The organism is Ensifer sp. Root954 (assembly GCF_001429005.1).
Classification (GTDB): Bacteria; Pseudomonadota; Alphaproteobacteria; order Rhizobiales; family Rhizobiaceae; genus Ensifer; species Ensifer adhaerens.
Genome location: NZ_LMJM01000013.1, coordinates 351 through 57091, shown reverse-complemented (window position 1 = coordinate 57091; position 56741 = coordinate 351). Strand labels below are relative to the sequence as shown.

Here is a 56741-nt window from a genome sequence, read left to right as displayed (position 1 = left end):
CCCGACCGACAGATAGTTCGAAGCGCGCCAATAGGCGTCCATCAGGCGGAGTTCGTCGGCCGATAACGGTGCTGCTGATTTTCCGGATGCCGTCTCTTTCATCGATGCTGTTTCAGGCGAAACCATCTGAGCCTCCCGATCGATAAGACATGTGCTTGAAACCTTTGCCGGTCTGCTGTCGCTCGCCGCAGTCATCCGTCCGTTGCAAGGCCGCCATTTCGGCAACGACACGGCCTATTTGTGCGGTTCACAGTCTGCGGGTGGAGGAGACGCGCCGCCGCAGAGTCTCGGATCAGGGCTGTTGCAGATCCGATTCAGCGTAATGCTCGACCACACCCCGGACGCCGCGAACGCTTTCGGCAAGAATCCGCGCGGCCCTTCTGCAATCCTTCGTATCGACATGGCCCCAGAGATGCACGATGCCATCGGACACCGCGACCTTTATGACCAGGCCTTCAAGCCCGGTGTTTTCGTTAAGGCGGACGAGAATGCTGCGCTGGATGGCTTCGTCGCCAGCCGCTGTCTCGTCCTGACTGGCTGTGACGATTGCCTGCAAAAGGTCTGCGCGGCTGACGACCCCGACAAGGCGGCCATCCTTCAAGACAGGAATGCGCTTGATGCTGCGTTCCTGCATCAGCACTGCGACGCGCTCGACAGACGCGTTCTCGTCGATCGTGACAGGATCGGCGGTCATGGCGTCACCAACCCTCCAGGAGGACCGGCGCACATAGGCGCTGGCCCGTTCATCCTCGGCCTCGGTCGGATCGGCAACCGGAATGCCGCCGCCAAGTTCGGTCCGGCGAATGAGATCGCCTTCACTGATGACACCCACCAGGGCTCCATCATTGTCGACCACGGGAAGGCCGCTGATACGATTGTCGAGCATGATCCGGGCTGCCTGCCGGACGCCGTTGTCAGGAGACAGCTTGACGACTGACGTCGTCATTACATCTTTGACACGCATGTCGATCCCGCTCCAAAAGGACTTGGCACCGTCACCAGCGGGCATAAGGTAAACCTATCATGGCAGTTCGACAACCTGTTGGTTTCTCGAGGGTCGTTCTTGTACCCCGCTTCAACCGGCCCCTCATTCTACCTGGTTCGGATCTGGGGCCTTTTGTTTCGTCGTCCAGTGGCTTCAGTTCTCGATTAGGGGCCGACACGCCCGATCCCGCGCGGATCCCTCTCTCGGGTTTATGTGAGCGTATGGTGGCAAACGGATCGCCACCCGCAGAACGGCCCAATGCTGCTATCGGGAGGGGGGCGAGCACGCGCGGCCGTACTGACAAGGGTGGCGAGCGGCGGGATGACCATCGAGGCCGAGGCGATCCCCGAGAGAGTGCCAGAACGACAGGCCGAGTTTCCGGTACATTTTCATCAGCCCAGGCACGGTGTCGCGTGCGATAACACGCTTGATGCGTCGGCGTGCCATCAATTATTGTCCCACCGTGACCGCAGACGCTGTCGCACGGCCGGTGCAAGCGCGCCTTCGCTCGCGCCACGATGATATGAGTACAATCACAGGGTGAATACTGCATCTTGGAAAACTAATCGTTGACGCGCCAATCCAAGTCACTTATAGATGCGGCATCGATCTTTTGCTTGCCGAGCTTTGTCTACCGCGCGATTGGCACCGCGCTTTAAGCGAACTTCCCTTTCAAAAACAGTCGGTTTCCACCTGCTTAGCATAGGCTGAGCGGTCCCTCACTCTATGCTTTGAAAGGGTTCATCATGACCACAGGCACAGTAAAATGGTTCAACTCCACCAAGGGCTTCGGCTTCATCCAGCCTGATAACGGTGGCGCAGACGCGTTCGTGCACATCTCCGCCGTCGAGCGCGCTGGAATGCGCGAACTCGTCGAAGGGCAAAAGATCGGCTTCGAGCTCGAGCGCGACAATAAGTCGGGCAAGATGTCTGCTACCAATCTGCAGTCTGCCTAAAATTGAGATTTGCTTCCCTTTGACCACGGATGTACTGGCATTGCCGGAAGCAGTTTCAACAAGGCCGGGCGTTTCGCCTGGCCTTTTTTGTTCGCGACGCCGAACTAGTTGAGGTTCCAATGATAGAAGCACATAGCAAATCCCGTCAGCAGGCGGAAATCGCCTTCATGAAAGTCCAGACGCAGTTCTTCTCCAAAAACAACGCGATGGAAGAGGTGGAATCCGTTGCTCAGGCCCGGGATGCCAAGACTCTCCGGCTTCGAGAGGAACGCCTTGCAAAGGAGTTGGCCGACCGCTTGTCGGCGACACGCAACCTCATCGCCAAACGCGCCAACACACGCTGATCTCTGACGCACTTACTATTGGGATACGAATGAAGAACGCCGGAAAAAACGACATCTCCGACCGCCGAGCCGCATCGGCAGACGCCAAAGCTGCTCTCTTGAACGCCTACCGAGCGGCAAGGACTGCAGCAGAACCAGGGAGGATGGCAAGGCAGGCCGAGCGCGAAGCCCTTTCCACCGCTCGTGAAGAGCGGCGCGTTGAACGCGAGCGTCTGAAGCTTGAGGAACAAAAGCGTATCGAGACCGAGGCGACAGAGCGGCAGGCAGCCGTTGAGGCGGCAGCAGTCGCCGAAACCGAAGCGCGGGCGATCGCCGAAAACGCGCGTATAGCGCGGGTGATCGAAGATGAGGCGGTGCGAAAGGCCAACCGCGACAGGCGCTATGCCAATCGCAAGGCAAGACAAGGATAATTTTTCCGTTGCGCCGTTACCCGACAGCATGGCGATGTCATGCTCGGGACACTCAATACGAAAGGGAACGCCGATGGCACCGGATGCGAATGAACTCCAGGCGATCAACACGTCGTGGCAAATCGCAATCCAAGAAATCCTGCGCATGGTTATACGGGACATGTACCATGCCGGCGGCGAGGCAAATTTCAAGGCGCACATCAAACGCATCGAAGAGGCCGCCGTCGACAGCATCTACACCGATCTAAGGCTTCGAGGGACCAATGAGTGGACCGAGGTGCTCGTCAAGGAACGGGCGAGCAATTTCGTAACCACCTTGCTGACGTCCTTTACGTACGACCGAGCCTGACTGGATGCATACGCTCGCTGCGATCAGCGATTTCACGTTGCTTCATCAACGCCGACTAGTCGCCAGGCTGGGCGGCCCTCACCGTCATCTCATCCCAAAGCAATGATGCTGTCCGTGCGAACGCGCTGTAACCGGCTTCAAACGGATGGCCGTCTCTTTCAGGATAAAGGCGCTGCCCGGCAACGATCGCATCCTGCAGGGCATCGGCGGTTGCGGCAAGCGCGCTTCGATACGGCAAACCGAGCTCCTTTGCGGTCTCGCGAATCTTGTCTTCAAGCGCAACCTGACGTTCAACGCTGAGGACAAATTCCGGCGTAGCTGACGCCAGCCGGTCATGGCGACGCAGGCATTCGAAGATTACGCGTTCTTTCGATGGAATGAGCAGAATGCCCACCCGCCCCGGCCGCTGCTGTGCCCAATCGGCCGCAAACCGCTGGAAGTCGCTGAACATTGCTGCGGTTTCGGGTGACGCCAGATCCGCCATGCGGCCGTGGTCGTCGACATAGCGCTTCAGGACGGAAGGGCATCCGTCCGGAAATGTGTAGTATTCGGATGTTTCATCATCGCCCGGTTTGAACAGTCGAGCGTAAAGAGTCTTTAGTCGTTCCCCGATCTCATGGTGATAGACACTCAGGATCGCGACATTCTCGACAAGCTTCGTCTTGAGGCTCGCGGATTGCTCGGCACACTGCCAATAACCTCCCGCGTCACCGAACAGGGCCTGCAGATGAAGCCGCCTCTGCTCTGAGAGCCAGAAGTCGGAACGGGCATTCTTGATATCACAGGCGGAAAAGACGACTGCGAAGTCGTTGGCAGGGAATACGGCGACAATGTTGCCTTTCGCGCCCGCGGCCAAAGCATCGTGCACGATGGCGTGATAGGTGTAGATACCGTAGCTCCCAACGCCGAAGTTGTACGTGCGTTCGCCCGTCATTGCCGCGAAAGCAGCCGGCCAAGAATGCGCGCTATCAACGTTGTTGCCATAGGTCATCGAATCGCCGATCGCCGCGACCTGAAAGTCATGACCTGCTCCAGGTGGATCCCGGAAGCCGGCCTTGTCTACGTCGCCGAGTGCCGGATCGAGGCGATAGCCATATTTCTCGTCGATGCTCTTGTGCGTCCGTGTGCCGATCGGAAACGGCGTAAACATACGCAGCATTGCTTCCCCGGCACCGAGCGCCACCGTGAGCGAGATCAACAGCAGCATCATGTTCTTCAGCATGTCCCCTCCCTCTCATACCCGATGCGAAATCGATCCGGCATAGTTGCCGGTCGCAGCCGCGCAGTCCCCCACATGCCTGCCGCGCGGCGGTCCGAGCGATCCCGTCAGGTTGCGGTGGCTTCCCGCGAATGTCGGAAAGGTCCACGAGAGGAAAGTCAGCCGGAAAAATTCCCCACCGACAGCGTAGGCAAGCCATAAACGTCCATTGAAGGAATGCGAGTTATGTCGCCTCCAACAAGCAAATTTATATGCGCAATAACTAATATTAATCTATCATGCGTTTGACCGTCCCGCCATTAGCCCGGATGGAGGATGAACTGCGCGAGCCGTCTTCGGTCAGGCAAGAGCAAGGCTCGGGCTCGCGTTGCCTGCCCCGAGCGACGCCGGCGACCCAGGTGCGAAGGGCCTGGGTTGACAAACCCTAGTTGCTGCGCTGTTCCCGTTCCGGGCCAAAATGATTGCGTAATGTGCACCATTCATTTCCGACAAAAGGAAGATCTGGCCAAATTTGCTCAGCAAGTTCGGTGTCCCATGCAAGTCCTGCGAGTGAGCTCGCGTGGCGTTGCGGGCAGAGGTCTATCGATCGCGCTTTTCCCCGTTAAATCGCGAGCGATAGGATAGCTAGACAGTCTAGCCAACTTGGAGTGGAGCTATGGAATGGCAACTGCAGGACGCCAAGAACCAATTCTCGAAGGTGGTGCAGAAGGCCCGCCACGAGGGACCGCAGATTGTGACGCTGCGGGGGAGCGCAGCGCCGTTGTACTGTCCGCTCATGACTACGACGCCCTACGGGCTGGCCGGCCGACGTTGGTCGATGACCTGCTTGGCGCTCCCGCTTGGGACGACCAACTCGCTGATGCGGTGAATGTACGCATCAAGACGCCGAGCCGAGATGTGGCCTTCTGATTTACCTGGTTGACACAAACATTGTGTCAGAGGCGCGACGTGGCACGTCGCAGGCGGTGTACTGGCTGCGCTCTGTCGATCCGCTCAGCATCCACCTGAGCGCGCTCACCCTCGGCCAAATCATGCGCGGCATTGCCCTGAAACAGAGGTCGGATCCGAAGACTGCAGCACACCTCACCGAATGGCTGCGCAAGCTGCGCCACGACCATGGCGACCGCATTTTGCCTATAACAGACCAAATCGCGGTCGAATGGGGCCGCATCGCGGCAATCCGCCCCCGCGGTGATATTGACGGGTTGATCGCCGCGACCGCGATCGTCCACGATCTCGTCCTTGTCACGCGCAACTTCAAGGATTTCGAAGACACAGATGCCTCCGTAATCAATCCTTGGGAAACGTCGGCGTGAGCCGCCCGGCGCGACGGACACCCTTTCTCGAGGATAGTTTTTCGGACCAACTGTTCGCCGGGGCTTGGATCTTGCGGTATGCAATTGATTGAGCCTCCGCAGTGAGCGGAGGCTCAATCACGGTCGTTATTGCGACGCGCTCGCGTTGCATGGCGATGCCGAGCCTAGCCTAGCCTTGGATTTTCCCATTACGAGAACCTTATTGTAGGTCGGCGGCGATGACACGCTGGTCGGCGTCCGGGTAGCGACCACCCCTATGCTCCATGTTTGGGGCGCGCGCGGACGAAGCCCCCATCGCTGAAACTTTGACGCAATCACTTTGTGCTGCTCCGCCGCTCGATATCCGCGCTCACCGCGGCCGCCTCTCGACCGATCTCCCTGAGCAGGCCGGTGACCGGATTGTGGAAACCGACGAGATAAAGGCCGAGCGCGGCGGCTTGGCGAGTGACGCCGCTCTTGCCGGGCCGCAATGCCGCCGGCAGGAACTTCTCGAAACTCGGCCGGTAGCCGGTCGCGAGGATGACGCTGTCGAACTCCGCATGCCTGCCGGAAACGAAAGTGGCACCGCGCTCGGTGAAACGCTTGATGTCTGATGCCACTTTGATGTCGCCGGATTTGATCGCTCTCACCGTGCCGACATCGATGACCGGGATGCGTCCGGCGTTGATCTGCTCAAGAATGCCCTGCTTCGGCCTGGCGATGCCGTATTTTTCGAGCTTACCTAGCGCGAGGTCGAGGATGGTGGGGAACAACCGGTCGTTCACAGCTCGCGGCAGCGGTTGGGTTGCGATGGCGATGATCTGGATCGGCACGCCGAACAGCTGGCGCGGCACGATGTGGATGCCGTTTCGTACCGACAGCGTCGGGCGGGCGCTGCACTCGGCAAGGTCGAGCGCAATCTCAGCGCCGGTGTTACCCATACCGACAACCAGAACCGACTGGCCGGCGAAGGGCGCGGCTTCAGTGTAGTCAGCGCTGTGCAGCCGCCTGCCCTTGAAGGCCTCGATTTCGGGCAGGCTGGGAACGAAGGGCTCCGCATTGTTGCCGCTGGCGATCACGACGTGGCCTGCGCAGAATGTCTCCGTTCCGGTCTCGACCAGGTAGCCGCCGTCCTTGCGGCGGATGGACTTGACCGTCTCGCCGAAGCGCGGTCGTAGCTCGAAGCGCTCGGCATAAGCGTCGAGATAGGCGACCATCTTCTCGCGCGGCACATAGCGCGGATAGTCCTTGGGGAATGGCATGTGCGGCAGCGCGGAGAACGCCTTCACCGTATGAAGGTGCAGCCGCCCGTAGTGGCGTCGCCAGGCGGGGGCGATCTCATGCGCCATTTCGAGGATGACGAAATCCAGCCCCGCCCGTCTTAGGCAGGCGCCGACCGCAAGGCCGGCCGGCCCGGCTCCGACAATGACGACATAAGTATCCACTCGATGGTCGCTCCCAGAATGGAGCCTAATTCGACAGGGGTCGGCGGACAAGTGGGCGGGGCGCTGTCTCCCCTTGTACTCCGCCTGTATTGCCCGGGTTGCGTTTCCATGCCTTCGGCGAGAATGTTTTTTGGGGCGGGAGCGGCCGAGCGGTCGTTGCAGCCCCAATTAGACGGATTTCATTTTCCACGCCAAAGGAAAAGTGAGGAGAGACCGAAAGCCTCACGATCTGATCGCACAATGTATCGACTGGAAGGTGCCTCACTGGGGTAGAGCCGGGTCTGCCACTCTATGGGGAACAAGTGCTACTTCCTCGGTGTTGAGGTTCTAGCTTGTGCAGAAATACTTGGTGGCGCGCGTCCAGAGGTATCCGCCGGTAAATCTTACCGTTGCGACGACGATTGCATCGATCAAAAAATGGGGCCGGACGTTCTCTGCGCCGATAGGGTCATCTCATTTTTCAACCAGGCGACAAACGCCTCTATCGCTTCGAGTTTCTTCGAGAGCGGGTCGAAGGCTGCCCAGTATGCAGCTTTCTGTGAGCTCAACGAAGCCGACAAGGGCCTAACCAGGCGCCCCGCCCGAATATGCTCCCGAACAAGAAGGCCTCGCCCCATGGCGACACCCTGACCATCAAGAGCAGCTTGCAATACAATGTTGTAGTCAGTCAGCCGGGTCTGTTTGGCCCTCTCAAGCGGAAATCCGGCTGCCTCCGACCACAGCTGCCACTCGAGGCCGCTCTTGGCCTGTAATATCTCTTGGTTGAGTAGGTCTAGCGGGGATTGAAACTGGGATCCGTCTCCGTATAGGGCCGGGCTCAACACCGGAGACAAATCTTCGTTTGCGAGGTGCACGCAGGACTGTTTGCTCCCGCCAAAATCGCCAAATCGGATCGCGATATCCGCTTCGCCGCGCCCGACATCGACAATGCGCAGGGTCGGATCCAATTCGAGTTCGATCGCCGGGTAGCTCTTGAGGAAACTGCCAAGTCTGTTGACCAGCCAGTTGGCGGCGAAAGAGGGAAGCAGGCTCACACGCAAGCTGGTCTGCCCGGATCGCGAGCGCACCCTCGCGGTGCCCTCCGACAGCACAGTGAAGGCCTCGTCGACGGTGGCAAGAAACATTGTGCCTGCCTCGGTCAGCTCAATGCTTTTACTCTTGCGACGAAAGAGTGGAGTACCGAGAGCACTCTCGAGCTGCTTGATGTGGTGGCTCACCGCGCTTTGCGTAATGAGCAGTTCCTCGCCGGCCAATCGAAAGCTCCCTCGGTTTGCTACCACCTGGAAGACCCTGGCCGCGGAAAGGGGTGGGAGGAACGGGGAACTGCGCAATGCCGATGCCTCGCGGATCAATGACGGCTGACATTAACGAATTCGATCGCAGGGCGCAAAGCTTTGAATTGGCGGGCTCCTCGGATTTCTTTCATGAAGCAAGAAAGAAAAGGAGAAAACGATGACGATTTCCATCCGTGACCAACTGGTTACTCTTGGCCTGGAACTTCCCGCGCCGACGTCTCCGGCTGCGAATTACATTTCGGTGGTCCACACGAGCAACCTGTTGTTCATTTCCGGTCAGATCAGCAAGGCGCCGGCCGGTGAGATCATTGCAGGCACCCTGGGTGCGGACATATCTCACGAGCAGGGGGTGCAAGCGGCGCGCATCGCAGCCCTTAATCTTCTCGGACAGATCGCTTCCAATACAGACGGCTCGCTTTCGTCTGTCCGTCGCATCGTGAAGCTTGGCGTATTCGTCGCGGCAACGAGCGAGTTCAAGGATCACTCGAAGGTTGCAAACGGTGCCTCCGATCTGATGGTTGCGGTGTTCGGCGAAGCCGGGCAGCACACGAGGGCCGCCATTGGTGTCAGTTCGCTTCCCTCGGGGGCAGCCGTCGAGATCGATGCGGTTGTTGAACTGGAGGAGACCAGGTGCTGACCGACGCAATAATCGACGGCCTGCGCAACGACACACCCGGCTGCGCCCAGCGAAGTCACTTCAATCACGCCGGAGCTTCGCTCCCACCGAGGCGGGTCACCGAAGCGATTGTCGGACACTTGATGCTGGAATCGACGCGAGGTCCGATGGAAGCTGCCGCACTGGTTGCGGACGAGTTTGCGATACTTCGTACCAATGCTGCCAAGTTCATCGGCGCCGACGAAGGCGAGGTTGCCTTCGGTGGATCGGGGTCTGCCCTTTGGGGGAGCGTGTTTGCCGCGTTGCCACAGCTGAGGTCGGGCGAGCGCATTCTCATTGGGCGACAGGAATGGGGCGGTAATGTCGCATCGATGCAGCGTGCGGCAAGCCATGGGGCAAGTATCGAGACCATTCCCTGCGCGGAAGACGGCAGTGTCGATCCGAACGCTCTTTCCGCAATGATCGACGACAAGGTGCGCATGATCTCGCTAACATGGCTTCCCGCCAACGGGGGACTGATAAACGACGCCGAAGCCATCGGGCGGGTCGCCAACGCGGCTCGCATCCCATACTTCGTGGATGCCGGGCAGGCACTTGGTCAACTCCCAATCGACGTGTCGAGGATAGGTTGCGATGTTCTCAAGGCGGCCGGCAGGAAATACGTTAGAGGGCCGCGCGGAACGGCTCTCGTTTACGTTCGCTCCAATTTCCTTGAGAAGCTCGATCCCGGTTTCGTTGATGTGAGCTCCGGCCCTCTCGTGAATGGAAAAGTCGAGCTGAGGAAAGACGCTCGTCTATTCGAAACGTCCGAAGCGCCTATATCACTGCTCCTGGGGCTCGGCGAAGCGATCGCGCTGGCTTCGGAGTTGGGTGTCGAGGCAATCCAAGCCCGCATTGCCCGACTGGCAACCCGGCTTCGGGAAGGGTTGAAACGTATTCCGGCGGTTGAGGTGCGCGATCTCGGGGAGAAACAGTCGGGCCTTGTTTCTTTCACCGTGGAGGGAATTTCGGCATCGGTTGTGAGAAGCAAGCTAGCCGAGAAGAGTATCTCAATCGGAGCAAACGGCGTACCCTACACGCCCTTCGACATGACCGCGCGCGGACTGCAGGAGATAGCTCGAGCCTCGGTCAGTTATTTCAATACTGCGGGAGAGGTCGATGGCCTCGTCCACGCGGTTGAGCAAATCGCAAAAGATGTGATCCAATAGAAGGACGGAACCACGATGGATTTGGGAATAAGCGGTAAGCGCGCGATCGTCTGCGCGAGCTCGAAAGGGCTGGGCAGAGGCGTGGCGCAGAAGCTCGCAGAGGCGGGCGTGATCGTTACCCTGAACGGTCGTAACCGGGACACGCTGGAGGCCACCGCGAGGGAGCTTCGCGAGCTGACAAGTGCCGAAGTCTATGCCGTGGCAGCGGACGTGACGACCGTAGAAGGACGGCTAGAGCTTCTCGAAGCGGAACCGAAAGCCGACATCCTCGTCACCAACGCAGGGGGACCGCCGCCTGGGCTCTGGTCTGATTGGGAGACGAATGAATGGTTGAACGCACTGAACGCCAACATGCTGACCCCGATCTTGCTGATGAAAGCGGTTCTGCCCGGTATGATCGATAGGAGCTGGGGGCGCGTCGTCAACATCACCTCCGCCTCGGTAAAGTCACCGATCCCGGAGTTGGGCCTGTCCAACGCATCGCGCAGCGGACTGACCGGTTTTGTGGCAGGGACGGCAAGGCAAGTCGCGAAACATGGCGTAACGATCAACAACCTCCTACCGGGGTCACATGAGACTGATCGTGTAGCCGTGCTTCTCCAGCGACGGGCAGAAGTGAAGGGCATCTCAATCGACCAGGCGCGGCAGGAGGCGCATGCGGAGAATCCGACCGGGCGCTTCGGCACGATTGAGGAGTTCGGCGCTGCCGCGGCATTTCTTTGCAGCCAGTACGCAGGCTATATTGTCGGCCAGAATATTCTGCTCGACGGTGGCGCTTTCAGGTCGACGCTTGCTTAAGTTCCAACGTCTCACGGCATCGCGGACCTCATTTCCGTGTCAGAGGGTATTCGAATATTATCGAATACCCTTTGATGATCAGATCGACTTGAGTTTGACGCGCTGTTCCGGCTTCTCCGCGTCTTCCTTGCGCTCGCTGTATCGGTCGACGAGATAGGCCGACGCGTCAGCAGCGTGAATTTCATCAGCTCCTCGCAGAGGTCGACAACGCGGTCGTAGTGGGACGATGGCTTCATACGCCCATTTCCGTCGTACTCCTGATAGGCCTTGGCGACTGACGTTTGGGGATCGTGATCATGCGCATCCAGCGGCCGGGCAGCCGGAGGGTATTGATGGCATCGAAGGACTGAGAACCACCCGACTTGCATGACCGCAAGGGACTTCCCCTGCGTCGCACAGATCGAGCCGACGGACAGCGGGATGCAGTCGATCTGCGCCTTCATGATCCTGGGGCGCTCCGGGCTGCCCCAGACCTGGCCCTCCGACCATGCCGAAAGTTCCCGGCGTTCCTGGACCTTCGGATGGCGCACGGGTGCATCATCCGGAAGCGGTAAGCCGGAGGGATCAGATGAAGCACACCTCAGCCCCGAAATGCTCCCAAGTACCCCCAGTGCGCTAAGGAGGCGGAAGGCGACGGCTCTTGCTTTTCAACCCACAAGCGTCCCAGCGATTAACTCTAAGGCCCTGGTCGTAAGTCGCCCTCAGAGCCTCACTTTGCTGGACGATCCCAGGCTCCATCCTCAAGACGGCGATCCTCGATCAGTTTCCCCACCTGAAGCAAATCGGGCGCATCCGCAAGCGTCCGCGCCAAAGCATCGTTCCGCGGATCCCTGCAGCCGAAATTGAAGACAAGCTGGTCAGAACGTCCGACCTCGATCCACGTCACCGAGACTGAAGCATGATCCGTGGCAAACTGTCTGCACCGCGCATGCCCCACGGTAATGGTCTCCGCTCCTTGTAGCCGATGCGGTGCGAGTGCCGACTGAAAGGTGGACCATTCCTTTGGCGTGATCGAGAAAGGCTGTTCGCCATGAACGCTTGTAAAGCGCCGGCCCTCGAACATACCCCCGCTGGCGCTCACCTGGAAACGGTAAACTGGGCACTCGCCGAGACATGGTTTGCGTTCGACAATGATGCTCGGCGTCTGGCTTTGCTCCACCAGCAGCGCTGCCGCAGCCATTATAATCTTCGCAACCAGAATCATATCGTGCACCCTTTCAGGACCCTGGGCCGGTCGTCAGGTCCGCTCAACACGTGTGTCACGGGTCAGCATCTTTTGCGTGTCAAGAAGTCAACCTCAACCAACACGCAGTCCCAGTCAACGCCCTTTTGTGGCTGACAATCTTGACCTGTATCCGGGCGGGTCACGCGTCTGCCCTTAGCGAGGGGCCGGTCGGTTGGAACAAAACTCCCAAGGTACTGTTTACCTACAAATATGCAGGAGGATCAAACATGGCCGATATCGGGCTGCCTATTCCGAAGGCGATCGTCGATCCCACTAAAGATTTCGTGGGCATTCCGGCACAGCAGAGAAACACTGCTAAGGAAATCAATCGACTTAGAAAGCAGGTGCGTCGCTTGCAGACGCGTGTTGAGAACATGGGCATAGTGGCAATTCGTCCGAGGCGAAGGACGTATCGACTGGTAGGCGCGGCTGTAACCATTGCCTTTGCGGGGCTTTCATGGGCCCTTTGGAGATCACGCGATACGGCGACTTTTCGTCGAATAATATCGGTCGCGCTTCCGTTTCGCGATCCCGGCAACTTCTGACCTCTCGCCCCAAGGCCGGTTTTTCAAGCCAGGATCGCCCCCCGTCGGGAAGCGGCGACCGAGGACGCGCCAATCAGCTCCATTCCGGGGAATATCGATGGAACTCGGCCCGGGTCCGCGGGGATAATCGGGGCTCGCCGATCTCCCCAAGAGTCTCGCCGTCGCATGCGAAACGAATGTAGGCTGGCTTGGCGAAGGCGAACAGCTTTCTTGCCAATTCAGCGGTCGACAGCGGTGAGCAAGGTTACCGCGCGACGTTTGGAAGCCGACGGGTTGACGGCTCAGTGGATCGGTCGTCCAAACCCTCTGTTAAATCTCTGCCGCTAGTCTGTTTCAAAAGGGGATACGGAAAGGCATTTTGATGAGAGGCGCGGCGCCGGTGATGTATCAGCACTTCCTGAACAAGCAAGAGTCCTTCATGTACGATCGGGAAACCAACTTCCCGATGGAGGACACGCGGAACGATGCGCGCATCGAATACACTGAGAAGGGCATGACGCAACTGAGCTCTCGTCGCTGCGAGATCATCAAGCTTTCGAAAAGCGGCGCCCTGATCAGCATCCTCACGCAGTACACGCTGCCACAGAATTTCTACCTGGACATCCCGAGCGCCCGCATCCAGATGGTCGGCTGCCTGACAAAGCGGGTGCATGCTAACAACATTATCGAAGCGCGGTTCCTGCGCATGCTGACGGACCGCGACCTCAATCGCATCTTCGTCTACAGCACCCATCCGAACCACCGCAATCGCACGCTCGACATTTACCGCTAGAAAGCAAATCACCGGCGCCGCCGCCAACGCAGCGCCTGCGGTAGCGACCACCAGGCCGATCCCAAAAGAGAGCGGCTATGTCCCTCAAGGCGCCGAGTGACTGGGCAGATCCCATCAAGCACCTTGACGGTCTGCGAGCACATTGACGGACAAGGCAGCTCGGTAGGTTGCTTGGCCATAGCATCGGCAGTGCTTAACCACCGCGCCGCCGGCAGAGGATATTCTTCACACGAAACACCTGCCATCGGACAGGCGGGACCTGTCCTTGGAGGAACAACAATCCGGCGCGGGGGTTTTCGACTCCAGTGCAAGGAATTTCCTGATGGGATGGATTGAGGTCGATCATGGCGGCTGACAAGCTCACAACCTACAAGAAGAAACGGGACTTCAAGCAGACAAAGGAACCGAGCGGCGCGGCCGCTGTTAAGCCGGCCAATCGGCTTCGCTTCATCATCCAGAAACACGACGCGACGCGCCTTCATTACGATCTTCGCCTCGAACTCGACGGCGTGTTCAAGTCCTGGGCTGTGACGAAGGGGCCGTCACTTGATCCGCATGACAAGCGGCTGGCGGTCGAGGTGGAGGATCATCCGCTCGGCTATGGGGATTTCGAGGGTACCATCCCGAAAGGCCAGTATGGCGGTGGCACGGTCATGCTGTGGGACCGGGGCTATTGGGAGCCGGAAGGAAACAAGTCGCCGGAGGAAGCCCTGAAGAAGGGCGATTTGAAATTCGTGCTGCAGGGTAAGCGCCTAAATGGCAGCTTCGTGCTCGTACGGATGCGCAACGACCGCGATGGCGGTAAGCGCACCAATTGGCTGCTGATCAAGCATCATGACGATCATTCCGTTGAAGAGAACGGCGCTGCCATCCTGGATGAGAACATGACCTCGGTGGCTTCTGGACGAACCATGGAGCAGATCGCAAGCGGCAAGGGGCGCAAGCCCAAGCCGTTCATGATGGCGAGCGGTGAGGTCGAGGCCGACGCAGTGTGGGATAGCAAGCAAGGGCGCGCAGCCGATAAACGCAAAGAGAGGGGTCGGGAGGATGTGGCGACGTCGACCGGGGTTGACTTGCCCGACTTCATTGCTCCGCAACTCTGCGAAACCGTGGAGCGCCCGCCAGCCGGGAAGAACTGGCTGCATGAGATCAAGTTCGATGGATACCGCATCCAAATGCGGGTCGCAGACGGTGGGGTCATGCTGAAGACCCGCAAAGGGCTGGACTGGACGGCCAAATATCCGGAGATAGCGAGAGCTTCCTCCCAACTGCCCGACTGCATTATCGACGGCGAGATCTGCGCGCTCGACGACAATGGCGCTCCGGATTTCGCGGCGCTTCAGGCCGCCTTGTCGGAAGGCACCACCGGCAACCTGGTCTATTTCGCGTTCGACCTCCTGTTCGACGGCGGCGAGGATTTGCGGCCGAGGCCGCTTACCGATCGAAAGGCGCGTTTGCAGGAGCTGCTAGCAGATGCGACCGACAATCCTCGTCTTCGCTTCGTCGAGCATTTCGAGACGGGCGGCGATGCGGTCCTGCGTTCTGCGTGCAAGCTTTCCCTCGAGGGCATTGTCTCGAAGCATGCCGATGCGCCCTACCAGTCCGGCCGTACCGACACCTGGGCGAAATCGAAATGCCGCGCCGGGCATGAAGTGGTTATCGGCGGATACGCCAAGACGAATGGCAAGTTCCGGTCGCTACTTGCCGGCGTCAATCGCGGTGAGCATTTCGTTTATGTCGGCCGCGTCGGCACAGGCTACAGCGCCAAGAAGGTCGAAACACTGCTGCCAAAGTTGAAGGCTGTGGAAACGACGAAGTCGCCGTTCACGGGGATCGGCGCGCCTAAGAACGAAAAGGAAGTCGTCTGGGTGAGACCCGAGTTGGTCGCCGAGATCGAATTCGCTGGCTGGACCGCAGACGGGCAAGTCCGCCAGGCCGCCTTCAAGGGCCTGCGGGAGGACAAGCCGGCCGATGAGGTGGAGGCGGAAAAGCCGGCATCCCCCGCGAAGACCAAAACGCCCAAGCCCGCGCCGATGGTGAACAAGGTCCCGCGCCGCAAGGGCGCGAAAGCCGAGGTCATGGGCGTGCTCATCTCCAATCCGGACAAACCGTTATGGCCGGACGCCGACGACGGCAAGGCCGTCACCAAAGAAGAGCTGGCCCGGTATCACGAAGCGGTCGGCTCTTGGCTGATCGAACATGTCAGGGGCCGGCCGTGTTCGATCATCCGCGCGCCTGACGGCATTGGCGGCGAACAGTTTTTCCAACGCCACGCCATGCCGGGTACGTCAAACCTGCTGGAGCTGGTCAAGGTGTTCGGCGACAAGAAGCCGTATTTGCAAGTCGACCGTGTAGAAGGCCTCGTCGCCGTCGCCCAGATCGGCGGCATCGAATTACATCCATGGAACTGCGAACCAGGAAAACCGGAGGTGCCGGGCCGGCTGGTTTTCGACCTCGACCCCGGTCCGGATGTGCCGTTCGCGGCTGTGGTTGCGGCCGCCCGTGAAATGCGGGACCGGCTTGATGATCTCGGACTTGTCAGCTTCTGCAAGACGACTGGCGGCAAGGGACTGCATGTGGTGACGCCGCTGGCCGTGAACGCGCGTACGCCACTTCCATGGGCGCAGGCGAAGGGCTTCGCCCGTGACGTCTGCCAGGAGATGGCCCGCGATAATCCAGACCTTTATCTCATCAAGATGACGAAAAGCCTGCGGGAAGGCCGCATCTTCCTCGACTATCTGCGCAACGACCGCATGGCGACGGCGGTGGCCCCGCTGTCGCCACGGGCGCGTCCGGGCGCCACCGTGTCGATGCCGCTAACCTGGACGCAGGTCAAATCCGATCTCGATCCGAAGCGGTTCACCGTGCGGACCGTACCGGCGCTGCTAACGAAGACGATTGCGTGGGAGGACTATTGCGACGGACAGCGCGAGCTCGAACAGGCCATCAAGCGGCTCGGCAAGCACAAGGCTGCGGCATGAGCTTTGAACGGCAGGGGCGCCAAGACCACATAGGACGCATGAAAAATCACACTGTCCCCATCGAGCACCTGACCCGCCTTCGGCGCATCCGCGGCTTGGTACGATTGATGGACACGGCGCTCCGCATTCCCGGCACGCGCGTATCGCTGGGCGCGGACTCGGTTCTTGGCCTTATCCCAGGCGTGGGCGATTTCGCAGCGGCGGCTATCAGCCTCGTCATCGTAAACGAGGCGCGCCGTCTCGGCGTGCCGAATGACAAGCTGGTGAAGATGCTTGTCAATGTCGGCTTCGACACGGTCGCAGGAAGCGTGCCGGTGCTCGGCGATGTCTTCGATATCTATTTCAAGTCCAACCGCCGCAATCTGCAACTCGTGCTGGACCACTTGGGCCTCGACCACGCTGACCTCGATCGGTAACGACGGTCAGCTGCGGGTTCCAAGCGTGGCGATATCGAACACCGCGGCATTGTCCTGGATTTCGCGCAAGCCCTTATAGGAGGCGTGGCGCAGATTTCCCTCGACCGTCCAGCCGCGGAACTCGATCTCGGCGATCAGCGTCGGCAGCGCGAACACGTAATTCTTGCCCTTGACCGGCACGACCGGTTTCTTCGTCTTCAGCTTGTCCAATGTCTTGCGCAGGTATTCGGCATCCTTCGCCTTGAACCCGGTCCCGACAGAACCCACCGACACCCAGCTATCGCCCCGCCGGGCGGCAAGCAGAAGGCTGCCGATTCCGCTACGCGCTGCAGCGGACTGCTCATAGCCGACGATCATGAAGCTCTCACTTTGAACGCATTTGACCTTGATCCAGTCGCCTGTTCGTCCCGACCTGTATGGCCGCTCGCGGTGCTTGGCAACAATGCCTTCCAGCCCCATCGAACATGCATTTGCCAGCAGCTCGACGCCATCACCGTGCGCTTCTTCCGACAGTTGCACCGCGCCGCTTGCGCCGTCGAGGAAATCCGTAAGCAGATGCCGGCGAACCGAAAGCTCCGTCTTCGTCAGATCGTGGCCATCAAAATAGAGAAGATCGAATGCGACAAAGACCGCCTCCGTCGAGGCGCGCTTGCCGCCGCGGCCCCCGAGCGAGCGTTGCAGCGCCCCGAAGTCCGCATGGCCCTCCTTGTTGAGGACCACGGCCTCGCCATCGAGGATGGCGGTCCCGACGTCGAGCCTCTTTGCGGCTTCCGCGATCCGTGGAAAGCGATCGGTCCAGTCGTGGCCGCCGCGCGTGATGATCCTAACACCCTTCGGTTCGATGTGGATGGCGAGGCGATACCCGTCCCATTTGATTTCGTAGAGCCATTCCGGTCCTTCCGGCGGCGTCGGCCGCAGAAGCGCCAGGCACGGCTCGATGCGGCCGGGCATCGGATCGAAGGGCAGAGTGGGCTGGTCGCGATTGCGTCGGCGGACTGGCCGCGACTGGAGCGCAGTACGGGAGTCATCGAGCAAGGGTATGGCCGATCGGCGCTTCGCTTTCATGGCGATCCATCATGCGCAAGAGAGAATACGAACATAAGTGCCTTCCGTGAAGTTTTCAGGATGAGCGCTTTCCTTTTCCGCTCGCCGCCAAACTCTGGCGAAGAGCGTCCATGATGTCGATGACGTTGCTGCCAGCCGCGCCGGTCTCTTCCTTGGCCTTGCCCTTCTTCAAGGGCCTCAGCCCCTTCTTCTTTTTCGCGATAATGTCGAGGAGAGCGTCCTGCACGGGGTCGGAAACCATGTCCGGGGACCAGGTCTTGGTGTGCTGCTTGATGAATTTCTCGACAAGGGGAATAAGATCAGGGTCCGATGCATCGTCGATATCCTCGAAATAGGACTCTTCTGGCCGGACCTCGTCGCCGAAGCGTAGTGTCCAGAGCACGATACCTTCGCCGCGCGGTTCGAGCACGACTGCCCGCTCGCGCCGGCCGATGACGAGTTTCGAAATGCCGAGCACCTTGTCGGACGCCATGGCGTCGCGAATGACCGCGAAGGCCTCATGGCCGACGGGATCGTCGGGCACAAGATAGTGCGGCTTTTCGAGATAGATCCACTCGATGCTGTTGCTCGGGACGAACTTGTCGATGTCAATGGTTTTGACGGTGTCGAGCGCGACGGCATCCAGTTCGTCGTCCGTGAGGAGCACAAAGTCGTTCTCGCCGCGGGGATAGCCCTTTATCTCGTCCTCATCCTTCAGCGGTTTGCGCGTGACCGCGTCGACAAATTGGGAGACGACGCGATTTCCGGTCTCTTTGTTGAGCGTGTGAAACCTGACTTTTTCGTTCTCCGACGTTGCTGGCGACATCGAGACCGGGCAGGTGACGAGCGAGAGCTTCAGATAGCCTTTCCAGTATGGGCGCGGCGCCATGATCGTGCTCCTCAGCCGGCTTTACGCTGTCCGGACGTCGAGCTGCGCGATTTCGAGGCCGCGGCGCGCGACGCCGGCTTGCGCCCGGAGCCCTTGTTGGCATTGGCGGCGGGTCGCGTCAGTTGATCGCCGCCGGCCTTCAGCATCTTCGCGCTTTCGCGTAGGGCGGCCAGTAGGTCGTCCGGTTTGGAGACCTTGACCTCCTTTCGCTTCGGCAAGGCCTTGCCTTCAATTTTCGCCTTCACCAGCTCAGCGACCGCCGTCTCGTAACGATCGTCGAACGCGGCCGGGTCGAAGGTTCCTTTCTTTGTAGCGATGATGTGCTTGGCAAGATCCAGCATCTCGCCTTTGATCCGCAGCTTCGGCACCTCCTCAAACGCCTTCTGTGATGAGCGGACTTCGTAGTCATACTGCATCGTGGTGGCGATCAGGCCTTTGCCGTGGGTGCGGATCAAGAGTGTGCGTATGCGACGAAACAGGACCGTGCGCGCGATCGCAGCGACCTTCGAATTCTCCATTGCATCGCGCAGCGCGGTAAAGGCGTCTGACGAAACCCGGTCGGTCGGCACGAGATAGTAGGGTTTGTCGAAATAGACGTCGTCAACGTCGGAGCAGGGAATGAAGGCTTCGATCTGCAGGGTCTTGTCGCTGTCCGGAACGGTAGCGGCCACCTCCTCCGGATCGATCATGATGTAGTGGCCGTTTTCGATCTCGAAGCCCTTTGTCTGATCCTCCCGCTCGACCTCCTTGCCGGTGTCGCTATCGACGAAGACACGGTTAACGCGATTGCCGGTGCGGCGGTTGATGGTGTGAAACGCGATGCGTTCCGAGGTGCTGGCGGCCGTGTAGAGGCCGACTGCGCAACTCACCTCGCCGAATTTGATGAAGCCCTTCCACTGGGCGCGATGACCGGCCATCTTTAAAACTCCCGCCTCGAGGCAACCAAAGCGAGTCAAGCGAATCACGAGCGAATTTGTTCCGCCTCGAAAGGAATCGAAAATCAATAACCTAGGCATGCGTTGGCGCCCTTTTTAACCAGTCTCGACCATGGCGCTGGCTCGCTGCATCTTTTCGGGGCGGCGTGCGTTCTTCCGAAGCCACAACTGGAAGGGAGATGTCATGACGAAACGTGAATTCGTCGATAGCAGAACCGATAGGCGCTATATTCGGCGCCGCGGGAAACGCCAGTTCAAGGAAAGTATCGATGTGAACCGGGTCCCCGTTCGCCGATCAGCGCACAAAGGCGAAGACTGAGGCAAAACCCGGCAAGGCGGTCGCGGAGATTGGCATAGGAAGCATTGGCGCCCGGGCCGCCCTCTGTCGTAGCGACGGGTGATGCGATGGCCGACGATGTCGAGATTGATCATGAAGACAAAGGGGCCGGCGAGCGCGTGTCGGTCGCATTTCCGTTCGACCGTATGACCGTGCAGCGGTTTCGCGAGGCTTTTCCACGCGCCCGCTGGAGCGACCGGCGAAAGGCCTGGATCGTCCCCGGCACGACCGCGCGCCGGCGCATCGATCGCTGGCTGGCCAGGGAAGACGCCCGCGTCGATCCATACGCAGAGGGAAAGGGCAGGGATGCTTATGCGTTCGAGCCGATCCTCAGCCCCTATCTCAACGTCGACAAGGACGGGTTTCGCATCCGGACGCCTTTTTCACGCAAAGTGGTCGAGGAAATCCGGCAGGTTCCATTTGCCCGTTGGGATGGCGAGCATAAGGTGTGGCGGGTGCCATTCGCTTCCTATGATGATCTTGTCGATCGCTGGGGGGCTATCGAGGCGGAAGCGCAGCGAAATGAGCCTGAAGAAAAACGCAAGCGCGCCGAGGCGCGCAAGGGAACCTACGAGGAAAGACTGTCCCGCCGCCGGGCGGTCGAGCGCAAGCGCCGGCGCATCCCGCTTGCCGTCGATGATTTGCCCCCGATAGGTCGGCCGCTTGCGACGCCGCTCTACGGGATCGTCGTAGTTGGAGACATAACCGGTGAGCTGGTCGATTGCCATGAGGTTGCCGACCTTTATCCACACATCGCCGGGGATCACGTTTGGGGCCTATGGCGAACGCCTTCGCTGGAGGAGCTGGTGCAGACCTGGCCCTCGAAAAGGGCGCCGGAAGAGCGTGAGCGCCGGCGCGGCTGGTGGCTGCCCACTCTTGAGGAACTGCGCGAGGCGCGGCTGACCGCCAAGGCGCGCGAACGCAGGGCCAGACAAAAGGCTCAGGCCTGAATTCAATCCGATGGTGGTTCGATCTCGATGATGACCGACCCATGGCCGGTGGTGTGCTCCAAGCCACGAGGGCTAGGTGGGACACTCGCCTTGCTGAGCCAGGGCGCAAGCGCCGGGCTGAGGAGAAGATGGTCGATACGCAGGCCCGCATCGCGCTCACAGGCGCTGCGCCAGTATTTCCAGAAGGTGTAGATGCGTTCCTTCGGATGAATATGGCGGTTGGCGTCGGTCCAGCCTTGGGCTAGGAGATCGGCATAAGGCTTTCCTGACTTCCGGCCGGAACAGCGCGTCGTCGCGCCAGCGTTCCGGTGCGTAGACGTCCAAAACCGTCGGGGTCGCGTCCTTGGTTTACAACGGACCTTCAGTTCGTTCGATCGCTATCGCCACCGCCGCAGCCACCCGACCGCTCTCGAGGCCGCCGGGCCGTCGACGTGTCAAGACGACGACCGGCTCCCGCTTACAGCGGATGCCGTCGTGCTCGCTTATCGTTCGCCTGCTGCATCGAGGCAACCAAGAGGCCCACCAGCACTGGAAGCGCCCTCAAGAAAAGTTACCGGTCTAGTCAAGAGCGCAGCCATATAAGGCGATGATCAACTTGGATCGGCGCCCATGACAAGTCCCTCGATGTCGTGCTTTTGGGTAATCGGCACGAGCTCGTCCACGACGCGGCAGACGAGGTGCTTCTTGCCGATTTCCGGCAGGGCATCGTACCAATCCCGCGTGACCATCATGTCGTGCAACTCTGCATGCCCGGCGCCCGGCCTGTCCACACCCAGCACCATGACGGGTCGTGCAATAGGGGACTGATGCTCCGTGCCTCGGTGCACCGTCAGCGCCGAGCGGCAGGAAATGTCGCCGCGCTGCGGATACTTGCGTGTCGCACGCTCTTGAAACCGGCCCCAGAGCGCCTTGGCCGGGAACATTTCGTGCTTCCATTCCCGGCCATCGTCATATTGCGTTCCCGGCGCCACTTCGAACGGCCCCATATCCTCGGTGACGTCAACGCCGGTGAGGTTGAAGGCAAGCGAGGTAATCTGGCGGTCTCGATAGGTCTCTACGGGCGAGGGGAAGTCGCGATGCCACGGCTGGTATTTCGCGCCCTGGAAGGGCACGTCGAGGCCAATCTCCACGATCTGGTAGTCCGATCCAAGCACGTTGGTGCAGACATCAACCACCCATGGATGGGTAATGAGATCAACGAAACCGCGGAAGGCCTGCGGATGGATTTCGACATACCAGCGGCGCGGTCCCCGGCCGACCGCGCCGCCGGGCCTTTGAATGGCCGACCAGAAGGCCGTCATCATGTCCTCGTGCATATTGTCGACCCATGCCAGACTAAAAGCACCCTTCAGCCCGATGATGCCGTCTGCCGCCAGCTGCGCCATCTGCGCAGCAATATCGTAGTCGGGTGCTGGCTTCGTTTTCATCCGGTCCTCCTCCCAATTTTCAACAAGGCTACCGCGACTAATAAATATTAGTCAATGGCCGATTTTTATTAGTTGGTGTAGAGAGGGCAAAACGGGGGCGACATGAGCGGTGGAAAAACGAAGACGCGCGTAACCATGATGGATGTGGCCAAGGCGGCCGGCTGTTCGCAGGCGACGGTCTCGGTGGTTCTCAACAATGTCACGGACATCAAGATATCGCCTGAGCTTCGGGCGCGCGTGCTGGATGTCGCGCATAGGCTCAGCTACGGGCTTGCAAGCCCCATCCGTCGCGCGGGCCTTGAGGATCTTCGCGGCGGCTGTATTGGCTTCATCGTCGATCAGCTCGCGACGACCCCGGAAGCCGTCAACGCCATCGAGGGCGCGCGGCACGCTTCCTGGGAGAACGATGTTACAATTCTCGTGGCGCAGACGCAGGGACGGGCCACGCACGAGCGCAAAGCGGTGGCCAGCCTTCTGCAGGCCGGTGCGCAGGGGATCGTCTACATGTCCGTTTTCACCCGCCGCATATCGCTCGACCCGGTCTTCGAGGACCTTCCCGTTCCGCTCGTGCTTCTCAACTGCTATACCAGTGATAACCGTTTTCCCGCAGTGGTTCCTGATGAGGTGACCGGCGGGCGCATGGCGACGGCGACCCTTATCAGGAAGGGGCATACACGCATCGCAACGATCGTCGGCGAGAGCTTCATGGAGGCGGCGCAGGATCGCCTCGCGGGCTATCGTGAGGCGCTGGCGGAGGCGGGGCTGCCCTATGATGACGGCCTGGTGGCTGAAGGAAACTGGACACCGACATCCGGTTTCGAGGCTACCCAAAAACTCCTGTCGCTTCGAGAGCCGCCTACGGCGATCTTCTGCCAGAACGACAAGATGGCGATGGGCTGCCTAATGGCAATTGGCGAAGCAGGTCTGCGCGTTCCGCGGGACATCTCTGTCGTCGGCTACGATGACGACGAACTGTCGCGCCATCTGCGACCGCAACTGACTACCCTGGAGCTTCCGCACCGGCCGATGGGCGCCTGGGCGATTGAGCACCTTGCAAAGAAGCCGCGCTCAACGCATCACAGCCTAAAAAAGCTTGGCTGCACTTTGGTCGTCCGGGGCTCGGTCAGTCGTAAATCGGCCTGACAAGATCAAGGCGATGGGTAATTATTTCAGCGGACGAAAATCTTGGAAATTGCGCTCCAAGAGCGCGCGTGTTGCTCACCCGCGTAAGACGGAAATGGCCAAGAGAAATGCATCGCCCCCGAAACCTTACCAGCTATCCCACTCCGAGCCATCGGCGCGCGTCGCCAGTCTTGACGCCTGATCCGGCGGCGCGTGACGTCACGACGTGGCTCTTGTCTATTGCGGTAATCGGAAATGGTCGTCGATGAGACGGCGGTGGCGAGTGTCCTTGTGCCAGCCGATTGCCTTTCGGTAGCTGCCGAAAAGCTGCCTTTCATGCACGCCTTCGACGGTCAGGCCGTGGACGGCCTCAGCATCCGGTTCAACATACAGCGCATCGACGGGGCAGTAGAGTTCGCACATGAAGCAGGTCTGACATGCATCCTGACGCTTGATGAGCGGCGGTCCTTCGCGCTGTGCTTGGAACACGTTGGTGGGGCAGACCTGGACGCAAAGATTGCAGTCGGTGCATGTGTTGGTGTCTAGAACTTCGATCATTATTCTGCTGCTTGCTTGTATACGCCGGGATCGACCGCTTCGTGCCGAACGGAGATGTGGTCGAGGCCGCTGAGGATGAGCCTGTGGTGTTGGGCGGGGTTCTGCGTCGGATAATCCTCCCGTCTGTGCATACCGCGCGTTTCGGTACGAGAAAGCGCCGCGCGATACATGAAACGCGCCGTTGCCAGCATGGCCTGCGCCTGCCGCAGCTTGAGGGAATGATCCTCGTTGAGAGCGGTTGCCCGTCCGACGTTTTCCCAAAGCGCGTCCAGCCGCTTCAGAGATGCCGAAAGGGCCGAATGCGTGCGGAAGTAATTGATGTCGAGCGGGAATACCTCGTTCTGGACAGCCTTGATGATCTCTGCCGGGTCGATGCCCTTCGTTTCAGAGAGCGCGATGCATGCCGGGCCGAAATCGGTAGCGCTTACCCGCTGCAATGAATAGGACGCGGCAGCCGCGCCAGCAAAGGCACCTGTGGCGATCGCCCAGGCCGCGTTGTGGCTGCCACCGCCGGTGAACCCGCCGCAGATCGGCTCGCGGGTGGCGTTGTCGCCAGCGGCGTAAAGCCCCGGAACAGTCGTTGAACAGTCGAGGCCGGTCAGCCTCAATCCACCTGTACCACGGACCGTACCTTCAAGCCTCAGCTTGACTTCGAAGAAATCGGTAAAGGGATTTATGCCGCGCCTATCGAACGGAACGAAGAAGTTCGGCTGCGCGCGCCTGAGGATCGCCTTGACCTCGTCAGTCCCGGCAAGGTCCAGCCGCGCAAACACCGGCTCCGAAAGCAAGGTGCGGGCGATAATCGAGCGCCCACGGGCCGAACCCGCTCCCTCGATCAGGCTGTGGTCCTTCCGGTAGAACTGAGCAAAGCGGTAAAGCGCCGTCTTGGTGATCGAGGCGAAGGCGGGCGAAATCGCGTAGGCGGAGGAAAATTCCATGCCCGAGAGTTCGGCGCCAACCTCCGCGCCCATCAGATAGCCGTCTCCGGTCAAGACGTCGCAGCCGAGTGCCTTGCTCATGAAGGCACAGCCGCCAGCGGCAAGAACGACGGCGCCGGCGTTCACCACCCAATGACCGCCGGCCTGGCGCCGCAGGCCGCTTGCGCCGACGACGCGTCCTTCCAGTGTCAGCAGTTGCGTCGCCGGATGATGATCGAGAATGGTGATCCCGGCATTCCTTACCCGGCGCCGCATCAGCCGCATGTATTCCGGCCCCTGGACCGAGATACGCTGCTCTTCGCCGTCGTCGTTCCGGGGGAAGGGGTAGCCCCAGTCCGCCAACCGATTAACACTCTCGAACGTCTTGTCGAGGACGGGCACCATCCAGGAACGTTCGGACAGATAACCGCCCATCGCCTCGCGGCTGGCCATGGCTGCCTCCCGTTCCGCCGGGTCCGGCGGCACATACCAGATCTGGGTGCCGGCCGAAGCCGTGGCACCGGAGCTGCCGCAATATCCCTTGTCGACCAGCACGACCTTAGCGTTGCTGGATGCAGCTTCGATGGCGGCCCAGCACCCGGCGGGTCCACCGCCAATCACGAGCACGTCGCAACCGATTTCGACGGCGGCGACGCTTGCCTCACCTGACTGTTGCAATGGCACACTCATGACAGGGATCCTTTCGACGAAGAAATATCGTTGCGATTTAAATCTATGCAATGCATAGATTTTTGAGTCGTTTTTGCCGGAGCCCGCCCATGCCTCTCGCCAGCCTCGCCATGTATGTCAGTCCGCCGCCCATCGAGGAGGCGACGCGGCTTTTCTGGAAAGCATTGGGGGACCGATTGCGTGGGTATGGCCTTGATGCGCCCGGGGCGCTTGACGAGACCGTCGCCTACAACGAGGCGTGGTTCCGTCCGGACCTGCTGTTCGGCCAGACCTGCGGATATCCCTATGTCCAGCACCTTCGCGGGAGGGTTCAACTGGTGGCGACGCCCGTTTACGACTTGCCTGGCTGCGACGGCCCGCACAAATGCAGTTTCATCATCGTCAATGCCCGGTCGTCGGCCAGCTCGCTCGGCGATCTGCGCGGGATGCGTGCGGCGATCAATGAACCGGGCAGCAATTCCGGCTACAACCTGTTTCGAGCTGCGGTGGCGCCACATGCGGTCGACGGCCGCTTTTTCTCGTCGGTCATCGAGACGGGCGGGCACCGAGCAAGCATCGATGCCGTAGCGAGTGGCGCGGCCGACGTCGCGGCAATCGACTGCGTTACGTTCGGCAACACACTGCGCTTCGATCCCGATCGCGTGGCCGCGGTCCGTGTTCTTGCGGAGACGACGAAGGGACCCGGACTGCCCTTCATCACATCCGCCTTGACCTCGGCCAAAGACCTCATGATCCTGCGGCGTACACTGGCGGAGACGATCGGCGATCCTGAACTCGGCGGCGTCTGCGACACGCTCTCGCTCAAAGGCATCAGCCTCCTGGGCGATTCCGACTACGAGGCACTGGCCGAGCTTGATCGGGACGCTGCACGCCATGGTTACCCTGCTATCGTCTGAGGGATGACGGCCGGCCTTGCGGCCAGCGGAAAGTGACAGGCGACAGCGCGTCCGTCTTCGCCCGACCGAAGGGCAGGGGCTTCTGCTGCGCAAATCGGCTGCACCAAGGGACAGCGGCTATGGAACCGGCATCCGGCCGGTGGATGGGCGGGACTCGGCAATTCTCCGGAAAGAACGATTCGTTCGTGTCGGCGGCTGGGATCGAGCGTCAGATTGGCCGAAAGAAGCGCTTGGGTATAGGGATGCGCGGGGCCGCGAAACAAAGCGGCGGTCGGCCCGCTCTCGACGATGCGTCCGAGATACATGACGGCAACCCGGTCCGCGACCCGCCCGACGACATTGAGATTGTGGGAGATCAGCAGATAGCTGAGGCCCAGGTGATCCTTGAGCCCTCGCAGAAGGTTCAAAAGATCGCCTTGTACCGAGATGTCGAGGCCGGCGGTCGGTTCGTCGGCGACGATGATCGACGGTTCGGCTGCAAGTACGCGGATCAGAGCCACGCGCCGCGCCTGCCCGCCACTGAGCTGATGGGGATAGCGAGAGAGAAGCTGCTCGCCAAGCCCGATCCTTTCGGCCAGCCCCATGATCCGCCCCCAGTTCTCGGCCGTGAAGGCGGCGCGGATCTTCAGGGGCTCGCTAAGCAAGGCTCGGACCGTCAGACGAGGCGAAAGGGACGCGACGGGATCTTGAAACAGGAGCTGGATCCGGCGCTGCAGGATGAGGCGGCGTTGCCTGGAGGCATCCTTTAGTGTCTCGCCCTCCACGGCAAGCGTGCCTTCGGAAAGCGGCTGCAGCCCGACGATCGCGCGGGCGATCGAGGACTTGCCGCAACCGCTTTCACCAATGAGCCCCAGGGTTTCGCCACGCCGCAGTTCAAGCGAGACGTTGTCGACCGCGGTGAGCCGATCGTAGCGTACCATCGCGTTATCGAGGGTTAGAATGGGGCGGGCCATTACGCAGCCTCCTGCCAGCAGGAATAGGTTCGCCCCTCTCCCGTCTGCCGCCGGGGCGGCCTTTCATTGCAGCGGTCGTGGCGGGCAGGACAACGGCTGGCAAAAATGCAGCCTTGGGGACGGCGTGCAGGATCGGGCACGGTGCCGGGAATGGTTGCCAGATCCTGCGAGGGATCGAAGGCCGCATAGGGATCGATCTCGCAGGCGAGCAGCGCGCGGGTGTAAGGATGGCGCGGGCGGCTGAAGACGACGCGCACGGGTCCGTGTTCCACCACCGTGCCTGCATACATGACGATTACGCTGTCGCAGAGTTCGGCGATCAGGCCCATGCTATGGCTGATCACCAGCATGGAGGCGGACGTGCGCTGTCGTAGCCGGTCCAGCACCTCGACCACTTGCGCTTCGATCGTCGCGTCGAGCGCGGTTGTCGGCTCGTCGGCAATCAACAGCTTCGGTTCAACCAGGAGTGCCATGGCGATCACCACGCGCTGGCGCATGCCGCCGGAGAACTCGTGCGGGTAGCGGTGCATGCGCGCTGCCGCATCCGGCACGCCGACATCGGCAAGCATTGCTTGCGCGCGGCCCCAGAGCCTGTTGCGGCTCTCCCGGGGGAAGCGCCGCCGCTGGATATCGACGAGCTGCGTTCCGATGGTAAACATCGGATTGAGCGCGGTCATGGGATCCTGGAAGATCATTGCGATGTCGGTCCCTCGCAACGCCCTGGTTTCGTCTACGCCAAAGCGCATTTCGCGCCCATCGAAGGCGGCCCGACGCGTGGAAACCTGCGCGTTGCCGTCAAGCAGCCCGAGCAGGGCGAAGGCGACCGTTGACTTGCCGCTGCCGCTTTCGCCAACGAGACCGACGGACTGTCCGCGACCAATGGTTATATCGACGCCGTCGAGGATGTGAGCCGTGCTTTCGTGACCCCGGTAGGACACGTGCAGGTCTTCGATGGTGAGAAGGGCGTCAGTCAAAGGGCTTTCCTCAGCTTCGGGTCGAGCGTGTCGCGCAAGGCCTCGCCGAGAAGCGCGAAGCCGAGGGTAGCAAGGACGAGCGCCAGTCCGGAAAAGGTCGCGAGCCAAACCGACTGGTCGAGATAGGTATAGCCGTCATTCAAGAGGTTGCCCCAGCTTGCCAGCGGCGGACGCACGCCAAGCCCGAGAAAACTCAGGCCCGCCTCGATGGTGATGACAACAGGGATATCCATGCAGGCCAGCACGAAGATCGGACCAATGATGTTCGGGGTTACATGATGCAGCACGACCCGCCAGGTCTCTGCCCCAAGCACTTTTTCGGCCTCGATGAAGGGACTGTTGCGAATGGCGATCGTCTGGGCGCGGGCAACTCGGCCGAAATGGGGAATGAAAACAATGCTGACAAGCAGCACGACATTACCGAGGCCAGGGCCGAACACGGCCACCAATGCCAAGGCCAGTATAATGCTGGGAAACGAAGTGACGATGTCGAAGACGCCGACCACGGCGAGATCGATTGCACGCGGCGAAAGGGCGGCCGCAATCCCGAAAGTGACGCCGGCGCTCAAGGAAATGGCAATGACCGAGAGTGAAATGCCGAGCGCCACCCGTGCTCCATAGATCAGCCGGCTGAGGATGTCGCGACCGAGATGGTCCGTTCCAAGCAGGTGCTGCCACGACGGCTCCATCAACCGGTTCGCCGGCGCTATTGCGTTCGGGCCATAGGGTGCAATCACCGGTGCGGCGATCGCCACCAGACAGAGAAGCGTCACCGCAAGCATTGCAAACGTGCCACCCGGGCGACGGGAAAGAGCGATGAAGGCTTGCATCTCAGTGTCCCTGACCAGATGTAAGGCGGGCGCGCTCGCGTCGATCGATCAGGCTCGGGGAGAGGTCGGCGATCAGATTGGTCAGCACATAGAGCATGACGATGACGAAGACGCCGCCCTGGACGACCGGATAGTTGCGTGTGCGAATGGCGTCGTAGATCAGCGAGCCGAGGCCCGGGCGGTTGAAGATCACTTCGGCAAAGACGGCGCCGCCGAGGAGTTCGCCGAAACCCATGCCAAGCACCGCGAGGGTCGGCAGGATTGCCGGCTTGAGTGCGTATTTCATCATGATCTTGGTTTGGCTGACACCATAGGCACGCAACGTGCGAACGTGGTTTTCCCCGAGGACCTCGAGCAGCGATGAGCGCAGGAGCCGGGCGATGTAGCCGACCCAGCCGGCCGCGAGCGCCGCCGTCGGCAATACGAGGTGCCAAAGCTGGTCGCCGAGGTTGCCGCTTTCGCCGGCGCCCAGCACCGGAAACCAGCGCAGATGCACGGAAAACACCATCAGCAGGAAGACCGATACGACGAAACTCGGCGTCGAAATGAATCCGACACTCAGGAACGCGACCATTCGATCTGTCTTGCCGCCCGGCCAGCGGGCGCTGAAAAGCGCCAACGGCACGCCGAGGGCTACGGCGCACAGCATTGATGCGACCGCAAGCGCGGCCGTGTTCGGCAGCGCATTCAGAACCAGGCTGAGGACCGGCCGTCCGTTGAAGACGTCCTCTCCGAGATCGCCGGAGGCGAGCCTGCCGAAGAAGGTGAAAACCTGTTCGATCAGCGGCTTGTCGAGGCCGATGCGGGCATTGAGTGTCGCGACCGCTTCAGGCGTTGCGCGCGACCCAAGGATCACGGTCGCGGGATCCCCGGGGATTAGCCGCGTCAGGGCCATCAGGAGCACGACTGAACCGGCCACGGCAAGTGCCGCCGTCGCCAGCTTGAAGCCAAGATGGATTGGAAGGGACGCGCTCCTCATTGCAGCGCATCCTCTTCTGTCGCAACGCAGGCTGCCATCGGGTCAAGCCGTCGCTTGTGTAAAAGCGGTGTAAAGCCAGTTGTTGCCGTTCGGCAGGACGCCGGGCTTCAGCCACTTTCGCGAAGCGAACGCGTTGAGGTTGTGGGTGATCCAGATAAAGGCAGCCGATTCGTCGAGCAGCTTCTGTGCTTCGATGTAGATCTTCTCGCGCTCGGCCGGATTTACCGTCACGCCGCCTTTCTCGTGCAAGGCATCGAAATCGGCGTTCTTCCAGCGTTGCCAGTTCCACTGACCGACTTGCGCCGAGGTGAACCATTGTGTCTGGAAGCCGGGGTCGAACTTGCCGTTGAATTTGATGAGTGAAAGTTCGAGGTCCTTGCTGGCGTCGTTTTCGCCGAGCGCCCAGTAGGCGGCCGATTCCAATGCCTCGATCTCGACCTCGATACCCACTTCGGCAAGGTTTGCCTGGATGATCTGGGCGATCGCCTCATAGCGGGCATTGGCCTCGATGGTGAGCTTCGTCTTGAAACCGTCGGCGTGACCCGCCTCTCTAAGCAGCGCCTGCGCCTTATCGAGGTCACGGGCATGGACCGGCGCGTCCTTCCAGTAGCCCAGCAGGCTCGGGGCAAGCAGAGCGTTAGCGCGCGGATAAAGACCGGAATAGGCGCCTTGAAGGATGGCATCGATATCGACGGCATAGCGGATGGCCTGACGCACGCGGATATCGTCGAACGGCGCCTTCTCGATGTTCGGGCCGAACCAGACATAGTCGATCGCCGGGATCTCGGTGATGCTTGCATCCGGCAGCGCCGCCATCGACTTTCCATTTTCGGGATCGATCGCGGTGAAGTCGATCTCGCCGGACTTAAAGGCGATTTCGGCGGTCTTCTGCTCGCCGATCGGCTTGCCGACGATCTGATGGAAATGCGCCTTGATCGGTCCCTTGTAGTCCGGGTTGATCTCAAGCACGAACTGTTCACGCGGCGTCCATTCCTTGAGCACGTAGGGTCCACTTCCGACGAGCTTGGTGGCGATATCCTTGCCGAGCGCCTCGAAAGCCTTCTTCGAGACGATGCGGCCGGAACCGTCGGCGAGCGCGATCGTATAGAGCGCCGGCGCCGGATTCTTGAGGATGATTCGACCCTCGAGCGGCGCGGTTACCTCCACGCGATCGAGCGCTGACCAGTCCTTCGCGTAGGTGACGGGCTTGCCTTCCGCGTCTGGCGTGATGAAGCGTTCGAAAGAGAACTTCACGTCTTCCGCTGTCAGGTCGCCGTAGCCGCCGGTGAAGGCGAGGCCACTGCGCAGCTTGAAGCGGATTTCGGTATCACTCACCTGTTCCAGTTCTTCGGCCGCATCCAGTTCCCATTCGGTGGAGCCGGGCTTGAAGGAGATCAGCCCCTGCTGCACCGACCAGATGACGTTGAGGTCGATCGGACCGGATCGATTGGCCGGATCGAGGTTCGAGAGATCCTTTTCGACGCGCACGGTGATCTTGGTGCGATCGGCGCCGGCAAAGGCCGGATGGACGCCACCAAGCGCAACGATCGTCGCGAGGGAAGCGCCGCCGACAAGTACCTGCCGGCGCGTGGGGTTGAATGTCATGGCATGTCCTCCAGGATTGGCGCTCCCCAGGGCAGGGCAGCGGGTCAATTCGATGGACGCATTAGAGCTAATAATACATCAATTACATAGAATAAATATTTTACGTTTCGGTCTTCTGACGTAACCAGTTTTCCGTTTTTCCGCGCCGTCTTGCAAAGACGTGCGGCGCGGGTTCCGGTGCAGCCAGATTATATTGGCGGTTGAATTCTATTGCTTTTTTCGCTTTCCGGGTAACACGACATGTCCAATTCTCGGTCTTCAGAAGACTTTCCGTCACAATCATCCCTCTCCAGCATCACCCGTATTGAGTGGCAGACCGTCGTTCTCGCGCTTGTCATTTATGGCGGTTTTCTTGGGCTTACCTGGTTTTGGCAATCGCTCCCCCTTGCAGTTGTCATCGCGCTCGGCGGATGGCTGATCGCCTGGCATGGATCGCTGCAACACGAGGTCATCCATGGCCATCCAACCCGAAATCGGAGCATCAACGACGCCATCGGCTGGCCGCCGCTGTCGCTTTGGCTGCCCTACGCGATCTACCGCGAGGGCCACTTGACCCATCACCGCGACGAACATCTGACGGATCCCATAGAGGACCCGGAGTCATCCTATCTCACCCAGGCAGCCTGGGATCGGCTGGGTCTCGTCGGGCGGTCTCTGGCCAGGTGGAACAGCACCCTGTTCGGGCGCTTGACCCTGGGTCCGCTGGTGATGATCGTCAGCTTCTTGGCGCAGGAGGCAGCACTCCTCCTGGAAGGGGATCGAGCCCGCAGCAACTTCTGGATCCGTCACGCGATCGGCGTAGCCGCCGTTCTGGTCTGGGTCATCGCCGTCTGCGGCATGCCTCTATGGCTCTACCTCTTCGGCTTTGTCTATGTCGGCGCGGCCCTGACCCGGTTGCGCTCCTATGCGGAGCACCGTTACGCCGATCATCACGACGAGCGCACAGCGATCGTCGAAAACAGCACGCTCTTTGGTTTGTTGTTTCTCTACAACAACCTGCATGTCCTCCACCACCAGCGGCCGGGTGTTCCCTGGTACCGGATCCCGGCGCTTTACCAACGGCACAAGCAGACGCTTGTGTTGATCAATGGCGGGCTCATCTATGACGGCTATCTCGACGTGGCGCGCCGCTACTTCTTCAGGCCGCATGACGACCTGCGTCATCCCCTTCATAGAAGCTCGTCGTCAATGATCTCTAACGAGTATCTGTAGAGGAGAGGATTGAACGACAAATCTTCGGCGCCCCGCGGAATTCCAGTATACTCGGCCTGAATGCTTCAGCGTCTTGTAGCCGACAGTAAGATGTGTCGCGCTATGGCCTGTCTCAAGGCGGGCCCACGCAAGCCGCCACTGTCAAGTGCTGTGCCTTTTCCAGTTGATGTCGGCGTTTCAAGAAAGAGCGAATGTCGGCAACCGTGGGAGACACGACGGTTTTGCGTCAAGCCTGAGCCAGCCCGCCGCATTGTCGGCGGGCTTGGTTTAGACGACGACGAGGAAGGGATACATCGTAAGGGGCGGGCGTCCATGCTCGCGCGAATGGGGCGGGATGCGGCGCAAATACTATTGCACCCCGCCTCACTGACCCTAGGCGGTTAACGAACGTAGATAGTCAGCCCACCGTCAGCCGCCTGTTCCGCGCCGCCGATGTTGTCCATCTCGACTTTCTGCGCCTCTAGCTTTTCAGCCAGGGGCTTGTTCGCTTTGACTGCTTCGAGCAGCGCCGCGCGCTGTTCGGGCGTAGCATGCTCGACCCACATGCGCGTCTTATCCTGTTCGGAAAGTGTGCTTACGTCGACGACATTGATCTTATCGCCGCTGTAGCTGCGTACAGTCTGCTCAATCTCTTTGGGCCAGTTCATTTCGGCACCTTGACCGTGAGCGATTCCCACAAAGCTCAACGCAGAGAGGCTTGCAAGCATAGAAAAAGTTGCAATGCGGTTCATTGTCATGCTCCTTCCTAGGTTTTGCGCTGGTGACCGGAGCGGCAACCAAGCGCGGCTGCTCAAACACCACGTCGCGGCTGAGATTACGCGAAACGCCACGGAGCGCTATTGTCCTTAGGGGAAGTCGTCAGCCACAGTGCGCTTGCGCATCTCGGGCTTAACGGCGTTGGGTCGCGCGTTAGGCGAAACGCGCTTGGTAGGCGCCGGTCGCGCTGCTCAGAAGGTCTAGTGGAACACCGAAAGGAGGAAACAACTGTCGTCAGTTGCGAGCGGGCGTATTTGAGATCGGCGTCTATCACGTCGCTCGTGGCAGGGACCGAGAACAGTCCGTTGGCGTCAGTGCCGCCAGAGGTCAATCTACCATTTGGCGATGTCCTCCGTTTCGGGTATGTCAATCGCAATAATGTCCCTGCATGGGCCGCCGGGGCTCGCGCCGAGATGGTCGCGCTGGCCCCAATCTCCACGGAACGGCGCTAACCTCAAAACTTTGTCATGTTCGCGGCCGGCGGGTTGGGCGATCGCACGAGACTAGCCTTGTATTCCTCCACAGCCTTCAGCAACGGTCCAAGAACCCAGTTGTACATTTCGCCGATATTGAGCTCCTCCTGCGGGTCCGACTCGATGTTGAACACTTTTGGATAGCCGTTCATTGGCGAGGCGCTGGATCCCACCCCGCCCATCAGTGTGGCGCCACTTGGACCACTGCGGCCAGGTGCGACATCGACGAAATAGGCCCGGAACTGCTTCCAGCGCGCGGCGACCAGATCAGAACCGACGAAGGTCAACAAGTGCTCGCGATGCCCGCTATCGTCCTCGCCCAACAGCAGGTCGCTCTGGTCGATCCCATCGATCGGGCGGTCGTTTGGCACCTTCCCGCCACCCAGTCGCGCCAGGGTTGGGAAGAAGTCCATGATTGAGAACATTGCATTAGAGGATCGTGGCTTGATCCGTTGGGGCCAGCGGATCATGGCGACAGTGCGGATCGCGCCTTCGCTGAGGTCGCCCAACGCGCCGCGATACGGACCGGTCGTTCCCATGTCCGGCATGTCTGTGCCGAACCGGGTAGCTCCAGGGCCGTCCGGTCCGTTGTCGGAAGCGAAGACGACGATAGTGTTCTTCTCTAGGCCAAGCGTCTTCAATTCATCAAGCATGGTGCCGACAACTGCATCGCCCTCCATCAGAGAATCGCCGAACTGACCGATGCGCGATGCTCCTTCGAAGCGCTTCGAGGGTAGATTCGGAAAGTGCGTTCGGGAGATCGGCAAATACAGGAAGAACGGTTTGCCTGCTGCCTTCTGTCGCCGTATGAAATCAACGCCGTGATCCACCAGCTCCCAGTCGATCCCGCGACGCACCTCCTCGGTATACGGTTTCACCTGCTTTAGCGGTTCTCCCCGTTTTGCCTCGACAATTTGCGGACCCTTGTCGAGCGGAATGTCGGCAGACCTGGTTTGGCGGCCCTGGCGGATCATGCCAAAAGCGTCCCAGGTGTCACCGGGCGGTATTCCGTAGAACTCGTCGAAGCCTTGGTTCTGCGGCTGGCTGTAGATCTGGGCACCAAGATGCCACTTACCGAAGATCGCGGTGGCGTAGCCAGCGTCGCGCAGCATCTCCGCCATGGTGATTTCGCTTTCCGGTAGTGAGAACGGCGTGCCTGCGACGGCAACCAGCGACAGCCCGGAGCGGATGGAATAGCGTCCTGTCATCAACGCGGCTCGTGATGGCGTGCAGGACGGCTCGACCAGGAACTGCGTCAGCCGCAAGCCCTCGATGGCAAGTTGGTCGATATGCGGCGTCGGTGACCCGCGCAGCTCCCCGCCGCCGTAAACTCCGATGTCGCCATAGCCGACATTATCAGCGAGAATGAACAGGATGTTTGGCGCCGCTTGCTGGGCAAATGCTGTTTCGACCAGCAACGAAGGAGCAATGAGAGAAGCTCCGATAGCCAGTGTATCGCGCGTTAGTCGCCACAGTCTGAGCCATTTCATGCCGCGTCTCCACTTGTTGTTGTCGATCCGAAACGCCCAAGGGACCGGGGTTCGAGGTCTCTGCATAGCAACGTCAGCTTCGGATCGCCTCTCTGAATCCTAACCTATTCGATCGCCTGGCGATGCCGTCAATGCCCGGTTAACGGCGCGGATCAACAACTCGGCTGGGAACGGCTTGTGTAGATACGCCACGCAGCCAGCCTTGACCGCCTCTAGTTCCAAGGCCTCATCCTCGACGGCAGTTATGAAGATGACTGAGAGATTGATGCCGGAGGCCTTGAGGCGGTGCCAGAGCTCGATGCCGGACATGCCACCCAGGTGAATATCGAGCACCAGGCAGCCAATCCCGCTTGCATTGGCGCGGCCGAGAAAGGCCTCGGCCGACGAATGTCCTTCGGTCGCAAAACCATTTGCGTTTAACAGGCGTTCAACGCTCCTGCGCACGCTCGGATCGTCTTCGACGACAGCCACTGTGCGGGGTGGACTTTTCAATTGACGCCTTTCTGGAGCCAGTGCGAAAAGCACGACCAGCTCCGGTCACAATCGTATGGCCGGCGTCGAGGGCTGGCTATTGTCCTTTGGTGAAGCGTCGGTCTGTATATTAGCTAGCGTCGCAGCGGATCCGCGGTGGCATCGACAAACCCTAGTTTCTCTGCAATCGACACCGTCTCCGCCAGTGACCGCGCTCCCAGCTTTTCCATGACGTTGTGACGGTGCGCCTTGACCGTCCGTTCGGAGGTGCCGAGCGCATGGGCAATCTGCTTGTTGAGCCTGCCGCGGACGATCAGGCCAAAAACTTCGAGTTCCCGCGGCGTCAGCTTCCCCAGTCGCGCCCGGAGCCCATCAATGCGATCCTGCTCGAGACGACGCGTTTCGCATCGGTGCAACGCTCGCTCGACGGCCTCCAGCAGTGCTTCCCTCGGGGTCGGCTTTTCCAGGAAATCCTCAGCGCCCGCCTTAATCGCTCGAACGCTTGCCTTGATGTCGCCTTGTCCCGTTAGAAACACGATCGGTAGCAGCGGCGCTGTCTCGGCCAGCCTGTCCTGAAGCTCCAGTCCGCTTAGGCCAGGTAGATCGAGGTCGAGTAGAACACAGCCATGTTCGCCGTGCGGAAGCTGCGCGAGAAATTGATCGCCCGATTCATAAAGGGCTACGAGGAAGCCGGACGCCGAAAGCAGCCTTCCAACTGCGGTGCGGAAAGAGTGGTCATCATCGACTATATGAACAACGGATTCCAATTGCTCACCCACTTCGTGCGAGAGGCAGCACAATGCGGAAAACGGCCCCGCCTTCCGGGCGGTTGGCCGCCCAGATCTTGCCGCCGTAAGTCTCCACTATCGCGCGCGCGATGGAAAGTCCAAGCCCTGTCCCGGAGGGCTTTGTGGTATAGAACGGCTCGAAAACACTGGCGAGTTGTTCGTCGGGGATTCCGCTACCGGTATCGGAGATCGACAGCTCCACCTTGGATTCCCTCGTCAGAGTTGTCTCAAGCAGGAGCCTCCGTTCAGTCGTGACCACCTCCAGCATTGCGTCCATCGCGTTGGTCGCGAGGTTGAGAATGACCTGCTGGACATGAACCCTGTCGGCTCGGACAGGCAGCTCCCGCGGGGCATGGTTGGAACTGACAACAATGCCTCTTCGCTCGGCTTCGCTGTGGAGGATCCTGATCGCGCTCGTCGTCACGTCATTGAGATCGAACTCCTGCCAGTCGATCTCGCCGCGTTTCTTGAGCATATTCCTCATCCGGGAAATGACGTCATGGGCGCGCTGATCGTCGTCCTGAATGTCGACAAGGATCTGCTCGATCAGCTTGAGATCGGGCCGCGCCGACCGAAGGATGACCGCCGCTGCCTCGGCATTGCTGCGGATGGCACCCAGAGGCTGGTTGAGTTCGTGGGCAATCGACGCGGAGAGCGCGCCGGCGGTCGCGGACTGGTTGAGATGAACCACTTCGAGGAGACGATGGCGTGATTCCGTCTCCGCCGCCCGGCGGCGGCGGCGTTCGACAAGAAGTCCGAAGATAACGGTGCCCTGCGCCATGATGACGGTTAGCGCCACGACTGTAGCGAGCCAGTATTGTTCCCAGAAAGTCGGCTCTTTGAACATCTGGATTGAGCCCGGAGGGAGGTTCTTCTGCCACAATCCCCAGCGTTGGAGCTGCCTCGCGTCGGCGACATAGGTTTGAGGAGATTCCAGATTGGAAATTGGCTTGCCGGCAATGGCATCGAGCGCGAGATCGGCCACGATCTTTCCCAGGGACTCGAACGTGACCACACTGCCCCCCACGATGCCGTAGTCGAGATAAGTGATATACGGACCGTAAATTGGAGCGCTCGCAGTCTCCGCAATTTGTTTGAGCGCCTCGCGTGGAACGAAATTGCGGCCGTCTCGATCCTTGAAGATCGTTAGCGCCAGGACAATGCTGTCACTTGGAAATTCGGCGGCCCGCCTCGTGAACTCGTCGATCGTCAAGTCCTCCAGATAGGTCGTCATGTAATCCCTGGAAAAATCCGCAAGGTCGGCCCGCGCTGTGGCGAGCCACGAACGGTCGAATTCTGATGATCCCCCGATAATGAAGAGATGACGCGCCGCCGGCTGGAGAGCGCGGGCCATCTCCGCAGTCTTGACGATGTGAAACTCACTGAAGGCTCCAATGACATCGCTGGGCAGGCCCATCTCTTCGGCGGTCGATTTGCTGAAGCCGGCGACGATTATCCTTGCGCCGTGGGCAAGATTCTTGCGGTTCGCAGAGATGAATCGCGCCGATTCTTCGCCAAGCGCAATCACCACATCGGGGCGACGATCCGAATACTTGGCCGAAAGATATCGCGCCATTCGGCCGACGTGCTCCGTCTCAGGAAATCTCGAAAGATCGAGAAACTCGGAGAAGAGATCGATCTTTCCTTTAGTAGCCTCGAGCAGACGCCCCCTCACGGCCTCTCCGGCCGCGGTCGTCGCGGCTATTCGTTCGTCGTATGGATAGAGAATGAGAACACGTGGAACCCTGCCCACGATCTCCATAGACGCGGATGGCGCCGCAACAATTGGTACAAGAAATATGCAGCAAAGAGCCGCTCGCCACCCGAGCCGGCGCCATCGCGTCGTCCAATTGCACACCAAGCCCATGGCCTTGCCTCGAAAAGCACATCGACAAATAGCAAAGCCGGGTCGCCCTTACAACTCACCCAATGGAGTCAAGACGATCGCAATCTGGAATGGTTGCCCGAAGGTACAATATCGCTGCGGCTCCCCTTTCGATAGGGTGCTCGTTACGAGTGTCGTTCGTAATCCGCACGGAGGCTCGGGCTGGATGCCGTTTCGACCGAAAGGCGTCCGAATTTCGATATTGCTCCAGTTGTTTCGATTGATTTCAGAGTGAGTGAGCGCACGGCGGCGTTTGGTTCCGTGCGCCTCGGTGAATCACCGTTTGACCGGAGATCTCAACGGAGGACTCGAAATGAAGCGTAGGATCATCTGCGGCGTTGGAGCATTGGCTGCTTCAACCGTTCTCTGGTGTATCGCATCCCCCCTGCGAGCCCAGGAAGCACAAACGAAGCCCAACATTCTGTTCATCGTCTCCGACGACACGGGCTATGGCGATCTGGGTCCCTATGGCGGCGGCGAAGGTCGTGGCATGCCAACTCCTAACATTGACCGACTGGCCGACGAAGGCATGACGTTCTTTTCCTTCTATGCCCAGCCGAGTTGCACGCCTGGCCGCGCAGCCATGCAGACCGGGCGCATTCCGAACCGCAGCGGCATGACGACCGTGGCCTTCCAGGGCCAGGGTGGTGGTCTGCCGGCAGCCGAATGGACGCTCGCGTCCGTGCTGAAGAGAGGCGGCTACCAAACCTATTTCACCGGCAAATGGCATCTTGGCGAGGCAGACTATGCGATGCCCACCGCACAGGGCTACGACGAAATGAAACATGTCGGCCTTTATCACCTCAACGCCTACACCTATGCCGATCCAACCTGGTTCCCAGACATGGATCCGGAACTCAGGGCGATGTTCCAGAACGTAACGAAGGGCTCGCTCTCCGGCAAAGCCGGTGGCGAAGTGACGGAGGATTTCAAGATCAACGGCCAGTACGTCGACACGCCCGTGATCGACGGCAAGGAAGGCGTTGTCGGTATTCCGTTCTTCGATGGATATATCGAGAAGGCGGCGATCGAATTCCTTGATGCAGCAGCCAAGAAGCCGGATCAACCATTCTTCATCAACGTGAATTTCATGAAGGTACATCAGCCGAACCTTCCTGCCCCTGAGTTCCAGCACAAGTCCCTGTCGAAGAGCAAGTATGCCGACTCGGTCGTGGAACTCGACACCCACATCGGCAGGATCATGGACAAGCTCCGTGAAACGGGTCTCGACAGAAACACTCTGGTCTTCTACACGACGGACAACGGAGCCTGGCAGGACGTTTATCCGGATGCCGGATACACGCCGTTCCGGGGCAGCAAGGGCACCTTGCGCGAGGGCGGCAATCGTGTTCCCGCGATCGCCGTGTGGCCCGGAAAAATCAAGCCGCGGGCAAAGAATCACGACATAGTCGGCGGCCTTGATCTTATGGCGACATTCGCCGCAATCGGCGGGGTGCCGCTGCCCGACAAGGACCGCGAAGACAAGCCAATCGTCTTCGACAGCTATGACATGTCGCCGATCCTTCTCGGCAACGGCAAATCGGTCCGCAAATCATGGTTCTACTTTACCGAGAACGAGCTCTCCCCCGGTGCGATTCGCGTCAACAACTACAAGTTCGCGTTCAATATCCGTGGCGATGACGGAGCCTCGACTGGTGGGCTGGCCGTCGACTCGAACCTTGGCTGGAAGGGCGCGGAGAAGTATGTCGCTACGGTGCCCCAGGTGTTTGACCTGTGGCAGGACCCGCAGGAACGCTACGACATTTTCATGAACAACTTTACGGAGCGGACCTGGATGGGCGTGGTCATGGGCGAGGAGTTGAAGAAGATCATGGCTACCTACGTGCAGTATCCTCCGCGGAAGCCGCAGAGCCTGACCTACAACGGTCCCATCACGCTTTCGGATTACGAGCGCTTCCAATGGGTCCGGGACTCACTCGCAAAGGAGGGTGTCAACATTCCGTTCCCGACCGGAAACTGACTTTCTCGCGGCAACCCTGGGGCCCCGGGGTTGCCGCCAACCTCTTAAGAATTGTGGAGCGGCCTGCCTTGCCTGCCCTGCGTCACGACTGACGCCCAATGGTGCGTACGGCATGGCGGAGCGACCCAGGAAGGCCGTCTGCCGACCGGAAGCGCTGCGGATCGCTCCGCATTTCAGGGAAATGTAGCGGAACGACCCCCAAGGCCGTTACCGCGGCAACTGCTCCGCCAGCAACAGGAGACACGACATGGGAGTGGTCCATCATTTCGAGCTCGGCCGTCGCCGACTGTTCGTAACGCTCGCTGCAATCTTGGTTCCGATCGCTGTCGCTTGCTCCGGCGGTCCTTCACGGGCCCAGACCGATCCGCTGCCTTCGTGGAACGACACCGCGCCAAAGGCGGCCATCCTCGCCTTCGTCGAGAAGGTGACGACGGAAAACACGGCCGACTTCGTCCCGGAACCGGAGCGCATCGCCGTCTTTGACAATGACGGCACGTTGTGGGTCGAGCATCCGATCTACGTTCAGCTTGCCTTCGCCCTCGACCGCGTGAAGGCGGAGGCTGCGGCCCATCCAGAATGGACGGACAAACAGCCGTTTAAGGCAGTGCTGGAGGGCGACATGAAGGCACTCGCTGCAGCGGGCGAAAAGGGCCTGTTAGCGCTCATCATGGAGACCCATGCGGACATGACCAATGACGAGTTCCAAAAGGTCGTTTCCGATTGGATCGCTACCGCGCGCGATCCGAAGTTCAAGAAACCCTATACCGAGCTCGTCTACCAGCCGATGCTCGAACTGCTCGCGTATCTGCGCGCCAGCGGCTTCAAGACCTTCATCGTCTCGGGCGGCGGAATCGAGTTTGTGCGGCCGTGGGCCGAACAGGTTTACGGCGTTCCACCCGAACAGGTCGTCGGCTCGTCGATCAAGACTCAGTTCGAGATGCGTGACGGAACGCCGACCCTGTTCCGTCTGCCGCAAGTCAACTTCATCGATGACAAAGCGGGCAAGCCGGTCGGTATCAACGAACATATTGGCCGCCGTCCGATCGCGGCCTTCGGCAACTCCGACGGCGACCTGGAAATGCTGCAATGGACGACAATGACGGGGGGCAGCGTCCGTTTCGGCATGCTTATTCATCACACCGATGCTGAACGCGAATACGCCTACGACCGCGACACCGAATTCGGCCGCCTGGATAAGGCGCTTGATGCAGCGGCGATCAACAAATGGACCGTGGTCGATATGAAGGCGGATTGGAAAGAGATCATTCCCAATAAGTAAACTGCGTTTCGTGCAGCGCGCGCGACGCCGTGTGCCAAAGTCCATCCGCGTTGGTGAGGCCATCAGAAACAGGCGGCCCTGCCGCTTGTCTCTAACTCGAAGGACATCCACGATGAAAATCAATCATGTCGCCGGCTTGATAACGGTTATTGGAGGGCTCGCACTGGCAGCAACTGCTGCAATCGCCCAGGATTCCACCAGGAAGCAACATGTTCCGCTGGGGAAGGCGATCGGGACGGTCGCCCCCACCGGTCCGGTGCCGTCACTTGCAGTCATCAACTCGGATGGCGCTAGGATCGATGGTGAAAAACTGGTTCTGACCGGTGTGTCGGCTAATTCGATCGTCTTTGCCGATCGGCCAGTGCGGGCCGCCGGACATGTAACCACCGAACAGTTCATTATGCAGTGGGATGAGGGGAAGGACAATTTCGCAATCGACCCTCCAAACGCAACGGTGTCGGTGCTGGGAGGCAACGGGTCGGACATCAGTGACGTCGTGGTCACTCTGAAATCACCAAAGCTTGAAGGTAGCACGCTCACATTCGACATCGCCGTCCTGGAAGGAAGTCTGGGTGGTGCGAGCGGACCTGCTGCGGTTTTCATCGACCATTTCAGCGGTGGTTTTGGCGGCGGTGGCTTCCGCGGTGCGGACTTTGGTGGAGGTGGATTCCGGGGCGGCGATCTGGGGGCGGGTGGGTTCCACGGAAGCACGGCGCGTGTGAACGACATCAACGTCACCCATGTCGGAGGCAACTACTGGCACGCCCCCGTTTACAACGGGGCTTGGTATCGCGGTGGTGCGGTTGCCGCGGGCGTGGTGGCTGGCGCCGCCGTCGGCGCTGCAGCGGCCAATCCGTATGACTACCCGCCGCAATGCGGCTACTATCCGTACCCGCCTTGCTACTGAGATGGATGTTGGCCTGATCAGCGCGAATGCAACGGTTCCCAAGGGGAACGCTAGGGCTGATTGGGCCTTCCCCGGCTGCTTTTAAGCCAGCTGCTTTAGTCGCGCTGCCAGGTCAGCACGCCCTCTTCTGGAACGATACGGAGCTTTCGATTGGCCGGGCTTATCCACTCATCGGCAATTACTCGAGCAGCCTTGTTGTTTGGCGTCCTGCTTGGGTTTGCCGCACCGATTGCTGCCGCTGAGACGTCTCCGCCTCCCGCCACTGATCCGTTGGTCGCGCGCCATGATGGATTCGTCGACGAGAAGACGTGTACGTCTTGCCACACCGAACAAGCCGCCGCATTCGCCAAATCGCACCACGCCAAGGCGATGGCCTTTGCTGATGACAAAGCCGTGCGCGCCGATTTCAACAACACCCGGTTCGAGCGCGATGGCGTTGCGGCGGACTTCTTCCGTCGAGACCGTCGCTTCTTCGTCCGCACCGAAGGACCGGACGGCAAGCCGGCGGACTTCGAGGTCAAATACACATTCGCCTATGAGCCTCTGCAGCAGTATCTGGTGGATCTCGGCGGCGGCAGGCTGCAGGCTCTCGACATCGCCTGGGACACAAAAAAGCACGAATGGTTCTGGCTGGGCGAAGGCAGTGCGGCAAAACCGGGCTCGACCTTTCATTGGACGGGTCCGTTCTATCGCTGGAACCGCACGTGCATCGACTGCCATTCCACCGATCCGCGAACCAATTTCGAGTCGCAGACGAACGAATATAAATCGTCCTACGTGGCGACGAGCATTGGCTGCCAGTCCTGCCATGGCGGCGGTGCAAAGCATGTCGAATGGGCCAGAGCCAAAGCGGCAAATGCTTCGAAGGTGGCGGCAAATCCCGGCTTGGCTAGGGTCGATTCGAACACGTGCTACGCATGTCATGCGCGACGCAGCAGACTTGTCGGTGACCACCGACCGGGGGGATCCTTTCTTGACCATTTTTCTCCGGCGTTGCTTCGCAGCGATCTTTATTTCCCGGACGGGCAAATTCGCGACGAGGTGTTCGAATACGGCTCCTTCCTGCAGAGCAAGATGGCAAACGCAGGGGTCACCTGCGTAGACTGCCACAGAACTCACGAGGGTACCGTCAAAGCCGCCGGCAACGCCTTATGCACGCAGTGCCACGCGGAAACTGCGCCCGAACGCTTTACAAGCAACGACCCGAGCGGGGCGTTCGACACGCCGGCGCACACACATCACCCGCAAGGCTCTGCTGGCGCTTTTTGCGTCAACTGTCACATGCCGGAGCGTACCTACATGAAGGTGGATCCCCGGCGCGACCATTCCTTCGTCATCCCCCGCCCCGACCTTTCCGCGCTCTATGGAACGCCGAATGCCTGCACCTCGTGCCACCAGGGCAAAACGAACGACTGGGCGTCCGAAAGCCTGGACGGGTGGTATGGCAAGGACTGGCGGAAACGCCCCACGATTGCCCATGCATTTGCAGAAGCGGCCCGGAACGGCGGTGCAGCGGTTGAGGATCTACGCAAGTTTCTGGCCGACCGCGAACAACCAGGCATTGTTAGGGGCAGTGCGATTGCTGAAATGTCAAGGCTCGACGGAGCCGCTACGGCCGCGAACGTCAGGGCGGCAGCGGGAGACCCGGATCCGCTCGTCAGGCTGGGGGCAGCGGAGGCGGCTGCCAACTTGCCCCCTCAACTGCGGCTGGACGCGGTCGGCGTCCTGCTTGGAGACGAAACCCGAGCGGTGCGCGTGGCGGCGGCCAAGGCTCTTGGCACCACTCGGTCACTGGACCTCCGCGGCGACCAACGTCGCGCATTCGATGCCGCCGTCGATGACCTGCGTGCCTATGTCCAAGCCAACGCGGACAGTGCCGAGACACAGAACAACCATGGGACATTCCTGTTCGAGCAGGGGAGCACGGCCGAGGCGGAAAAGGCCTTCCGCCGCGCAATTGTACTCGATCCGACGCTTTCGGGCTCGCACATCAATCTTGCTGAACTGTACCGCGCCGTCGGTGACAACGAGAGATCCGAGCACGCTTATGCCGAGGCGGTCGTCGCAAATCCGGACCGGGCCGACCTTCGCTATGGACACGGGTTGTCGCTCGTTCGTCAAAAGGCGATGGCGGACGCGATTGAGGAGTTGGAAGCGGCAGTGCGCTTGGATCCTAGTAATTCCCGATATCGGACGACGGCGGCGATAGCGCTCGATGCAGTAGGCCGAACGGATGACGCCTTCGCTCTGTTCGTTTCCGCTGTCGGAGGTGCAACTGACGCCAATCTGTTTGCCACTGCCATTCAACTTGGTCTTAAACTCGGACGCTATGAAGAGACGCTTCGGTTTGCGGAGGCGCTCGCCGATCTCCAGCCGACCGATCTACGAACCACAGAACTCGTCAGGCAATTAAAGAAGGCAGTGCAACATCGCAGGTAGGTTTTCGGCTTTGCACCGCCACAGTCCTCCCAAAACCCGCGACCGTGTTCGGTTTGTTGGTCCGTCTTCACCCTGATCGCGATTTGCGAGGCCGACCAGAAAAACCTCTCCCTTCTGGAAACGCCGAGGGGCTTACGGCTATCCCCCGCCAAGATGGTATACACCGCCTATTATGACGGGATCGACCAGACATTGGCGCTGTCAATCGGCGGTGAGAAGATCCATCTGGAAGTGGCCAACCGGGCGATTTTCCGTGCCAAGGAAATCGGCGTGCAGGACAGGGCCAGCGCCAGCGACCAGGCATTCAGACAGCTAAAGCGGCAGGTGGAGAAGGCTGCCTCCAGTCTCCGTTAGCCCGACGCGGAGCCACCGGACGGCTTCGTGCAGAGATCGTGGACAATTCATGCCGTACGTGGAAAAAACCCTTGCGCCGTTCCAAGGCGGAAGGGTCTGAGTCAAAAAGATCATACGGCTTTTGCGGGTGTCAGCCACCCGACAATGGCTGCGTTCGAACCGAATGCCACCGTATATTTACGAATTTAACCAAACCTAACGAACTTCTACATTTTGCCTATAATGTAGCGCTGAAGACCATGCTCACTAGGAACTGTGCTGCCGATCATCGGAACGCCACTTCCGAGATTACGCTGTCGATGAAGTTGCCCCGGAAGGCAGATTTTCAGAAGGCGCTGCTCAGGCAATTAGTCTGCTATGGCGCGTTGTGGCTCCAGGGTCTAGGGGAGCCTTCTAGGGACCGTCGTAGTAGGTCGCGTCGTCGTGTAGCAGCTCGGCCTTTGGCAGCGCCTCGCGCTTCTTCGTGCCCGGCAAAACCTCGAACCAGTTGTCAAACGTGACCATTGTCGAGCCAAGCTGAGCAAGCACTTGCGGATTGCCTTCCATTTTTGCCTTCCCGGCAGACACCTTGTCTGACAGCTTCGCCGTCCCAATCATCACATCTTCCAACTCGCGTCGGTCGATTGTTATCGTCAAGTCAGCGTCTTCCGCCTGGAAGCCGGAGATCGTCGTCAGTGTGGCATTGCTCATTTCGACGACAAACTTCTCGCCGTTATCTGGCGTCGAGAGGTTGATCTTGAAATGCATGCCTTCCGCCTTGCGGCTGTCCATCTGGATGCCGAGATAATTGAGGAACAACTCTGTGCTGGTGCCGCGCACAAAGTCAGGACTGCCCGCCTTTGCAGCCTTCACGGCGATGACGCCGTCACGGAGTTCCTTGGCGCCGGCCAGGAAGCTGTTTCGGAGACTGGGACTCTCGAACTGGTAGCCCATCTGCTCGTAGGTGTCAGCGAGCAGATCTTTTGCATCCTGATTGTCCGGTTCAGCATAGACCAGCTTATTTAGAATCTCGGTTGCAAGGCGATATTTGCCCTCGGCATAGAGATTACGGCCTTTCGCCATCACCTTGGAGGCGCCGCCCATCATTTCCACGTAAAGCGGTGCAGACTCCTCCGGCGATAGCGGGACCAATGTCGCAGGGTTCAGATCCCAGAAACCGAGGTAGCGCTGGATGACAGCTCGGCTGTTGTGCAGGTAGGAGCCGTGATAGCCGCGCGCATACCATTGTTCCCGCAGGCTTTTCGGCGGTGCGTAGACGTTGTGAATTTGGTTGATGGTGATGCCAGTGTTCGCCAGGTGCAGTACCTGGTTGTTCAAGTTCGCATACATGTCGCGTTGTCCGCGCATTACCTCGGTAATCCGCTCTTTTCCCCACCGCGGCCAGCTATGGGATGCGAACATCACATCCGCCTGATTGCCGAACCGGTATAGCGCAACGTTGATGTATTGCGACCACGCTAGGGCATCCCGCACGGGCGCCCCCCGCAGCGTAAGAATATTGTGTAGGCTATTGACGATGTTTTCCGCCGCCCAGAATGCCTTGAAGTCGGGGAACCAGGTATTCATCTCCGCTGGCGCTTCGGTGCCCGGTGTGTTTTGAAAAACCATCCTTACGCCGTCGATGGTCAATTCCTCAATAGACTGTTCGATGCTGATGGTGGGGGGCAGGATGCCGACATCGCCGCTAGCAGCCGCCTTGCCGATCGATGCATCGACATTGCCGTAGGGGCTGGTTGGCACAAGGTCGCCGTAGGTGTAGGTCTTGCGGCGGGTCATCACGTTGCCGGCGTAGAGGTTTTCCGCAATTGCCTCGTTCATGAACCCCTTGGGCCCAACGATCTGGACCTTGCCGGTTGCAAGTGCAGCATCATCGACAACGCCGCGAATCCCGCCGAAGTGGTCGGCGTGGGAATGGGAAATGATCACCGCAACGACGGGTCGCTCGCCAAGCTTTTCGTTGATGAATTTGAGTGCGGCCCGCGCCGTTTCCTTGACAGTCAGTGGATCGATCACGATCCAACCGGTCTCGCTCTTGATGAACGATATGTTCGCGAGGTCGAAGCCGCGCACCTGATAGATGCCGGGAACAACTTCAAACAATCCATATTCCATGTTGAGGAGGGCCTGACGCTGGAGGGATGGGTGGATGCTGTCGAAATCCTTCCCTTTCAAGAGGAAGTTCCAGTTGTCAATGTTCCAAGCCACATCGCCTTTATCGTTCATGATCTTGCGGAAAGGCGGGGCAGCGATAAAGCCGCGCTCGGCTTCCTCAAAGTCCTGCCTGTCGGCAAAAGGCAGAAGCTGGCGCTGTTGTTGCTGTGCCTCGATCGTGTATTGCGAAGGCATCTTTCCCTTCGGACTGAAATGCTGCGGCTCCTGCGCCGTGGATGTGCCACCCAACCCTGCGGCGAAAACTGCGCTGAGCACAAGTGCCCAAAGTCTAAGCGATCCGCTCATGGCTCTCTCCCCGCGATATTGAGACGCATGCAGTCGTGCGTCTGTGGACGGGGATTTTGGCAGGCGCGTCGCTGGCTGGCTATTGTCCTTTAGGGAACTTCGACCGCCATCTGCGTTTCTTTACAGAGAGCCTTAGCCTTCACCGGCAGGTTTCTCGCGCAACCAGCCATTTGCTACTGTTACAGGAATGGAAAGGCTACGGTCTACACGGGGAATCCAATTCCGAACATTAAGAAGCCGAAGCCTGTTCCGAAGGTGCCCTCCGGCATCTCCACATCGAACTTCCGCTCGCCACCCGTTGCGGCACTTTCCGAATCATCAAGGGGATGGCTGTTTTGATCCAGTGCAGAGATCCGGACCCAAGGAGCGAATGACAAAAGGTTACGCTCAAGGCGGACGTTGATTTCCCGCCTAAGTCTGCTCTAAGCAGTCATTTTACCGGACCCTCAAGGTTTCGATCCGCGACGCTAATCTCGTCCCCTGCAGGGGCTAGAACCGGATCACTGCCCCGAGGATCGGGCCGTGCTCAATAACGTCAAATGTGAATCCGTTCCTGCTGTAGTCCACGCCGACTGCGCGATAGCCTCCGACGATCGACAAAGATTGCGTCCACTGATAGCCGATTGCGCCAAGCACATCCCAGCTGAAGTCGGATGCGGCGCCGAAGCCGCCGATCATAGCCCACCCGGTTAGATGCCAGGATGGTGAGAGATCGATCCGGCCCTTCACGCCGAGCATGGGATCGACCCAGGTTTGCTTGTCGCCGCCACTGAAAGCTGCAAGCGGTGGTCCGCCTGCTGATAAGGCGATGTCGAGTTCGTTGTCGACGCTCCAGATGCGAGCACCGGCCATCACGTCGAGGCTGGCCGTCGGTTCCGCAAGCACGCGATATTCGCCCATGAGGGTTGCCGTCACGCTGGTGGTTTCTAGCGATCCAGACAGGCTAACGGGGACGCCACCGATTGTGCGCGTGAACGACTTGTCGACCTCAATGTCGAGGTAAATCAGGTCGGCAAACACGCCCCATGTTCCGTTGTGCGCCTCGCCGACGAGCATCCCGCCGAAACGAAGATTGTCGAAAATATCGCGAAACGGGACGTCGGCATCGAACGGTTGTCGACCGCGAACTCCGATGTCTCCCTTCAGGCTGGCGGCCCAAAAATAAGGAGCGATACTAAACGTCCATCCGACGTCACCGGAGACCACGCCAGGCGGCGAGCTCTCCTCGGTTCCGTCCGCCGCTCCGACCGGCGAACCAAAGCCCAGAAACACAACCAGTACAAGTATAGACGTGAAGCCTTTGTAGCACGGCATCCGACAGTCCCCTCCTCCTAGTCAACCAATTTCACTGGCCCGAGAGTATAGCTGAGCGCTGAAATTGCAAATTCTTAAGTCCCCCAGTGGCTCTACGCTGGCTCTCTGCTATGCAGCTGCGTGAGTTGGCGTAGGATGCGCGGCCTGACCAATGTCCACCGGGACGACCTCGGCTTGGCAAGGTGCCAACGGGCGTTCTCGTTGCTCGTCACTCACCGAGAAAAGCACTTGTAAAGCGCCACGCAAGAACATCCATGCGGTGACCGCTGCCAAAAGGGTCAAAAGGATCGAATCAGCCAGTGGAGTCCGTTCGTAGAAGAGGAGGGGACCCGCCGAGAAGGCCAGGGAATGTCTGAGTGTCGACGTCGACAATCGTCGCCAACAAACCATGTGGCGTATTATCGTCGGCGGAAAGCTTGGTGTAGATCAGGTCGCCGAAAACGCTGAATCGTCCGTTCCGGGCCTCTCCCATGAGCATTCCGGCAGAATCAAGGTTGCGAAAATGCACTAAAGCTTGCGTCCATGTTGACCGTAGGGAGACCAAACTGTGCGGTCTCGCCAGAAAGACCTGCTGCCCAGAAGTATGGCGTGATCGAATAGGTTCCTCGATCGCAGGAACGTCCGGTGCTCGATTAGCAAAGGTCAGCTGCCATCAGCGACCCGCACAAGAGCGCGCTTGCGACGCTGGCAGCCGTAACAAGTCTCTTCATGAAATGCTCCGTTCAAGAAATCCATCAGTGGCAAGGGAGGGATAGAAGCCGTAAGGCGTATGATCGTTGGCCGCCGCAACCGACCCGCCGGCGTAGCGCTTCGCGAAAGGCTACGCGCCGGGTGCTGCTTGGAGTCTACGTCGGCGCGCTAGGGGCTTCTCCATTACGGGACACCGAAGCCCTGGGGCATGTTTTCATTGGTTGTCCCTCAATTCTATCGCGCGCCACACGTCGATTTAGATTCCAGCCGTTGTTTTGAAGTGCAGTTCTTGACCGCGATCTCCTGCTCAGCGCCCGACCGGCCCGCTAACCCACTGAGGTGGTGAGCGTAGTTTTCGCGAGAGGCTTGATCGACAACAGCAACCGGTGCAGTGAGGATCAGGCCCGCAGCGCTGCCCGCCGCCGCCGCGACCCCCGTCGTTCCAGCGATGAGGTGATCCCCGAGGCCCATCTTACTGTCGGTCAACGTCTGGCCCTCGGAAATCCGGGCGCCGATTAATTGGACCACTTGTGGCGATTCTGCGAACTTGCCATGGTGCATACTGTCTCCGGCCCTCACCTTGGTCAGGTCAATGACGGTGATATCGTGGTCCGCCAACTCCTGCTTGTAAGGGGCCTGCTCCGGATCGATCGATCCCAGTCGGGGAATGTCACCCCAGACCCTGCGCGAGAAAGCCAGTGCCTTGTCGTCCTGCGACACGAAGAGGGTGAACCGCGGGTGCTGATTGCCCATGTCCTCGATCTGCGAGCGGAACACATCGACGTCGACGTCGGGGGCCGCGAGCATCACGTTTTTGAACTTTGCCGGCAGGCGTCCGTTACGGATTGCCATTTGGCGAAGCGCTTCCAACGTGAGCCAGTTCCCCATCGAATGAGCAAGGATCGAGACATCCTTCACCTCTTCGTCCGCAGCCAGATATTGGAACAGTGATTCCAGCGCGTTGCGGGTATAGTTGGTGCTTTCACGGTCATAGCCGTAAGCCAAGAGGCTGCCCCGCGATGGCCAGGTCACAAGAACGGGCGCACTCTTGACGCCGGAATCATGGACGATCTGGGCAAAGCGGTAGACGGAGTCTTCGAAGCGATTGTTGAACCCGTGGATGAACACGAGCACGCTTTGGTCGGGACTCTTCCTGACCGAAGCGTTCAGCCAGTCCTTAGCTTCAGTCATTGTCAATTCGTCTGCTTTCAGGGTTGCGAAGTCGGTTGCGGGATTGGGAGGCAGCTTCTTTGGCCACGCTACTTCGCCAACCTTCCGGATAGGAGGGATAGATACGGTGATGTCCGCAAACGCTGGCGTACGCGCGCGCTCGCCCGTGAACATTTCTCCGGGTACTTCCGAGCGGTCACGCGTGGTTGTAATCAGCATTTCGACCCGGCTTGCATCGGCGGACGTCTCGGCGACGGGCGTCAGCACACCCTTCGGATGGCCGCCGCATCCGGAAACGGAGATGAGCGCAAGGCAAAGGATCATCCCACGCAGACAGCTAGAGAATGAAGCGACGCGCTCAATGCTGGTGTTTGTGTTGATCATAACGCTTCCAACTTTCGCCTGAGATTTCGGGCCCTAGCCGTAATTGACGCCAACGGCGCAGCGCCGCACAGGGCGCCCAGCGACGCCCGCGCCGCTGACAGGGTCAGCGGTCGATCGATATGAGGCTCGGCGGGCTTCGGAAAAGCGTAGGGCCTAAGGATCGCTGCCTGCTCAGCGGCATCGATCGCGGGAAGCAAAAGCGCGGCAATAAACAGAACGGTCTTCAGTCTCCCGTGCGCTGTCATTTGTCGTCTCCCGTGGCCAGGTCGTCGGGTAGTTCGTCTATGTCGGCAAGATCCTCCGGTCGATCTTCTTGGCGTGGGTCTTGTTGACGAAGCTATAGTCTTCCGCCACGACATCGACGCCCGTCTTCTAGTCCGAAATTTGGATGCTGTATTGCGGACCTTGGTCGACCCGGCTGACGGTAATCACGTAGCGGCAGGGACGGGGGTTTTTCTCCCTGCGCGATCCAAATCTGCCAGTCGACGCCTTCCGCCCGGAAATCGAGCTGGTCGCATTCGAGACCTCCGATCACCCCACTGCCGAGGTCCTTCACGTCGGTTGCGCCCTCCATCACTTTGTCATAGGCGTCGGGCAGGAGCAGGGCCGCGCCGGGCACCGGCTTGCGAGCTTGTCGCGCATTTCATCGACCAGATGCTCGACCGTGCCGGGTAGATCCGCCTGAGTGTAAAGGTTTATATCCTTTCCGACCGACGTCAACGTCCTGCCGTCGAAAACCAATTCAACATTGGCGAAGCCGCCAAACCGTGTGGCCCGCAGCTTGTTCGGTCGCCCCAACTCGACTTTGCCGGAACTTGCGAGCAGCAATTTCTGAGGGTCCTTGGTGACGACCTCCAGTTTTGAAGCGTAGGCGAAGGATATTGCCTTTTGGGAAGCGAGATAGTCGGACATTGCCTTCAGGAGGCTTTTGGCAACTTATGCCGCCAGCGTTTCTGCTTGCGGCATCAGCCCGAATAGTAAACAGGAGGCGGCGGTTGAAAGGGCAGTATTCGTATTCCAGCGGATCATCGGCCGATGCCTCTTGCTGCTTGGCAAGCGTCAGTCGCCGGCTGGCGTCTGATATCGACTGTAGACACCGCGGAGAACGAACACCCATAACGACTGGTAGGCTCTGTGCGGGCAGCGTAGAGTCTGTCCGCCGCGGAAGCCTCAGGGGATTTTGAATGCGGCGGTGGCCAGTACCTTCGCTTCAACTTCCTCGGCGTTCGGCACGGGAAGGCCCGCCTTTCGAAGCGACGCGATCATCCGGACGTTGTCCCTCGGCTCAATGTTGCGCTTCCTGTGTTCGTCGATGATGTTCGGGATGTAATCCGGGCGCATATTCATGAAGATCTCTCCCTCGCGCCTCGCCTCATCCAACAATCCAGCGTCAGCGAAGATTGCGGCTGCGACCAGGTGAAACATCGGAAACTTTTGTAGATTCGTCTTGCGGATGAGGCTCACCGCTTTATCAGGATCGTTCGGCATATAGGCCGCGAGCGCTCGTGCTCCGTGATAGTAGCTTGCGCCACCGGGATTAAGCGCAAGAGCTCGGTCAAGGAGATCCGCGCCACGCTGCCACTGGCCACAGATTGCGAGCCGCGTTCCGAACTCGCCCAACAACTCCGTATCGTTCGGGTTTAATGCCAGCGCCTCCTCGCCGGCCTGAAGCGCCTCGGTGAGTTGCTGGTTGAAGAAAAGCGCAATCATCAGGGATTGAAGCGCCCGGGTATTTCCCGGTTCCAGTTCAATCGCCCGTCGGGCCGAGTGCAACGCCCGCTCAAGTGGCGTCGGTTGACCAATCCTGAGGTTAAAGCGGAATCGATCCTCATCGAGATGCACGATGGACGACATTGCCCATGCGGTCGCATAACGGGGGTAACGTGCCACGACGCTTTCAAGGCAGTCTCGGGCGTTCCGATGGGTCTCCGGGCTCAGTTCCGAACGGTATGCGTAGAAGCGCAGTGTGCAGGCGTAGACCCCGAGGTCATCTGGGGGCGGGCTGGCTGTCGCAGCCTGCGCGATGACGCCGTAAGGCTGGGCTACAGCGGCCGCAACCTTGCTCGCGACGTCGGATTGGATGGCAAAAAGTTCCCGGCTTGTTAGGTCGTCGTCGTAGGTCTGCGACCAGAGGATTGCTCCGTCGGATGTGTCCAATAGACGTGCCGTCACTCGGACCTTAGGACCAGACACCCTGACCCCGCCGGCAAGCAGATAGCGCGCACCAAGCCCACCACGAATCTCCGAAGCTTCAACCTGGGGGGAGAGAGACTTCGAAGTCTCGCGGCCAAAGACCATGATCTCCTTAAACCGTGGCAGGGCGGTGAGCAGTTCCTCTGTCAGCCCTGATGTGTAAAGTTGAGCCTGCGGGCCGTCGCCGAGATTGGCAAAAGGTGCGATCACCAACGTCGGTTCGTCAGGCGAGGTTGCGGTTCCGCTCCGCTTCGCGGCCTCAACTATGCGCTCGCTTCCCCAGTATGTCAGCGCCGTAAGCGCGATGACGCCGGAAAGGCCGAGCATTAGCCACGCACGACGCGGCCATGAGCGATCGAGCTGTTTGCCCTCCTCCTCGACAGAGGCAAGGATGGTGGCCGCCGAGATCGGACCGTTCCAGGTGAACGAAGGCGCGTAGCGTCCTTTTGGAATATCTATCCTGACAGGATCGTCCTGTCCGGCCACGAGATAGTAGCGCTCGAGCGCACGTCTCAGCCGTCCGGCCTCGATGCGAACTACCGGGTCATCCTGGGTGAAGTCTTCGCTCCGCTTGAATACCTCAACCGCGATCGTGTAGCCTTTTAGGCGAAGCGCTCGCCCCGCAAGGGCCTCCTCGACAACGAAACTGAGAAAGGCCGGGCCGCGGCCTCCTTTTGGAAACTCGGCACTCGAAATGATACGTGTAAGTTGGTCACGAATATCTGCTGGACTTGGCCCAGATCCTGACGGTTCTGCCATGTTCCCCGACCCGTGTGCCACCGAGGTCTCCATCAATCGCCCCCTTACCCACTCGGCTGCAACAATCGCTGATTTAGTTACCTCCCTTTATGTAACCTACGTTGTCAAGGTCTGTTCGTCCAGAAATCATATCGCCACCATCTCGATTTTTGTGGCTCCTTGAGTTCGCCACGCCAGTGGTAAGCGTCGGTGTCCAAGCGCCTCCGGGCGGACAGGTTGAGCCAATTCTTCCGGCGGATTCGCAGCAAAAATTTGAAGCAGTTTCGCGATTGCCACGGTCAGTGACGGGCGGGCGCGGCTGTGCCGGTGCTGCCCGGTAAGAAGACATCTCAGGGTTTCTGCTGCCGCTCGGTTGCGGCTCACGGAATCCTAACGGTGCCTTGGCATGCGTGATGACGAATACTCGTCGGTGACCTTCGCAGCGCCGACCCACGTTCCGGCGGTCGATGGTACCTCATGCTCACGCTCCCCCGGAGACATGGGGACGCAAACAGCCGCCGAGAGCGGATGTCGGCAGCGCTCGCCATTCCGCGCCTGCGAAATACCGACGTAACCGTAGCAGGGGCGTTGCATACTGTAAGCTACTTCCCTTTCGGCGACCGCATTGCGCATGTCAAGGCTGGCTAACGCCTCGGCTATCGTCCGGGCAGTCGAGCTTAATGTTGTTTTCGATCGGATTTGCCATGACGAACAGAAGTGCAGTTTTCGCAGGAACGATAGTTCTCACTGTTCTTGCCCTCGCCACCCTCGGTCGGGCAGAAACCATCAGCTATGCCGATGCTGTGAGCTGGCTCGCCAACGATTGCGGCTCGGACATCCGGAAATATTGCAAGGGGCTCAACCTTGGCAGCGGCCGCATCCAGTCCTGTCTCGAGCGGAACGAGGGCAAAGTCTCGCCGGCGTGTACCATGACACTGGCGAATGTGATCACCTCGATACGTCAACGTCAGGCGGCGCAGTCGTCCTTTGCGACGATTTGCCAACACGACATTGCCCAGTACTGCAAAAGCGTCAAGGGGGAGGGCAATGTTCTCTCCTGTCTGAACAAGGCGACTCGCGTGAACGAAGGAAAATGCGGGCAAGTCATCATCGACGCAGGATGGCGTTGAGACCTTCTGAGGACGAAAGGCATGACGATGAAGAAAATCCAGTTTAGCGCGTTGCTGACGATCGGGCTGATGCTGTCCGCCGGCGAAGGGGGCGCGCAGCAAATCAATGACATGCAACTCGTACATACCCTCGGGAGGGTGGAAAACGCGGCGCCCGCAATTGACGTCGCGCTTTTGGTGGAGGAGGCAAAGGCAAGTGCGGGTAAAGGTGTCGCTAACCTTCCGAACTGGCAGAAGCTCTCCAAGCTGTCGCAATTGATCGTAGATATTGAATTCGAGAACGACTCCGTCGCCATCGAGCCAAAATCTTACCGCACCGTCGGCCTGATCGCCGATGCGCTGCACCACCCCAACCTGCGGCGCTACAAGTTTCTCGTCGTCGGCCACACGAGTTCGACGGGAGACGCGCAACACAATCTCGAACTCAGCGCGCAGCGCGCCAACGCCATAACTGAGGCGCTTTCGACCACGTTTGCGATCGCACCAGACCGCTTGTATTCGATCGGCGTGGGCCAGGAGTGGCCGCTCGATGCAGCCAACCCGAAAGCGCGGGAAAACCGGCGGGTCCAATTGATCAACCTCGGTCTCGTCAAATAGCTCTCGTCTAGCCGCTCTTAATTCTGGGATTGGCGACGAGATTTCTGCATAGGCGCATTCGTAAAATG

At 59.8% G+C, this 56741-nt stretch carries 48 protein-coding genes and 4 pseudogenes; 24 read left to right on the top strand and 28 right to left on the bottom strand.

Going from position 1 to position 56741, the window contains the following annotated elements:
- Positions 1–292: 292 nt before the first annotated feature.
- Positions 293–964 (bottom strand): CBS domain-containing protein, encoded by a 672-nt coding sequence (locus tag ASE71_RS07315; RefSeq protein ID WP_060520502.1) that lies wholly within the window; start codon positions 962–964, stop codon positions 293–295.
- 767 nt (positions 965–1731) lie between these two features.
- On the opposite strand from ASE71_RS07315, the gene ASE71_RS07310 reads away from it, so the two are divergent.
- The 4 genes from ASE71_RS07310 (at position 1732) to ASE71_RS07295 (ending at position 3044) form a co-directional block, all read left to right on the top strand.
- Positions 1732–1941 carry a cold-shock protein gene (locus ASE71_RS07310; protein WP_034806062.1) on the top strand — a complete coding sequence of 70 codons (210 nt, stop codon included), beginning with the start codon at positions 1732–1734 and terminating at the stop codon, positions 1939–1941.
- A gap of 119 nt (positions 1942–2060) precedes the next feature.
- Positions 2061–2285 (top strand): hypothetical protein, encoded by a 225-nt coding sequence (locus ASE71_RS07305; RefSeq protein ID WP_034806064.1) that lies wholly within the window; start codon positions 2061–2063, stop codon positions 2283–2285.
- A 29-nt stretch (positions 2286–2314) separates the two neighbouring features.
- The gene (locus ASE71_RS07300) at positions 2315–2695 is read left to right on the top strand and encodes a DUF6481 family protein (protein ID WP_034806060.1); all 381 of its coding nucleotides are present in this window, start codon (positions 2315–2317) and stop codon (positions 2693–2695) included.
- 73 nt (positions 2696–2768) lie between these two features.
- Positions 2769–3044, top strand: a complete 276-nt coding sequence (locus tag ASE71_RS07295; RefSeq protein WP_034799791.1) for a hypothetical protein — start codon at positions 2769–2771, stop codon at positions 3042–3044.
- 55 nt (positions 3045–3099) lie between these two features.
- On the opposite strand, the gene ASE71_RS07290 is transcribed toward ASE71_RS07295, so the two are convergent.
- A complete protein-coding gene (locus ASE71_RS07290) occupies positions 3100–4266 on the bottom strand; it encodes a hypothetical protein (RefSeq protein ID WP_244496927.1) in 1167 nt (388 codons plus the stop codon).
- A 652-nt stretch (positions 4267–4918) separates the two neighbouring features.
- Between ASE71_RS07290 and ASE71_RS07285 the strand changes: the two are divergent.
- Together ASE71_RS07285 and ASE71_RS07280 are read left to right on the top strand one after the other, a co-directional pair.
- Positions 4919–5172: pseudogene (locus ASE71_RS07285) on the top strand (type II toxin-antitoxin system Phd/YefM family antitoxin).
- On the top strand, positions 5172–5579 hold the full coding sequence (locus tag ASE71_RS07280; RefSeq protein WP_060520501.1) for a type II toxin-antitoxin system VapC family toxin: 408 nt from the start codon (positions 5172–5174) through the stop codon (positions 5577–5579). The pseudogene ASE71_RS07285 and the gene ASE71_RS07280 overlap by 1 nt, the downstream one beginning before the upstream one ends.
- Before the next feature lie 314 nt (positions 5580–5893).
- On the opposite strand, the gene ASE71_RS07275 is transcribed toward ASE71_RS07280, so the two are convergent.
- Positions 5894–7003: a flavin-containing monooxygenase gene (locus ASE71_RS07275; RefSeq protein WP_060520500.1), complete on the bottom strand. Its 1110-nt coding sequence runs from the start codon at positions 7001–7003 to the stop codon at positions 5894–5896.
- A gap of 410 nt (positions 7004–7413) precedes the next feature.
- Positions 7414–8334, bottom strand: coding sequence for a LysR substrate-binding domain-containing protein (locus ASE71_RS07270; RefSeq protein WP_060520499.1), 921 nt, complete (start codon positions 8332–8334; stop codon positions 7414–7416).
- A 121-nt stretch (positions 8335–8455) separates the two neighbouring features.
- Here ASE71_RS07270 and ASE71_RS07265 point away from each other — a divergent pair, with 121 nt between their 5' ends.
- The 3 genes from ASE71_RS07265 to ASE71_RS07255 are packed head-to-tail and all read left to right on the top strand — an operon-like array spanning position 8456 to position 10920.
- Complete coding sequence (locus tag ASE71_RS07265) at positions 8456–8935, top strand: RidA family protein (RefSeq protein WP_060520498.1); 480 nt, start codon at positions 8456–8458, stop codon at positions 8933–8935.
- A complete protein-coding gene (locus tag ASE71_RS07260) occupies positions 8929–10122 on the top strand; it encodes an aminotransferase class V-fold PLP-dependent enzyme (RefSeq protein WP_244496929.1) in 1194 nt (397 codons plus the stop codon). Before ASE71_RS07265 ends, ASE71_RS07260 begins: the two co-directional genes overlap by 7 nt.
- 15 nt (positions 10123–10137) lie before the next feature.
- Positions 10138–10920 carry an SDR family oxidoreductase gene (locus ASE71_RS07255; RefSeq protein WP_060520497.1) on the top strand — a complete coding sequence of 261 codons (783 nt, stop codon included), beginning with the start codon at positions 10138–10140 and terminating at the stop codon, positions 10918–10920.
- 78 nt (positions 10921–10998) lie between these two features.
- Here the strand turns inward: ASE71_RS07255 and ASE71_RS36850 are convergent.
- Both ASE71_RS36850 and ASE71_RS36845 read right to left on the bottom strand, forming a co-directional pair.
- Positions 10999–11517 (bottom strand): annotated as a pseudogene (locus ASE71_RS36850) (NAD(P)H-dependent oxidoreductase); the annotation flags it as partial.
- A 112-nt stretch (positions 11518–11629) separates the two neighbouring features.
- On the bottom strand, positions 11630–12100 hold the full coding sequence (locus ASE71_RS36845; RefSeq protein ID WP_244496930.1) for a DUF6438 domain-containing protein: 471 nt from the start codon (positions 12098–12100) through the stop codon (positions 11630–11632).
- A gap of 272 nt (positions 12101–12372) precedes the next feature.
- On the opposite strand from ASE71_RS36845, the gene ASE71_RS07240 reads away from it, so the two are divergent.
- The 4 genes from ASE71_RS07240 (at position 12373) to ASE71_RS07225 (ending at position 16859) form a co-directional block, all read left to right on the top strand.
- Positions 12373–12690: a hypothetical protein gene (locus tag ASE71_RS07240; RefSeq protein WP_034799802.1), complete on the top strand. Its 318-nt coding sequence runs from the start codon at positions 12373–12375 to the stop codon at positions 12688–12690.
- A 361-nt stretch (positions 12691–13051) separates the two neighbouring features.
- Positions 13052–13462: a hypothetical protein gene (locus tag ASE71_RS07235; RefSeq protein ID WP_060520496.1), complete on the top strand. Its 411-nt coding sequence runs from the start codon at positions 13052–13054 to the stop codon at positions 13460–13462.
- Positions 13463–13806: 344 nt separating this feature from the next.
- Positions 13807–16443 carry a DNA ligase D gene (gene ligD, locus ASE71_RS07230; protein WP_060520495.1) on the top strand — a complete coding sequence of 879 codons (2637 nt, stop codon included), beginning with the start codon at positions 13807–13809 and terminating at the stop codon, positions 16441–16443.
- Positions 16440–16859 (top strand): DUF4112 domain-containing protein, encoded by a 420-nt coding sequence (locus ASE71_RS07225; protein WP_082566467.1) that lies wholly within the window; start codon positions 16440–16442, stop codon positions 16857–16859. Before ligD (ASE71_RS07230) ends, ASE71_RS07225 begins: the two co-directional genes overlap by 4 nt.
- 6 nt (positions 16860–16865) lie before the next feature.
- On the opposite strand, the gene ligD (ASE71_RS07220) is transcribed toward ASE71_RS07225, so the two are convergent.
- Genes ligD (ASE71_RS07220) through ASE71_RS07210 form a run of 3 tightly spaced genes read right to left on the bottom strand, consistent with a single transcriptional unit; the run spans position 16866 to position 19709 of the window.
- Positions 16866–17924 (bottom strand): non-homologous end-joining DNA ligase, encoded by a 1059-nt coding sequence (ligD, locus tag ASE71_RS07220; RefSeq protein WP_060520493.1) that lies wholly within the window; start codon positions 17922–17924, stop codon positions 16866–16868.
- Positions 17925–17979: 55 nt separating this feature from the next.
- Positions 17980–18792: a Ku protein gene (locus tag ASE71_RS07215; RefSeq protein ID WP_060520492.1), complete on the bottom strand. Its 813-nt coding sequence runs from the start codon at positions 18790–18792 to the stop codon at positions 17980–17982.
- A gap of 11 nt (positions 18793–18803) precedes the next feature.
- Entirely contained in the window at positions 18804–19709 is a 906-nt protein-coding gene (locus ASE71_RS07210) for a Ku protein (RefSeq protein ID WP_060520491.1), read from the bottom strand.
- Between the two features lie 423 nt (positions 19710–20132).
- Here ASE71_RS07210 and ASE71_RS07205 point away from each other — a divergent pair, with 423 nt between their 5' ends.
- Positions 20133–21014, top strand: coding sequence for a hypothetical protein (locus tag ASE71_RS07205; RefSeq protein ID WP_060520490.1), 882 nt, complete (start codon positions 20133–20135; stop codon positions 21012–21014).
- Between the two features lie 2 nt (positions 21015–21016).
- On the opposite strand, the pseudogene ASE71_RS36840 reads toward ASE71_RS07205, so the two are convergent.
- Positions 21017–21347, bottom strand: a pseudogene (locus ASE71_RS36840) (exodeoxyribonuclease III); the annotation flags it as partial.
- A gap of 257 nt (positions 21348–21604) precedes the next feature.
- A complete protein-coding gene (locus ASE71_RS07195; protein ID WP_060520488.1) occupies positions 21605–22441 on the bottom strand; it encodes a phytanoyl-CoA dioxygenase family protein in 837 nt (278 codons plus the stop codon).
- Between the two features lie 102 nt (positions 22442–22543).
- Between ASE71_RS07195 and ASE71_RS07190 the strand changes: the two genes are divergently transcribed.
- Positions 22544–23584 (top strand): LacI family DNA-binding transcriptional regulator, encoded by a 1041-nt coding sequence (locus ASE71_RS07190; RefSeq protein WP_060520487.1) that lies wholly within the window; start codon positions 22544–22546, stop codon positions 23582–23584.
- A 216-nt stretch (positions 23585–23800) separates the two neighbouring features.
- On the opposite strand, the gene ASE71_RS07185 is transcribed toward ASE71_RS07190, so the two are convergent.
- The gene (locus ASE71_RS07185) at positions 23801–24121 is read right to left on the bottom strand and encodes a ferredoxin family protein (protein WP_034799884.1); all 321 of its coding nucleotides are present in this window, start codon (positions 24119–24121) and stop codon (positions 23801–23803) included.
- Complete coding sequence (locus tag ASE71_RS07180; protein ID WP_060520486.1) at positions 24121–25728, bottom strand: FAD-dependent oxidoreductase; 1608 nt, start codon at positions 25726–25728, stop codon at positions 24121–24123. The genes ASE71_RS07185 and ASE71_RS07180 overlap by 1 nt, the downstream gene beginning before the upstream one ends.
- An 89-nt stretch (positions 25729–25817) precedes the next feature.
- On the opposite strand from ASE71_RS07180, the gene ASE71_RS07175 reads away from it, so the two are divergent.
- Positions 25818–26624 (top strand): phosphate/phosphite/phosphonate ABC transporter substrate-binding protein, encoded by an 807-nt coding sequence (locus ASE71_RS07175; protein ID WP_060520485.1) that lies wholly within the window; start codon positions 25818–25820, stop codon positions 26622–26624.
- Here the strand turns inward: ASE71_RS07175 and ASE71_RS07170 are convergent.
- The 5 genes from ASE71_RS07170 to ASE71_RS07150 are packed head-to-tail and all read right to left on the bottom strand — an operon-like array spanning position 26606 to position 31965.
- Positions 26606–27577 carry an oligopeptide/dipeptide ABC transporter ATP-binding protein gene (locus ASE71_RS07170; protein ID WP_060520484.1) on the bottom strand — a complete coding sequence of 324 codons (972 nt, stop codon included), beginning with the start codon at positions 27575–27577 and terminating at the stop codon, positions 26606–26608. The genes ASE71_RS07175 and ASE71_RS07170 overlap by 19 nt on opposite strands.
- Positions 27577–28551, bottom strand: coding sequence for an ABC transporter ATP-binding protein (locus ASE71_RS07165; protein WP_060520483.1), 975 nt, complete (start codon positions 28549–28551; stop codon positions 27577–27579). Before ASE71_RS07165 ends, ASE71_RS07170 begins: the two co-directional genes overlap by 1 nt.
- Positions 28548–29381 carry an ABC transporter permease gene (locus tag ASE71_RS07160; RefSeq protein ID WP_034799891.1) on the bottom strand — a complete coding sequence of 278 codons (834 nt, stop codon included), beginning with the start codon at positions 29379–29381 and terminating at the stop codon, positions 28548–28550. The genes ASE71_RS07165 and ASE71_RS07160 overlap by 4 nt, the downstream gene beginning before the upstream one ends.
- 1 nt (position 29382) lies before the next feature.
- Positions 29383–30360 carry an ABC transporter permease gene (locus ASE71_RS07155; protein ID WP_060520482.1) on the bottom strand — a complete coding sequence of 326 codons (978 nt, stop codon included), beginning with the start codon at positions 30358–30360 and terminating at the stop codon, positions 29383–29385.
- A 42-nt stretch (positions 30361–30402) separates the two neighbouring features.
- Positions 30403–31965, bottom strand: a complete 1563-nt coding sequence (locus ASE71_RS07150) for an ABC transporter substrate-binding protein (protein ID WP_060520481.1) — start codon at positions 31963–31965, stop codon at positions 30403–30405.
- A 240-nt stretch (positions 31966–32205) separates the two neighbouring features.
- On the opposite strand from ASE71_RS07150, the gene ASE71_RS07145 reads away from it, so the two are divergent.
- On the top strand, positions 32206–33177 hold the full coding sequence (locus tag ASE71_RS07145) for a fatty acid desaturase (RefSeq protein ID WP_060520480.1): 972 nt from the start codon (positions 32206–32208) through the stop codon (positions 33175–33177).
- Positions 33178–33557: 380 nt separating this feature from the next.
- On the opposite strand, the gene ASE71_RS07140 is transcribed toward ASE71_RS07145, so the two are convergent.
- The 5 genes from ASE71_RS07140 to ASE71_RS07120 form a co-directional block, all read right to left on the bottom strand.
- Positions 33558–33908 (bottom strand): hypothetical protein, encoded by a 351-nt coding sequence (locus ASE71_RS07140; RefSeq protein ID WP_060520479.1) that lies wholly within the window; start codon positions 33906–33908, stop codon positions 33558–33560.
- 479 nt (positions 33909–34387) lie between these two features.
- Positions 34388–35896 carry an arylsulfatase gene (locus ASE71_RS07135; RefSeq protein WP_082566468.1) on the bottom strand — a complete coding sequence of 503 codons (1509 nt, stop codon included), beginning with the start codon at positions 35894–35896 and terminating at the stop codon, positions 34388–34390.
- 99 nt (positions 35897–35995) lie between these two features.
- Positions 35996–36421, bottom strand: coding sequence for a response regulator transcription factor (locus tag ASE71_RS07130; protein WP_060520478.1), 426 nt, complete (start codon positions 36419–36421; stop codon positions 35996–35998).
- A gap of 80 nt (positions 36422–36501) precedes the next feature.
- Positions 36502–37134 (bottom strand): response regulator transcription factor, encoded by a 633-nt coding sequence (locus ASE71_RS07125; RefSeq protein WP_060520505.1) that lies wholly within the window; start codon positions 37132–37134, stop codon positions 36502–36504.
- A 4-nt stretch (positions 37135–37138) separates the two neighbouring features.
- Complete coding sequence (locus tag ASE71_RS07120) at positions 37139–38917, bottom strand: sensor histidine kinase (RefSeq protein ID WP_060520477.1); 1779 nt, start codon at positions 38915–38917, stop codon at positions 37139–37141.
- A gap of 436 nt (positions 38918–39353) precedes the next feature.
- Here ASE71_RS07120 and ASE71_RS07115 point away from each other — a divergent pair, with 436 nt between their 5' ends.
- The 5 genes from ASE71_RS07115 to ASE71_RS07095 all read left to right on the top strand — a co-directional run bounded on the left by ASE71_RS07115 (position 39354) and on the right by ASE71_RS07095 (position 46000).
- The gene (locus ASE71_RS07115; RefSeq protein ID WP_060520476.1) at positions 39354–41021 is read left to right on the top strand and encodes an arylsulfatase; all 1668 of its coding nucleotides are present in this window, start codon (positions 39354–39356) and stop codon (positions 41019–41021) included.
- A gap of 247 nt (positions 41022–41268) precedes the next feature.
- Complete coding sequence (locus ASE71_RS07110) at positions 41269–42300, top strand: HAD family hydrolase (RefSeq protein ID WP_060520475.1); 1032 nt, start codon at positions 41269–41271, stop codon at positions 42298–42300.
- A gap of 112 nt (positions 42301–42412) precedes the next feature.
- Entirely contained in the window at positions 42413–43207 is a 795-nt protein-coding gene (locus tag ASE71_RS07105; protein WP_060520474.1) for a hypothetical protein, read from the top strand.
- Between the two features lie 150 nt (positions 43208–43357).
- Positions 43358–45646 carry a tetratricopeptide repeat protein gene (locus tag ASE71_RS07100; RefSeq protein ID WP_082566470.1) on the top strand — a complete coding sequence of 763 codons (2289 nt, stop codon included), beginning with the start codon at positions 43358–43360 and terminating at the stop codon, positions 45644–45646.
- 153 nt (positions 45647–45799) lie between these two features.
- Positions 45800–46000 carry a hypothetical protein gene (locus tag ASE71_RS07095; RefSeq protein WP_060520472.1) on the top strand — a complete coding sequence of 67 codons (201 nt, stop codon included), beginning with the start codon at positions 45800–45802 and terminating at the stop codon, positions 45998–46000.
- Between the two features lie 393 nt (positions 46001–46393).
- Here the strand turns inward: ASE71_RS07095 and ASE71_RS07090 are convergent, their stop codons facing one another.
- From ASE71_RS07090 to ASE71_RS07065, 5 genes and pseudogenes are all read right to left on the bottom strand, one after another.
- Complete coding sequence (locus ASE71_RS07090) at positions 46394–48457, bottom strand: alkyl/aryl-sulfatase (protein ID WP_060520471.1); 2064 nt, start codon at positions 48455–48457, stop codon at positions 46394–46396.
- A gap of 489 nt (positions 48458–48946) precedes the next feature.
- Complete coding sequence (locus ASE71_RS07085) at positions 48947–49771, bottom strand: hypothetical protein (RefSeq protein WP_060520470.1); 825 nt, start codon at positions 49769–49771, stop codon at positions 48947–48949.
- A gap of 924 nt (positions 49772–50695) precedes the next feature.
- A complete protein-coding gene (locus ASE71_RS07080) occupies positions 50696–51955 on the bottom strand; it encodes an alpha/beta hydrolase (RefSeq protein ID WP_162251876.1) in 1260 nt (419 codons plus the stop codon).
- A gap of 301 nt (positions 51956–52256) precedes the next feature.
- A pseudogene (locus ASE71_RS07070) lies at positions 52257–52936 on the bottom strand (DUF2092 domain-containing protein).
- A 249-nt stretch (positions 52937–53185) separates the two neighbouring features.
- Positions 53186–55000 (bottom strand): adenylate cyclase, encoded by a 1815-nt coding sequence (locus tag ASE71_RS07065; protein ID WP_060520466.1) that lies wholly within the window; start codon positions 54998–55000, stop codon positions 53186–53188.
- A 650-nt stretch (positions 55001–55650) separates the two neighbouring features.
- On the opposite strand from ASE71_RS07065, the gene ASE71_RS07060 reads away from it, so the two are divergent.
- Entirely contained in the window at positions 55651–56076 is a 426-nt protein-coding gene (locus tag ASE71_RS07060; protein ID WP_060520503.1) for a cysteine rich repeat-containing protein, read from the top strand.
- Between the two features lie 69 nt (positions 56077–56145).
- Positions 56146–56673: an OmpA family protein gene (locus tag ASE71_RS07055; RefSeq protein ID WP_413814629.1), complete on the top strand. Its 528-nt coding sequence runs from the start codon at positions 56146–56148 to the stop codon at positions 56671–56673.
- Positions 56674–56741 lie beyond the last annotated feature (68 nt).

Bases quoted from the DNA above. Each gene is read 5' to 3' on its own strand.
- ASE71_RS07110 (WP_060520475.1), top strand. From the start codon at position 41,269: ATGGGAGTGGTCCATCATTTCGAGCTCGGCCGTCGCCGACTGTTCGTA.
- ASE71_RS07080 (WP_162251876.1), bottom strand. From the start codon at position 51,955: ATGATCCTTTGCCTTGCGCTCATCTCCGTTTCCGGATGCGGCGGCCAT.
- ASE71_RS07295 (WP_034799791.1), top strand. From the start codon at position 2,769: ATGGCACCGGATGCGAATGAACTCCAGGCGATCAACACGTCGTGGCAA.
- ASE71_RS07065 (WP_060520466.1), bottom strand. From the start codon at position 55,000: ATGGAGACCTCGGTGGCACACGGGTCGGGGAACATGGCAGAACCGTCA.
- ASE71_RS07305 (WP_034806064.1), top strand. From the start codon at position 2,061: ATGATAGAAGCACATAGCAAATCCCGTCAGCAGGCGGAAATCGCCTTC.
- ASE71_RS07290 (WP_244496927.1), bottom strand. From the start codon at position 4,266: ATGCTGAAGAACATGATGCTGCTGTTGATCTCGCTCACGGTGGCGCTC.
- ASE71_RS36845 (WP_244496930.1), bottom strand. From the start codon at position 12,100: ATGGCTGCGGCAGCGCTGCTGGTGGAGCAAAGCCAGACGCCGAGCATC.
- ligD (WP_060520495.1), top strand. From the start codon at position 13,807: ATGGCGGCTGACAAGCTCACAACCTACAAGAAGAAACGGGACTTCAAG.
- ASE71_RS07205 (WP_060520490.1), top strand. From the start codon at position 20,133: ATGGCCGACGATGTCGAGATTGATCATGAAGACAAAGGGGCCGGCGAG.
- ASE71_RS07210 (WP_060520491.1), bottom strand. From the start codon at position 19,709: ATGGCCGGTCATCGCGCCCAGTGGAAGGGCTTCATCAAATTCGGCGAG.
- ASE71_RS07115 (WP_060520476.1), top strand. From the start codon at position 39,354: ATGAAGCGTAGGATCATCTGCGGCGTTGGAGCATTGGCTGCTTCAACC.
- ASE71_RS07055 (WP_413814629.1), top strand. From the start codon at position 56,146: ATGCTGTCCGCCGGCGAAGGGGGCGCGCAGCAAATCAATGACATGCAA.
- ASE71_RS07315 (WP_060520502.1), bottom strand. From the start codon at position 964: ATGCGTGTCAAAGATGTAATGACGACGTCAGTCGTCAAGCTGTCTCCT.
- ASE71_RS07140 (WP_060520479.1), bottom strand. From the start codon at position 33,908: ATGAACCGCATTGCAACTTTTTCTATGCTTGCAAGCCTCTCTGCGTTG.
- ASE71_RS07235 (WP_060520496.1), top strand. From the start codon at position 13,052: ATGAGAGGCGCGGCGCCGGTGATGTATCAGCACTTCCTGAACAAGCAA.
- ASE71_RS07150 (WP_060520481.1), bottom strand. From the start codon at position 31,965: ATGACATTCAACCCCACGCGCCGGCAGGTACTTGTCGGCGGCGCTTCC.
- ASE71_RS07185 (WP_034799884.1), bottom strand. From the start codon at position 24,121: ATGATCGAAGTTCTAGACACCAACACATGCACCGACTGCAATCTTTGC.
- ASE71_RS07120 (WP_060520477.1), bottom strand. From the start codon at position 38,917: ATGGAGATCGTGGGCAGGGTTCCACGTGTTCTCATTCTCTATCCATAC.
- ASE71_RS07145 (WP_060520480.1), top strand. From the start codon at position 32,206: ATGTCCAATTCTCGGTCTTCAGAAGACTTTCCGTCACAATCATCCCTC.
- ASE71_RS07300 (WP_034806060.1), top strand. From the start codon at position 2,315: ATGAAGAACGCCGGAAAAAACGACATCTCCGACCGCCGAGCCGCATCG.
- ASE71_RS07095 (WP_060520472.1), top strand. From the start codon at position 45,800: ATGGTATACACCGCCTATTATGACGGGATCGACCAGACATTGGCGCTG.
- ASE71_RS07135 (WP_082566468.1), bottom strand. From the start codon at position 35,896: ATGAAATGGCTCAGACTGTGGCGACTAACGCGCGATACACTGGCTATC.
- ASE71_RS07195 (WP_060520488.1), bottom strand. From the start codon at position 22,441: ATGAAAACGAAGCCAGCACCCGACTACGATATTGCTGCGCAGATGGCG.
- ASE71_RS07190 (WP_060520487.1), top strand. From the start codon at position 22,544: ATGAGCGGTGGAAAAACGAAGACGCGCGTAACCATGATGGATGTGGCC.
- ASE71_RS07255 (WP_060520497.1), top strand. From the start codon at position 10,138: ATGGATTTGGGAATAAGCGGTAAGCGCGCGATCGTCTGCGCGAGCTCG.
- ASE71_RS07160 (WP_034799891.1), bottom strand. From the start codon at position 29,381: ATGCAAGCCTTCATCGCTCTTTCCCGTCGCCCGGGTGGCACGTTTGCA.
- ASE71_RS07310 (WP_034806062.1), top strand. From the start codon at position 1,732: ATGACCACAGGCACAGTAAAATGGTTCAACTCCACCAAGGGCTTCGGC.
- ASE71_RS07180 (WP_060520486.1), bottom strand. From the start codon at position 25,728: ATGAGTGTGCCATTGCAACAGTCAGGTGAGGCAAGCGTCGCCGCCGTC.
- ASE71_RS07090 (WP_060520471.1), bottom strand. From the start codon at position 48,457: ATGAGCGGATCGCTTAGACTTTGGGCACTTGTGCTCAGCGCAGTTTTC.
- ASE71_RS07105 (WP_060520474.1), top strand. From the start codon at position 42,413: ATGAAAATCAATCATGTCGCCGGCTTGATAACGGTTATTGGAGGGCTC.
- ASE71_RS07060 (WP_060520503.1), top strand. From the start codon at position 55,651: ATGACGAACAGAAGTGCAGTTTTCGCAGGAACGATAGTTCTCACTGTT.
- ASE71_RS07240 (WP_034799802.1), top strand. From the start codon at position 12,373: ATGGCCGATATCGGGCTGCCTATTCCGAAGGCGATCGTCGATCCCACT.
- ligD (WP_060520493.1), bottom strand. From the start codon at position 17,924: ATGAAAGCGAAGCGCCGATCGGCCATACCCTTGCTCGATGACTCCCGT.
- ASE71_RS07175 (WP_060520485.1), top strand. From the start codon at position 25,818: ATGCCTCTCGCCAGCCTCGCCATGTATGTCAGTCCGCCGCCCATCGAG.
- ASE71_RS07215 (WP_060520492.1), bottom strand. From the start codon at position 18,792: ATGGCGCCGCGCCCATACTGGAAAGGCTATCTGAAGCTCTCGCTCGTC.
- ASE71_RS07170 (WP_060520484.1), bottom strand. From the start codon at position 27,577: ATGGCCCGCCCCATTCTAACCCTCGATAACGCGATGGTACGCTACGAT.
- ASE71_RS07155 (WP_060520482.1), bottom strand. From the start codon at position 30,360: ATGAGGAGCGCGTCCCTTCCAATCCATCTTGGCTTCAAGCTGGCGACG.
- ASE71_RS07265 (WP_060520498.1), top strand. From the start codon at position 8,456: ATGACGATTTCCATCCGTGACCAACTGGTTACTCTTGGCCTGGAACTT.
- ASE71_RS07225 (WP_082566467.1), top strand. From the start codon at position 16,440: ATGAGCTTTGAACGGCAGGGGCGCCAAGACCACATAGGACGCATGAAA.
- ASE71_RS07085 (WP_060520470.1), bottom strand. From the start codon at position 49,771: ATGCCGTGCTACAAAGGCTTCACGTCTATACTTGTACTGGTTGTGTTT.